Here is a 57,545-nt window from a genome sequence, read left to right as displayed (position 1 = left end):
GGGTCATGCCCATCAGGATGAATGCCGCACCGAACAGCGCCGCGGTGGCACTACCGGGAATGCCGAAGGCGAACAGCGGAATGAAGGTGGAGCCGCAGGTCGCGCTGTTGCCGGACTCGGCGCTGGCGATACCCTCCAGCGAACCCTTGCCGAACTCCTCGGAGCGGCGCGAGAAGCGCTGGGCCAGGCCGTAGCTCATGAAGGCCGCCAGCGACTGTCCCGCCCCCGGCAGCGCGCCGATGAAGGTGCCCACCGCGGCCCCGATATAGGTGGCCTTGAGGGTCGACTTGAATTCGGCCCAGCTGAGTTTGTCCTTGCTGATATCGTAACCTTGCAGCAGGCTGGCCTGCTCGGCCACGTCGTCCATCAGCTTGTCGACCTTGCGCCGCCACAGCTTGGCGCCCTGGAACACCACCTCCGAGATGGCGAAGATGCCGATCAGCACCGGAATCAGGCTCAGCCCCCCGGACAACCCGGGCATGCCGAAGGTGAGGCGAGAGGCCCCGGTGATGGGGTCGCGCCCGATCATCGCCAGCAGCACGCCAATGGCAGCCACCGCCAGGCCCTTGGCCACCATGCCCTGGCTCAGAGCAGCGATCAGAATCAGCGAGAAGGCATAGAGGGCAAAGAACTCGATAGGCCCGAAGGTCAGCGCCACCGCCGCCAGCGGTACGGCGATGAAGATCAGTACCAGGTCGCTGGTGGTATCGCCGATGACGGAGGAGTAGAGAGCCGTGTGCAAGGCCTTGCTCGGATTGCCCTTGAGCTTGGCCTGGTAACCGTCGATGCTGGTCGCCGCGGCACCGGGCGTACCTGGCACACCGAAGGAAATGGCGGCAATTGAGCCACCGAACAGCCCGCCCTTGTAGATACCCACCAGCAGGCCCATGGCCAGTGCGGGTTCGAGAAAGAACACGAAGGGCAACAACAGGGCAATCGCCATGTCACCCGACAAGCCCGGGATCGCCCCCAGGGTGATACCCAGCAGCACTCCCAGGAAAACGTACATCAACACATAGGGGTGGAAGGCCAGTGCACTGGCCTCGATGACGATATCCAACATCCGCACTCTCCCACGAGGCTGGAACGATCACGACGCCACGACGGGGCCGGCAAGCCGGCCCCGTCCATGGAGCGTCAACCTGTAAGGTTCAGCCTTCGCCGATGGCTGCGAGTACTTCCCTGACGCGCTCGGTGGTGTCGCGATAGACGGTCTGAGCGCTCTCGAGCCCCTGGACGTTTTCCAGCCCTGCCGAGGCCTGGCGCCCCATGGCCTGAGCGGTATCGCTTTCGAGCCCCGTCATGATGCACTCGGAGAGTTCCTGCTGAATCGACTCCGGCACCGACGAGAAGGTGTAGACCAGCAGCGGCGCCTCGAACGACACGTCGTAGCCGGCTTCCTTGAAGGTGGGCACGTCCGGCAGCACGTCGGAACGCTCATCGGCAAAGACGCCGATGGCGGTGACTTCGCCATTGTTGACGTTGGAGACGATCGAGGGCGGCAGCGTCATGCCCAGGTCGATATGGCCGCCCAGGATCATGGTGCGAGTCTCGCCGCCGCCGGTGGTCGGCAGGTGGACGTTCTGGATGCCGGTTTCCAGCTCGAGCAGGACCAGCGGCAGGTGCACCAGGCTGAGCGGATCCGCGTGACCGAACACCAGGCTGTTGGGCTCGGCCTCGGCCAGCTCGATCCAATCCTTGATGGACTGGATGGCGTGGTCGGCCTTGGCGTAGACGGTGGGTTTCCAGTCGGTCAGGTGCACGACGGGAACCCAGTCCTCTACCTCCCAGGGAGTGTCCTCGGTCAGCGTCTGGGTAATGGTGGCAGAGTAGTCCGCCATGAGGATGGTATGGCCGTTGGGCTCGGCATCGGCCACGAACTGCAACCCTTCCATGCCGCCTGCCCCGGGCATGCTGACCACATCGATCCGGCTGCCGCAGTGCTCCGCGGCATTGGCGGCGATGATGCGGGCCGTGATGTCGGTGCTGCCGCCGGCGCCATAGGGCATCACGATGCGGATGGGGCCATCGCCCAGGCTGGGCTCCGAGGCCAGAGCGCTTCCTGCGGAAAGCGTGAGAAGAGCCGCGCTTACGGCGACTGCGGTTTTTGTCATCTTGAAGGACATGTCGAAGCTCCATCTTTATTGTTGCTTATGGAAATACCACCGCTCATGAGTCAGAGCGACAGTCCTCCTATTAACCCTATGCAACTGGAGAGGAGCGGACTTGTCCGTTTCTATGATTGTGTTGTCGATTCCGAGGAAAAAACCGCAAAAGCCATTAACGCTCTAAATATATTCCACCTAAACACCAAATAATCGAAGAATAATTTGCGATATATTCGACTCGAACGATATGAATAATAAAAGAGATCGGTGCCACTGCCGGACAGGCAGTGGCACCGGGTATACGTCTTACACCACCAGCGGCGTGACGAAGAAGGCAATCAGGAAGGCGGTACCCAGGCGCATGACAATGCCCAGCACCGCGGCGCCCATGGCCTCGCGCTCGGTGAGATCGGAGCTCTCCGCCCACACCACCGGCACCTGGCCGAACACGGCGGAGAGCGGCAGGCCGGAGGAAGCCAACACGAACGACCCTACCACCAGCGAGGGGTCGAGATCGGCGGCAATGTTCTGCAGCTGCCCCATGGCCAGGGTCGGGCTCACCAGCACCGACAGCACGCCGGTTTCCGGATGGATGTTGAACAGCAGCATGACCTTGCCCAGGCCCGCCTCGATCGGTGCCCAGACGCCGATGTAGTCGAGCACGCCGATCACCGCGAAGACCAGCGCCACGGCAGGAATCAGGATCAGCAGCAGCAGCTCCACGCCTTCCCGTGCGGCGCTGAACAGCGTGGGCATGAAGTCGCGCTCGGGAGTGAAGGTCGGCAGGTGGCCGATCTCGACCCGCTTGACGTCACGGTAGAGCACCTTGGAGAGAATCAGCGGCACGATCACCAGCGGCAGGAACACCGCCAGCAGCACCACGGCAAAGACGTTCACCCCGGCAAAGGTCAGCGCCATCAGCCCCAGCATGAAGGTGGAGAACGACTGCTGTGACTGCACCATGGTGGCCACGGCCAGCTTCTGCTCATCCTTGGTGGCCCCCGCCTTCTTGAGGATCGGGCCGGAGATCTTACCCGCCGCGTTGATGTCGCCAAAGATGTTGTAGACGCTGGGGATGATCACCGCCGGGTTGACACCCAGCAGCTTCATGGCGGGCACGAAGATGCGCACCAGCGCATCGGTGAAGCCCAGCCGCTCCAGCAGCCTGCCGATGATCACACTGACGATGATGGCCGTGCCGACCACGCCGGTAAGGAAGACGTCCACCACTACCGGTCGCACGGAGTTGAGGATCGCGTTGAACAGCCCCGAGAGGCTGGTGGGTGAGAGCAGCAGCATCAACAGGCAGATGCACAGCAGCACGATGCCGACCACTTCGATGCGTTTCCACGCCCGCTTGTTGGCCGGTAGCCCGAGCTCCTTCTTGTCCGGGCTGGAGTCTTCAGGGGTAGTCACGGTGGTTTTCATGACAGTGCCTCTGTTGTTATTGAATGGACCGTTATTGAATGGACTGTTATTGAACGGACTGTTATTGAATGGGCGCTTGGGGAGAGCATAACGGCAAGTGGTGCCGTCATGTCTCGCTCAATGCATGCTTGCCCAGCAGGTGGCTCGCCGACATCTCCCGCGCATAGGCCTGCATCGCCTCGTTGCCCACCCGACGCACCGGCGTGGAGGTGACCCGATCACGGAACAGCACCACTTCCACGCCTTCGAGCAGCTCGTCCAGGGCGTAGGCCAGGGGCAGGCCGTTCTCGAGGATCTCCATGACGTGACAGTTGCCGACCAGGAAGTTGAGGCCCAGCTCCCGGGCCGTCTCGATCAACGCATGGCCGCCGTAGACGCGGCTGATCGAGGCCAGCACGGTATCCACCCCAGGGTTTTCGGCCACCGCCTGGCGCAGGTTCTCCGGCGAGAAACCGGTGTGCGGAAAGATGTGCAGGATGTGCTCGACCGGGCTATCCCGCTCGCCCAGATGGATGAAGCCCCGGGTCTCGACGCTGGTCTCGCGGATCTCCTCGATGCCGCGCACCAGACGCTCCTCTGCCAGCAGGGCGCGGTCCTGATCCAGCGCCATGAAGCCATCCAGTCGGTCGAGAATGTCGCCCAGGGTGTTAATGCCCGGCAGCGCACGCCCCACGAACATGATGTTGCCATGAACGCCACCGTAGGAGATGCTGCCCTTCTCCACCTTGTGCCCGTGCAGGAAGGGAATGCCGGGGTGCAGACCGTGGAACGCCTCATGGCACTCCAGCCCCGCTACGTCGTAGAGGTCGAGATAGTTCTTCAGCGTCACCCCGCCACAGCTGGCGGCGTCGGCGATGGGGTGATGCGCCACCACGGCATCCACCCCGGTGGCCCCGGCCAGCTCGATCACCAGCTCCGTCATGGTCATGCACACGGCGACCTTCTTCACCTCCTTGTTCGGGTCGCCGTAGATCAGCCCCGGAATCTCCAGCACCTCCTTGCCGTAGATGCCCGACGATTTCATGATCACGAAGGGGTGATTGCCGCTCTTTACCTCGTCCATGGACGACACCGTCCTGCCGCCCGTGATCACACTCATCGCATTGACGATATCCGCTACCTTGGCCATCGTTGTTCTCCTCGCATCAGCCATAAAAAAAGACCGCCAGCACAGCGAGAGGCGTAAAGCCTCCCACTGCGCTGACGGTCTCGAGCACTCGCCTTCTCAGGGCGAGTTCACATCACCAGTCAGTCTTGCCTGCGGAGTTGCGGACCAGGCCCGACGCCCAAGCGTCAGAGGTAGTCGCGCACATCCTTCTTCAGTACCACCACCGTGGCGGAAAGCTCGGCTTGGGCGTCGTAGTCCTTGAAGATGGACAGGACCTCGAAGCCGTACTTCGCCACCAGCAGCTGCTTGAACTCGTGCTTGAATCCCTTGATGAGATAGTGGTCGGCCAGCTCGCTCACGTTGCTGTTGAGCACGTTGAGGTAGCCGAGCGCCGGTACCCGCTTGTGCAGGGCGATGACGAGAATCCTGTCGCCCTGGATGTCCACCTTTTGGCGCACCACGCCGATACCGAAGATGCGATGGTTGACCTCATTGTAGTCCTTGATCAGTTCCTGCTTGAGCTGGCCCAGGGAACCGATACCCGAGGTATCGGCATGTGTGGTACCTGTGCTCGAGAAGTCGCTGCTCAAGGCGCTCATGGGGGTCGACCTCATCTCGATTCGGCTGGCTACCAGAGAACATCTGGTATACCAATCTCATGCAAGCTCCAGCCTAGTCAAGCGGTAAAAATCTGTCAACAGGAAATAATCGATTATTCGTTATTGGCCTATCTCTTTGAACACCGCGACGATCGAGGTTGTGACTGCAACGAAACATGGCCCACCGGGAACATTCAAGGGCCCAGCCAACGCGCCCCTTCGGTATACCAATCCTTTCGATCACGATGCGTCTACCGCTTCCGCCGAGGCGCCCTTGACGCGACGAATATGATTGATGACCCCACCGCTGGCGAGCAGCTCACGCTGACGCGGCGTCAGACCGTGGTGCAGGCGTAGTGTGCCCTTGCCCACCACCTCAGCGGTGAGTTCGGCCCCGGCGGCAAGCTGGGCGTGCAGGTCGCGTATCACCAGGCTGTCGCCCTGCTCCAGCCGCCCGCCATCGCGCTCATCCACGAAGGTGAGCGGCAAGGCGCCGAAGCAGATCAGATTCTGCCAGTGAATGCGCGCGAAGCTCTTGGCCAGCACTACCTGCAAACCCAGATAACGCGGCACCAGCGCGGCGTTCTCGCGACTCGAGCCCTGGCCGTAGTTGTGGCCGGCCACGATGGCGTGGCCACCGAACTCTCGTGTCGCTTCGGCACGCCGGGCATAGTCCGCGTCCACTGCCTCGAAGGTGAACGGCGCCGAGGCGTAGACGCTGCTCCAGTAGGGCATGACCCGCTGCCCCGCCGGCATAATGTCGTCAGTGGAGACGTTATCGCCAGTTACCAGCAGTACCGGAATCTCGAGAGTATCGGGCAGCACGGTGAGTTCAGGCAGAGCCGGGGTGTTGTCGGTTTTCTGCAGCGGCTTGAGACGCGCCTCGGCAAGCGGCAGCGGCGGCACGAACACATCGCGGTTGACCACCATCTGCGCGGGCTCGGCGATGCGAGGATAGGGCATATCGAGGCTGCGCGGGTCGGCGATGGTGCCGGCCAACGCCGAGGCGGTAGCGGTCTCCGGACTGCACAGGAAAACGCTGTCTTCACGAGTGCCAGAGCGTCCCGGAAAGTTGCGCGGGACGGTACGCAGGCTGTTGCGCCCTACCGCCGGGGCCTGGCCCATGCCGATACAGCCGTTGCAGCCGGTCTGGTGCAGCCGCGCCCCGCTGGCTACCAGATCGGCGAGATAGCCGTCGCGGATCAGCGTTGCCAGCACCTGGCGCGAGGATGGATTGATGTCCAGCGAGACCCCGTCCGCCACGGTGCGCCCACGAACCATTTCCGACACCACGGCGAAATCGCGATAGCCGGGATTGCCCGAGGAGCCGATGTAGGCCTGGTGCAGCGGCTCACCGACCACCTCGCGCACCGGCACCACCTTGTCGGGGCTGGAGGGTAACGCGATCAACGGCTCGAGAGATGACAGGTCGAGCACCTCTTCGCGGTCGTAGGTGCAGCCGGGCTCGGCCGCCAGCGGCTTCCAGTCCGCCTCGCGGCCGCGGGACGCGAGGAAGCGCCGAGTCTCCTCGTCGCAGGGAAAGACCGTGGCGGTAGCCCCCATCTCGGTACCCATGTTGGCCAGTACGTGGCGGTCCATGGCGGAGAGATTCGCCAGGCCCGGGCCGTAGTACTCGATGATGGTGTTCTTGCCGCCGGCCACCCCATGACGCCGCAGCAACTCGAGAACCGCATCCTTGGCCGAGACCCAGTCGGGCAAACTGCCCTCCAAGCGGATGCCCCAGATCTCGGGCATGGTCAGGTAGAGCGGCTCGCCGGCCATGGCCATGGCGACTTCGATGCCGCCGGCCCCGATGGCCAGCATGCCCAGCGAGCCGGCCGCAGTGGTGTGGCTGTCGCAACCGACGATGGACTGGCCGGGAATGCCGAAGTGTTCCATATGCACCGGATGGCTGATGCCGTTGCCCGGCCCGGAGTACCACACGCCGAAGCGCTCGCAGGCACTCTTGAGGAACAGGTAGGTCTCGGCGTTGAGGTTGTCTGCCTGGACCAGGCCGTGATCGATGTACTGCACGCTGGGCTCGGTCTTCACCCGATCTAGCCCCATGGCTTCGAGCTCGAGCATCACCAAGGTGCCGAGCACGTCCTGCAGCAGAGCCTGATCGATGCGCAGGGCGATCTCGCTGCCCGGCGTCATCTCGCCTTCGACGAGATGGTCGCGAATCAGCTGCTGGGCCAGGTTGAGGGGCGTGGATGGTGCCGTCATTGTTGTTGGTCTCCTGTCACGGTAAAACTTGGGCGTACATTTCAGCGGGCCGGCATTGAATAGCGCCGATCCGACTTGCCGGCCTTCACCACCTGTCCGGGGGTATCATGGCCGACCAGCCCCGGCAGCAGGGCGGAGGCCGCCAGCAGCGCGTCCAGGTCGACGCCGGTGGAGACGCCCATCTGCTCGAACATGTGCACCAGGTCCTCGGTGCACACGTTACCGGTCGCGCCGGGAGCATAGGGACAGCCACCCAGCCCGCCGAGGGAGGCATCGAAGCGGACGATGCCCGCCTGCCAGGCGGCCAGGGCATTGGCCAGCCCCATGCCACGGGTATTGTGGAAGTGCAGCGTGAAGGGAACGTCGGGGAAGCGCGCCTGCGCCGCCTCGCAGAGTCGTGCCACCTGGGCCGGGTTGGCCATGCCGGTGGTGTCGCACAGTGTCACTCCCTGTACTCCCAGCGCCAGCTGGCGCTCCACCAATTCGAGCACACGTGCCTCAGGCACCTCACCCTCGAATGGGCAGCCGAAGCTGGTGGAGAGCGAGGCGTTGACGAATACGTTGCGGCCACGGGAGTCACCACGCAGCACCTTGACGATGGCGGCGAATTGTTCGAGGGACTGCTCTGGGGTCATGCGCAGGTTGGCCAGGCCATGGGAGTCGCTTGCCGACATCACCAGATTGACTTCATCCACCCGGCAATCGAGCGCCCGCTCCAGCCCCCGCAGGTTGGGCACCAATACGGTGATGCCCACGCCGTCTCGGCGCTGGATACCGCTCACCACCTCAGCCGCGTCACGCAGGTTGGGAATCGCCTTGGGCGAGACGAAGGAGGTAGCCTCGATGCGCGCCAGCCCGGTGGCGGAGAGCGCATCGATCAGGCGGATCTTGTCCGCGGTGGGCACGAAGGTGGCCTCGATCTGGAAGCCGTCGCGGGGCGCCACCTCGTTGATTTGCAATTGGGTCATGATAGGTCCCGTGTCGGTCGAGGGGTCAGATGATGCCCGCAGCGCGCAGTTTGGCGCGGGTCTCGCTGTCGATGCCCAGCTCGTCGAGCACCTCGTCGGTGTGCTGACCCAGGGCCGGGCCGCCATTGCCCAGACGCCCGGGGGTGGCACTGAGCCGCGGCAGCACGCCGGGCACCTTGAGCGGCTTGCCGTTGGGACGGGTGATGGTCTGTATCATCTCCCGCGCCAGATAGTGCGGGTCGCTGGCGATATCGGCAGCGGTATAGGGGTAGCCGCAGGGCACCCGGGCGTCATCCAGGGCGGCCAGGATGGCGTCGCGGTCGCGCTGACAGGTCCACGCCTCGATGGCGGCATCGATCTCCTCGGCGCGCCGGGCCCGGCCGTCGTTGTGGGCCAGCCCGGGATCTTCGGCCAGGTCCCGGCGACCGATCACACCCATCAGCCGCTTGAAGATGCTGTCGCCGTTGCCGGCGATCAATACGAAGTCGCCGTGGCGGGTACGGTAGGCATTGGAGGGGGTAATCCCCGGAAGAGCGCTGCCGCTGGGCTCGCGCACCTCGCCGGTGGCGTCGTATTCGGGCAGCAGACTCTCCATCATGGCGAACACGGACTCGTACAGCGCCACGTCGATCTCCTGGCCCAGGCCGCTGCGAGCGCGCTCCTGCAGCGCCAGCAGCGTGCCGATCACCGCATAGAGGGCCGACAGAGAATCGCCGATGCTCACACCGACCCGAACTGAGGGCTCGCCGGGCTGGCCGGTGAGGTAGCGCAGCCCGCCCATGGCCTCGCCGATCACCCCGAAGCCGGGCTTGTCGCGGTAAGGGCCGCTCTGGCCGAAGCCAGAGACGTGCACCATGATCAGCCCCGGATTGTGCTCGGCTAGCGCCTCGTAGCCGAGCCCCCAGCCCTCGAGCGTGCCGGGGCGGAAGTTTTCCACCACCACGTCGGCCTCGGCTGCCAACCGACGCACCATGGTCTGCCCCTCCTCGCTGCGCAAGTCCAGCGTCATGGAGCGCTTGGTGCGGCTCTGAACATGCCACCATAGCGAGGTGCCGTCCTCGATGATTCGCCACTTGCGAAGGGGGTCGCCCGTGCCCGGCGGCTCGATCTTGATCACGTCGGCGCCGAACTCGCCCAGCAGTTTGGTGGCGAAGGGACCGGCGATCAGCTGGCCGAGCTCGAGAACCTTGAGACCGGCAAGTGGGAGCTGGCGAGACGCGGGGCTGGGCATGAAGTGCCTCCTGGCAGAACCCTGTGAATTCCAGTGAGGATGTGCCAGCGCAACCGCTCCTACAATTAGAGAATGGGTAACTCTGGTTTCGCTTGACACGAAACCAGGGGTAGGATGACTCATATTGCACCTGGAGCCTTGCCATGCGCCGCTTCGATTTCGTCACCCTTCGTCTGTTCGTCGCCATCGCCGATGAGGGGCAGCTGACGGCAGCCGCACAGCGCGAGCACATGGCCCTGGCCGCCGTGAGCAAACGCGTCAGTGATCTCGAAGCCATGGTCGGCAGTGAGCTGCTCTATCGCCGTTCCCGCGGCGTCGAGCTCACCCCCGCCGGTCAGGCCTTCCTGCACCACGCGCGCCGCATCCTCGAGGACGTCGCCCGCCTCGAAGCGGAGCTCAGCGAATACGGCGAAGGGGTTCGGGGCCATGTGCGCATCCACTCCAACACCTCGGCAATCATTGCCTTCCTGCCCCAGGACCTGAGCGCCTTCTCGCGTGAATACCCTCAGATCAAGCTCGACCTTCAGGAGCGCAACAGTGCCGAGGCGATCAGCGCCGTGCAGGATGGCATCGCCGATGTGGGCATCTTCGCCGGACACGTAGCAGCCGACGGCCTCGAGGTTCGCCCCTACCGGCACGACCAGTTGGTGCTGGTGACACCCGAGGATCATCCTCTCTCTCAGCGCGAACAGCTGTTCCTGCACGAGGCCACCGAGCACGACTTCGTCGGGCTGCAGCAGGACACCTCGCTGCAGTCGCTGCTGCATGAGCAAGCCAATCAGGCCGGTCGCACCCTGCGCATGCGCATCCAGGTACGCAGCTTCGATGCCATCTGCCGCATGATCCACCACGGCATGGGTATCGGCGTGCTGCCCCAGCGTACGCTGTATCGGGACCTGCGCGACCTGCGCCTGCGTCTGATACCGCTGGCCGACGACTGGGCACGCAGGGAGATCGTGATCGGCATGCGTCACTACGAAACGCTGCCGGTAGTCGCCCGGCACCTCGTCGATCACCTGCTGCAGCCGCGCCAAGCACAAGGCACCTCTTTCTTCGACAAAAGTTGAACAGAACTTAAACCAGTCTGATCAGACCCACGGCCAGCCCAGCTCGCCTGCCATGAATGGCACCAGCCTCCCTCCTCCTGGCTCCTACTTGAGTCAGTAAAACAAGCAGATAGCTCGCAAATACAAGGACTGATCACCGAGCCGGGCGATTGCCCAAGCAGGTCGTCACGATGTTGATCAAACGTTTGGTTTCGCCTGCTACGAAGGCAGGTTAATGATTCGTCAATATACACACCGCCCCCCAACCATTATGAATTCAATGTCGCCAGGACATTTTCTGGCCCGCGACATGACGTCTGCGTCACGACCGCAGAACAACACGACTACACAAGAGCACCCCTAACAGAACAACAAGCCAAACACCGAGAGGACATAACAATGACATCGTTTACCCGCAAGGCACGCCTGCTGATACCTGCCTCACTTCTGGCCATCGGTAGCCTCGGCGTCACGAGCGCCCAGGCCAATACCTCCCTGAACATAGGTGCCGTACCCACCGGTACCGGCTGGTTCTTCGGTATTTCCGAAGGTGCTCGCGTCATCAGCGCCAACACCCCCTATGAAATCACCGTGCGAGAGACCGGCGGCACCCGCGAGAACGCCATTCGCCTGACCCGCGGAGAACTCGACCTGGCCTTCACCGAGGCCTTGGTGGGCTACGAGATGTACAACGGCACCGGCCGCTTCGAAGACACCCCCAATCCCGATGCCCGCCTGATCTACTGGATCGCCCCTTCCACCATGCACTGGGCGGTACGCGAGGACTCCGGCATCGAGGACTTCGAAGGGCTCGACGGCCAGCGCTTCAACCCCAGCAGCATCGGCGGCGGCGGTGAATACATCACCGAGCTGGTGTTCGACATCCTCGGGGTGGCGCCCGACTTCCAGCGCATGCGCATCGACGATGCCGCCGAAGGCGTGGTCGACGGCCGCCTGGTTGGCTTCAGCTACAACGGGGTGCCGCCGATTCCGGCCTTCACCGAGGTCCACTCCTCTCGCACGCTGCGCCTGCTGTCACTGACCGACGAGCAGGTCGAACAGGTAACGGCAGAGTTGCCCTTCCTGGCCGGTACCGTGATTCCCGAAGGCACCTATCGCGGCATGCCCGATGCCACCTCGCTGGGTATCTACATGGGCGTCGCGGCCAATGCCGATCTCAGCGACGACACCGTCTACGAGATCACCAAGGCCTATTGGGAGAACCACGAGCAGGTGGCCAACTCCTTCAAGCCGGCCGAAGGGGTGACCCCGCAGACCGTGATCGACAATGCCACCTTCCCGCTGCATGCCGGCGCCCTGCGCTACTACCAGGAACTGGGCCTCGACATCCCCGAGGAGATCATTCCCCCCGAAGCCCAGTGATCCAGGCGCCTCCGCGGGCCTGGCGCCCGCGGAGGTTATCGTCGCCCTTTTCCTGACGCACCGCCCCTGACTCGATGCCGCGGTGCGGGAGTCATCCGAATGATGGACACCCCAGCAAATTCCAAAGTCGTTGAGAAATACTCGGAGGACTCGGGCAAGCGTCAGCTCGCCGGCTTCTGGTTCATGGTGACGCGCCTCGCTGCCGTATCCATGGCGCTGTTCCACCTCTACACGGCCGTTACCGGTCCAGTGAACACTCAGAACGCCGTGCACCTGCTGTTCGCTCTGCCGTTGATCTTCCTGGCATACAGCTGCCGGGGGCGCGATGCCAAGCGCGTTCCCTGGTACGACATCGTGCCGATCGCCCTGGGCGTGATGGTCAGCGCCTACTACGTGATGCACTTCGACCGCATCATCTATCAGCTGGGCTACCTGATGCCCACTACGTTGGACCTCTTCTTCGGCGTGGCGGCCATCCTGCTGTTGCTGGAAGCCTGCCGGCGCGCCATCGGTCTGGCCTTTCCCATCCTGGTGCTGATCGCCCTGGCCTACGCCGCCTTCGGCAACCATCTGCCCGGGGTGTGGGGGCACGGCGGCTATCGCTGGGACGACCTGGTGGCCACCTTCTACATGAGCCCGACCGGGGTCTACGGCAGTTTGATGCGCACCTCCTCCACGGTGATCGTAATCTTCATCATGTTCGGCGCCCTGCTGGTCACCACCGGCGGCGGCGATAGCTTCATGCGCCTCTCCAACGCCGCCACCGGGCGCATGTCGGGGGGCCCGGCCAAGGCCGCCACCCTGTGCAGCGCCATGTTCGGCAGCATCAGCGGCAGCACCGCGGCCAACGTCGCCACTACCGGGGTATTCACCATTCCGCTGATGAAGAAGAACGGCTACAGCCCGCGCTTCGCCGCCGCCACCGAGGCCTCGGCCTCCACCGGCGGGCAGATTCTGCCGCCGATCATGGGCGCGGCCGCCTTCGTCATGGCCGACGTCATCTCGACCAGCTATCTCAACATCATCAGCGCCGCGTTGATCCCGGCATTGCTGTTCTATCTCGCCATCTGGATGAGCGTGCACTTCGAAGCCAAGCGCCTGGGCCTCAACCCGATCCCCAAGTCCGAGCGGCCCACGCTGCGCCAAGGCCTCTACAACATCGAGACCCTGGTGATCCCGCTGATCGTGCTGATCACGCTGCTGGTGATGCGTTACACCCCGACCACCGCCGCGGTGGCGGCCTACTTCACCGCCATGGCGCTCTACCTGTTCTCCTGGCGCAGCCCGGGTACCTTCGTCGAGCGCCTGAAGTCGCTGCCCGCCGCCCTGGAGGCCGGCGCCATGACCGCCGCCATGATCGCGGTGATCATCGGCAGCGTGGCGATCATCGCCGCGGTGATCAGCCTCACCGGCCTGGGGCTCAAGGTCTCATCGGTGATCCTCATCGTCAGCGGTGGTGACGTGCTGATCACCTTGCTGCTGGCCATGGTGGTGGCGATCATCCTCGGCATGGGCCTGCCCACCGTGGCCGCCTACATGCTGGCCGCTTCGGTGGTGGCAGCAGCCTTCGTCGAGGCTGGACTGCCGAGCCTCTCGGCACATCTGTTCATTCTCTACTTCGCCATTCTTTCCGGGGTCACCCCGCCGGTGGCGCTAGCAGCCTACATCGGCGGCGCCATTGCCGGCTCGCACTGGTTCCGCACCGCTCTCACCGCGACCAAGATCTCGCTGGGCGGCTTCCTGATCCCCTTCATGTTCATCTACCACCCGCCGCTGCTGGGCGACGGCACTGGGCTGCAGATCGCCCTGGCCGTAGGCAGCGGCGTGCTCGGCATCACGGCACTGGCGGCCTCAACCATCGGCTACTTCCTGCGCCCCTGTTCGTGGCTGGAGCGCGGCCTGCTACTGGCGGCGGCACTAATGCTGATCAGCGGCCAGCTGGTTACCGATGCACTGGGCATCGCCCTGATCGGCGGCGTGTGGGCCTGGCAATATCGCCTCAACCGCAGCACATTAGGAGCCTCTTCTACTCCCCTGGCCAGCAAGGAGCCTGCCCCATGAAGATCGTGATTCCCGACGACTACCAGGACTGCGTGCGCCATCTGGATGCCTTCGCCAAGCTCGAGGGGCATGAGGTCACCATCTACGACGACACCGTGACCGACGAGGACGCCCTGGTGGAGCGATTCCAGGATGCCGACGCCCTGGTGCTGATCCGCGAGCGCACGCCGATCACCGAATCGCTGCTGGCCCGGCTGCCCAATCTCAAGGCGATCAGCCAGACCGGCGGCGGCGCGGCCCACGTCGACATGGCCGCCTGCAAGCGCCACGGCGTCACCGTGATGGCCGGCACCGGTTCGCCCTACGCTGCCGCCGAGCTCACCTGGGGCCTGGTGCTGGCCGCCATGCGCCACATTCCCGAGGAGTTCGAGAACCTGAAGGCCGGCCGCTGGCAGCGCACCCTGGGTACCGGCCTCAAGGGCCGCACGCTGGGCATCTTCGGCTACGGCAAGATCGGCAAGCTGATCGCCCGCTATGGCCAGGCCTTCGAAATGAACGTGCTGGTGTGGGGCCGCGAGGGCACCCGCGCCCGCGCCGCCGAAGCCGGCCTCGACGTGGCGGGCAGCCAGGCCGAGCTGTTCGAGCGCAGCGACGTGCTGAGCCTGCACCTGCGCTTGAACGACGACACCCACGGTATCGTCAGCGCCGAGGATCTCGCGCGCATGAAGCCCACGGCGCTGCTGGTCAACACCAGCCGTGCACCGCTTATCGCCGCGGGTGCGCTGGAGGCAGCGCTGCGCGAAGGCCGTCCGGGGCGCGCCGCGGTAGACGTCTTCGAGGAGGAGCCGGTGACAAACCATCCGCTGCTCGCGCTGCCCAACTTCCTCGCCACGCCCCACCTGGGCTACGTGGAGAAGGACAGCTACGAGCTCTACTTCGGCGATGCCTTCGACAACCTGCTGGCCTTCGACGCGGGCCGGCCGGTGAAGAATCTGGCCGAGTGAACGGGCAAAACAAGGAGAAACACCCATGTCTTCACGCCAGGCCAAGACCTCACGTCAGGAGAGTCTCGATCAGGCAGGGCTCGCCACTCGCCGCGAAGTGCTGGGCGACGCCTATGTGGACGCCGCCCTCTCCCAGGTGGATGACTTCAGCTGGCCGATGCAGGAGCTGGTCACGCGCAACTGCTGGAACGACATCTGGAACCGCCCGGGGCTCGCCCGCCCCACCCGTAGCCTGATCAACATCGGCATGCTGGTGGCACTCAACCGGCCTCATGAGCTCAAGGTGCACCTGCGCGGCGCGCTCAACAACGGCTGCAGCGAGGAGGAGATCCGCGAGGTACTGCTGCAGTGCGTGCCCTACTGCGGTTTTCCCGCCGCCATCGACGGCCTGCGCGTGGCGCGTGAAGTGATCGCCGCCTATCGCGAAGAGCAAGGCCGATAGCTACCACGACAAGCGATAACCACCACGACTAGCGATAACCACAACACAAAGACAAGCAAGGAGACACGCCATGAAAATGCCCCGCTCACTCCAGCCTGCCCTCAAGCCGCTTGCCGCGGCGGCGCTCGCCGTCGGCCTGGCCGCACCGGCAACGGCTCAGGAAGCCGTCAGCATCGGCGTGGCACCGGCCGCTTCCGGCTGGTACTTCGGCTTCTCGGAGCTCTCGCGGCTGGTCAGCGCCGACTCGCCCCTTGAGATCTCGGTGCGCGAGACCGGCGGCTCGCGGGAGAATGCCATTCGTCTCGGCCGCGGCGAGATCGACCTGGGCCTGATCGATGCGCCGGGTGCCTATGAGGCCTACACCGGCACTGGGCGCTACGAGAACGACGCCATCGAACAGATGCGCATGGTGCTGTGGGTGGCACCTTCGACCATGCACTGGGCGGTGCGCCAGGACAGCGGCATCGAAACCTTCGAGGATCTGGACGGAGCGCGCTTCAACCCCAGCAGCATCGGCGGCGGCGGTGAGTACATCACTGAGCTGGTGTTCGATGCCCTGGGCATTGCACCTGACTTCCAGCGCATGAGCATGTCGGACGCCGCCGATGCCGTGGTGGACGGGCGCATCGTCGGCTTCAGCTACAACGGCATTCCGCCGATTCCGGCCTTTACCGAGGTGCACTCCTCGCGTCCGCTGCAGGTGCTCTCGCTGACCGACGAGCAGGTGGCCACCGCCACCGAGGCGCTGCCGTTCCTCTCGGCCACCGAGATTCCAGAGGGCACCTACCGCGACATGCCGGCGGCCACTACCCTGGGCACGTACATCGGCATCGCCGCCACCAGCGATCTCTCCGAAGATGCCGCCTACGAGTTCACCCGCGCCTATTGGGAAAACATCGAGCGGTTGGGCCAGACCTTCGCCCCGGCCCAGGGCATGACGCCGGAAATTTCGGCGGAGAACACCGCCACGCCGCTGCATGCGGGCGCGCTGCGCTACTACCGCGAGATCGGCATCGAAGTGCCGGAGGAGCTAGTGCCGCCGGAAGCGGAATAAGCGCAGCCCCATGAGCGAGACTGCTGTCGATGGCCAACCATCGGCGGCATTCGCTCGGCCAGCCCACTCGCTCGGGCATGCTGGTCTAGTCTTCGTGAACTCTTTGCGCAACCATGAGGCAACACTCCATGCCCAAGCACATCACCTACTACCTGAGCCTGGTATCACCGTGGACCTACCTGGGCCACGAACGGCTCGGCGAGATCGCCACCCACCACGGCGCCACCATCGACTACGTGCCGGTCTCGGTCAGCGGCATTTTCCCAAGAACAGGCGGGCTACCGCTGCCCAAACGCGCGCCGGAACGTCAGGCCTATCGCCTGGTCGAGCTGAAGCGATGGCAGAGTGTGCTTGGCGTTCCACTCACCGTGGAACCGAAACATTTTCCCACCGACGACCGACCGGCGGCGCGCCTGGCACTGACTGCCAAGGCCCAGGGACACGACATTGCCAAGCTCACGCTTGCCATTCTGCGAGCCTGCTGGGCGGAGGAACGTGATATCGCCGACCTAGCCACCCTGCGCGAGATCGCCAATGCCTGCGGCCTGGACGGCCAGGAGCTGTTGGATGAGTCGGAGACGCAAGGGCAACAGCGACTCGACGCGGCCTGCGAGCAGGCCATCGCCGCTGGCTGCTTCGGCGTTCCATGGTATGACGTGGAAGGCGAGCCGTTCTGGGGGCAAGACCGCCTCGCACTGGTGGAGAAGAAGCTCAGCGGCGAGCTTTGATCGCGGCGGCTAAGCCAGGCGCTCAGGCATGTCAACGTTCATCGCTTGGCACAGCAGAAACGTGCCAAACGCAGCCAGTCCGGGCAAGCCTGGGCCGTCACAGGGCGCCATGATCAAGGCGACGAGTTCGTCTCGTTGGTTCGATCATCCGCTTCGACCATGACAGGAGGTCGTCATGAGACTGTCCACTTTCGTACTTTGCCTTGCCTTGTTCGCCGTGTCGGGCGCCGCAGTGGCTGAACGCCCTTCACCCGAGGATAATCTCTTCCAGACGGCGCAAACCGGCACCAGCTCGCGCCCTAACGTCGTGAGCAGCTTCGACGAAATCGATACCGACCATAACGGGTATATTTCCACTACCGAAGCCTCTCGAGCCTCCATGGCATCCAGCTTCGGCTCTCTGGACCGCAATCTGGATGGCATGCTGTCCCGTGAGGAGTACGAAGATCACTTCAAGGATCACTAAGTTGCACCTATCGACACGAGTGTTCACGCATCTCGTGTCGATAGGAGATTTTTCACTCCACTCATACTGAAAATTGATGTCAGTCGCACAAAAGCGCTGACCTATACTGTGCTCGGTACCCGATCCACCCAACCCAGCGAGCGACTTCCACGCCAGTCGTACCCGGGACTTCCGATTCATTCGGCAGCGAAGCGATGATTCCGTACACGAGCAGGACCGCCACCCATACCGCCACCCTGTCAGACTTGCGGGACCAGTTGATAAAGCTGCTGGACGACGCCGAAGCCGCTCTGCCAAGGGGCCAGGAAGCAGTGCGCGCCAGCCTGCTCGAGGCCCTTAACCTGCTTAGCCAGACCCCACCGGAAGTCTGGCCGCAGGGCTCCTTGCATGGCGGTCTGGCCGGCTGGCAAGTGAAGCGCGTGGCCACCTTCGTCGACACCCATCTGGACTCGACCATCCACGTCATCGACATGGCGTGCCAGGCTCGCCTGAGCCTCAGCCACTTCTCACACGCCTTCAGGCACACCTTCGGCGAGCCGCCGCTGGCCTATGTGACGAGACGACGCCTGCTGAAGGCCTGCGAGATGATGCGCTCCGGCACCGAGCCGCTTTCGAGCATTGCGCGCGAATGCGGCTTCTACGACCAGTCGCACTTCACCCGCCACTTTCACCGCCGACTGGGCATGACCCCACAGAGCTGGCGCCGTTTGCATGCCGAAGAACCCAACGACTGAGGCAGCCGGCAAACCTGTCGCCGTGGTGGCAATTTCTCACGCCGGCCGTTCCAGACCGAACAGATCGGTCGTGCGAGCATAGTCGCTGCCCGCCATACGCCCGATGGGCTTGAGCGCCTCGACGCTCACGTGACGGCCGTTCCAGACGGCATCGTCGATATGGATCGACACCACCTCCGCCAGCACCAGACAACCCGCCATGGGCTGGTCACCGAAGCGCTCGATCTTGCGCAACCGACAGCCGAAGGCCACCGGCGCCGCTACCACCCGCGGCACCGAGAGTCCCGGCATGGTCACCTTCTCCAGCCCCGCCAGGGCGAACTCGTCCTCCCCCGCCGGCAAGCTGGCGCTGGTGGCATTCATTTCATTGACCAGCGCCTCGCCGCTGATGTGCACCACGCACTCCGGCACCTGCTCCAGGTTTCGAATGGTGTCCTTGGGCTGGCCTTCGCCGTTGAGCAGCGGCGAGAATCCCAGCACCGGCGGCGCCACGCTCACCACGTTGAAGAAGGAGAACGGCCCCAGGTTGGTGCGTCCTTCGGCATCCTGGGTGGACACCCAGGCGATGGGACGCGGGCAGATGGTGCCGCAGAACAGGCGATAGATGGCCCCGCTGCTCAGCGGAGCTTCTTCCAATAGATAGTCGCTCATGGCCAGCCCTTGTTGCAGTCGATAAGGCCTCCCATCCTACACCGCTCGACAGGCTGCTCAATGCGGCTTCGCCAGCCCGGATCATCAGTATTCGCGTCTGATGCAGTCGCCCCGCCTGCGCAACTCAATGTTCAAGCAACACAAGCAGCCGAATTCGACCCCCCAAAACAACGCATCGATAGGAACAGGCAATAGTTCCAGAGGAATGACCCTATCGGCATTGCCGCTGCCTCCCTAGGCTTATCTACATGACGCTCTTGCTCAGGACGCACGATTGAGTCGCCCACTCAAGCCTCGCAAGAGAGTCGTTACAGGCCACCAGCAGGAGCTGTCTCTCATGAATAAAGTCACTCTTCTCACCGGCGCCAGCAGCGGTATTGGCGCGGACACCGCTCGGCTGCAGCACAAACCCCTCGCCACTCTCGTTCTCATCGCCACGATGCTTCTGCCCCTCGCAGCACAGGCCACAACGACCGAAGCGCGCAGTGCACGAGGTGCCGAAATGATCCTTCATCTCAATAACGGAGAAGCACAGCCTAACCTAGAGGCAATGCGCGGGGAGTTTCCTTTCCTCGCCGAAGCGACGGAGGCCTATGCCTTAGGCGATGTCTGGGGGCGGGATGTACTCGACGACCGCACACGACAGCTTGCCGCTGTCGCCGCTATGGCCGCCCTGGGTGAAGTCGGCATGATGCGCGTTCATGCCAGCTACGCACTCAATGTCGGCGTTACGGAAGAGGAGTTGAAGGAGATCGTTTACCTGATCACCGTACCGGCCGGGTTTCCACGTGCCATTGCTGCCTCGCAAGCGCTTTCCGAGTTGTTCTCGGAGCGACGCTCGAGCGCTGTCGAGTGAAAGATGATACACACCAGACATGGCCGCCAACCTAGAGCGCTACTGTGCGCCGTTCTCGCCACTATCTTGATGAACAGTGACGCACTGGCGGAAAACATACCAAGAGAACACCTCATGGCAGATCACCCTTATGTTGGCATGTGGGTCACCGACGATGGTTTCATTCGCCACGAACTGCTGCCGAATAACCGCTATGACGAAGCCCGAGGTGAGCGCGAGAGCGCCTACCAGGGTCGCTACCGCGTGACCGGCAATTACATCGAGTATTGGGACGATACCGGCTTCACCGCTGACGGCGAATTCATTAATGGCGTGCTCTATCACGCCGGGATGGTGCTACGACGGGAATAGTAATATCCGCACCCCTGACTCCCCATATGCCAGTTGCGGGCGATCGCTCAAACGCCGTTAGAATTGTTCTACACCAACAAACTTAAATACCTAAAATCGCTGGAGATCTTATATTGAAAACCATAAAGCATAGCGCTATGAAAATAGGTGCAACTATTGCACTTATACTCTTGAACCCTTTATCACACGCCAAGGACCAGCACGACTCCAAACCACATGAGGCCGCCAATGAGGCGATCATTCGTCAGGCATTCGAGAACTGGCAGCAAGGGCGTGGTAACTTCTTTGACTTACTATCAGAGGACGCAAAGTGGACGATCGTTGGCTCCAGCCCGATCTCGGGGACTTATCGATCTAGACAAGAGTTGATCGAGCACTCTGTCATACCAATCAATGACCGATTGTCATCGTCGATCACACCCCATGTGCGACATATAATCGCGGAAGGCAGCATTGTCGTGGTATTTTGGGATGGAAGCGCCACTACGCTTGATGGAAACCGCTATGACAACAACTATGCGTGGCATATGATCATGGAAGATGGAGAGATCAAAGAGGTCACAGCGTTCCTCGACACTTGGCAACTGACCAAGCTTCTTGAATAGCTAAGCCAAGACTCGGACAAAAAATCTTCAGGAGTGTAATTCCTAGATAACGTGGCTGCATCTTCTTCGCCCATCGATAGAGAAGAAAAAGCCCATCAACAAGGAGTCTGATTTCATGAACTCATAAAACGTCACTCTTTGAGCCACCCTTTTTTGCTAGGCGGTGACGGCAACTTTTACCACAAGAAGCAAATAGCTTATTCGGTGAATTAGGAAATGTCCGCTTAAGGACGGATGAATCCGCTTTGCCTATTACCCTAAGATCATCAAGGAACCTTTCATGTTCAAGAAAACACTACTCGCCACCTCTGTGGTTGGCGCTTTGGCGGTGTCTGCCATTAGCCAGGCGGCAACGGTCTATGATCAGGACGGCACCAAGGTAGATGTCTATGGCCGTATCAACTATATGGTCACGAGCGGAGGCTATCAGGATCTTTCGCCAGGTGCTGAGAAAGTCAGCGGTAGCGAGTTTCAAAATAACAAGTCCCGCTTCGGCTTCCGTGCCAACCATGAATTGAGCAGTGACCTCAGTGTCTTCGCGCGTATGGAGTTCCGCTTCAACGCTGACGCTCAGAACACTTCCCCCATGACCATCCGCAACAGCTTCCTGGGCCTGAGAAGTCAGCAGCTGGGAACCGTGACCATCGGGAACTTCGATAGCGTCTACTTCCAGGCGATTTCCAGTCTGTTCGATGTCTACGAGAACGAAGGATTCATCGGCCTTGACAGCGGCTCGGTGGGCTCGCGTGGCGACACGCTTGCCTACTCCTCGCCGGTGTTCAACGGTCTTCAAGGCCACGTTCAGGTCAAGCACCTGAGCGGCAATGACGCTGTGATTGGTGCCCAGGATAACAGCTCGACGACTTCAGCAGCCGCGGCCCTCAGCTACACTTGGAACGACCTCTACCTGGCAGCGGGCTACAACCAGTCCAAGGATGTCTCCGACCGTGGTGCCAGCTACGATGGCGGTCTCAACAACACTGCCGGTGAAGACATCTGGGGCGTTGCCGCCCAATACGAGTTCCTTCCCAACTTCTCCGCCCGTATCCGCTACGAGGAGCTGGGCTCGGTCAATGACGATGCGTCCGACAGGGCCATTAAAGAGCTCTTCAGCCTGGGCGCTACCTTCAACTATGGCCAAGGGAACATCTATGCCGATGTCTATGACATCAGCTATGTCGGGGAAGGCGTAAGCAGAAATAACCCCTGGGCAGCCGGTGTCGACTATCGTTTCATGCCGATGCGCATCTACGCTGAAATCTTTGATGCAGATATCAGCGGTGAGAATATCGACGATAGCCTTCTCTACACCGTTGGTATTCGATACGACTTCTAAGTCGATCTGAAGAGTCCGGCTTTCTCCGCTACCGGATCAAAGCCGGACAGGTAAGTCTGATAGTCATCTTGATGTTGCTTTTTTAGATACTGTTTCTACTTTGCCGACAGCGAAGCTGTCGGCTTTCTTCATTAGTAATCGGGCGATTGGGACAGTACCTGCCAAAGGAGACGGATCTCTCCGTGTACAACCAGGCGGAGCTTGATGATATTGCCGACTCATTGAAGACCCGGCCTCGCAAGGCCTTGGACTGGCGAACGCCGTTGGAAGTCTACGCCGAGGTGCGCAAGAAATTTGTTGCCGGGGCGAACACCTTTCAATAGGTGTTGCACTTGGAACTGGAGACCGACCATCTTCAGGAGTGAAGACCCAAGAGCCAGCGCATGCGCTGGCTCTTGGTTTTCTTGGATGGCTCGTAACTGACGCCGTTACACCACGTTAACCCACTGCTCGCTGAGGGACCAGAGCTGCCTGGCCCTGTCGGCGTCGAGCGCGTAGGACTTCACACCGTCGGCAAAGGGGTTGGGGGTATCGTCGATCGGAGCGACCGCGCAGTCTTCGAGGTAGCGCCCGCCAATCTCGTCCTTGTCGGCCACCACGGCCGCCCAGACCGAGGTGGCGGCCGCCTGAGGAATCTCTTTCAGCTCGAGTGGGGGAAGACCCGCATCGGCGCGCGCTTTGCCCACCGTCTCGAAAAGCTCCTGCACCGCCTCCGGAGAAAAGTGACGAGCGAGATCCGTCATGCTGTTCCCCGGCATCACCGAGGCCGCGCGGATTCCACGATCCCGATGCCGCCGGTCGAACTCCACGGCGAAGAGAGACATGGCCGTCTTCGATTTGCCATAGGCGACAAACGGGTAGTATTCCTGGCGCTCGAAACCAGGATCATCCAGGTCGACATCGGCGACGCGGTGCGCCTGGGACGAGAGCATCACTACGCGGGCATTGTCGGCGAGCAGCCGTTCGATCCGTGTGATCAAGGCGAAATGGCCAAGATAATTGGCGGCAAACTGAAGTTCGAAGCCGTCCACCGTCTTTTCGAACGGCGTGGCCATCACTCCGGCGTTGGCGATGATGGCATCGAACGGCGTCCCGTCAGTCAGCAGCTTGTCCGCACAGGCGCGAACGCTTTGCAGGGAAGCCAGATCGAGCTCGACTAGCGCCAGGTTGCCCCCGCCCTGCGACGCAGCGTCACGAACCGCTGCCGTAGCCGCCTCTGCTCTGGCGAGGCCCCGTACCGCACCGATGACAGTAGCGCCCTTGGCCACGAGCGCACGGGCCGTTTCGAGCCCGATACCACCCGATATACCCGTAACGAGGAATCGCTTTCCCGTGAGATCGATGCCGGCAAGCACTTCATCGGCGGTCGTCTTTGCACCCAATTTATCAGTCATGTCTTTTTCCTCTACCGTGTAGGGGCTTCTTCGCCCCTCTTCTTGATGCTTAGATTTGGACTCCACCAGCCACGTCCAGTACGGCGCCGCTGATGTAGCCCGCGTTGGGTCCTGCCAGGAAGCAAACCGTCGCCGCCACCTCCTCCAGAGTGGCGATCCGGCGGATGGGATGAAGATCCATCAACGTTTCCGGCACGTTGTGGGCCACTTCCGCCGCCATATCCGTCGGCATGATGCCCGGCTGCACGACATTGACGGTGATGTTGCGCGGGCCAAGATCGCGCCCGACACCTTTCGCATAACCCACGATGGCGGCCTTGGTGCCCGCGTAATCCGCCACGCCGGGGAAGGCCACACGGCTGGCGATCGCCGAGCCGATGAAGATGATGCGTCCCCCGTCCGAGAGCTGGCGTGCGGCGGCCCGCGTGGTTGCCACCGCGCCGAGCACGTTGATGTGCCACTGGCGATCGAGCGCCTCGGCATCGAGTGAAGGATCGTCGACCAGCTTGCCCTGCACCGCGATGGCGGCGTTGTTGACAAGAATGTCGAGCGTGCCGAAATGCGAGACCACGTCATTGATCAAGGCGGCGGCAGAAGAGGTATCGGCCTGGTCGCTCCTGATCGCGATGGCCCGAACCCCTTTTGCCTTCAGCTTCTCGACCACAGCCTCGGCCTTCTCGACAGAGGCCACGTAGCTGATGGCCACGTCCGCCCCCTGTTCGGCAAACGCTTCCGCAATGGCCGCCCCAAGCCCGCGCGACCCGCCGGTGACGAGTGCCACCTTGCCCCTCAATTCCTTCTGCATAACCACCTCTCTCAACGTGGAGGAACGATTCCGTGAGAAAGGAATCGAATTCAATAACGAACGTTACTATAACGAACGTTATTGAATTGGACTGAGGGCGTCAAGAAATTTAGTATCGATTGGTATGAAAAAGAGGAGGCGATCCGATGGGACGTCAGCGCGAATTCGATGTGGAGCAGGCGCTGGACGCGGCCCTCTGTATGTTCTGGCGCAAGGGCTATGAGGGCACGTCGTACACCGACCTGACGCAGGCCACGGGTGTCGAGCGCCCGGGGCTCTACTCGGCCTTCGGCAACAAGGAGGCGCTGTTCCGTCAAGCGATGGAACGCTACTTCACACACTACCTGGACTACTTTCCGGCTGCGCTGGAGCAGCCGACCTCACGAGAGGTGGTGGAAGAGATCTTTCGTGGGGCGGCAGATCTGCATACCCGCCATCCCGACCGCCCGGGGTGCCTCGGTATTCACGGCGCCCTGGCAGGCTCGGACGATGCCGAGCCCATTCGTCAGGCGCTGATCGAAGCCCGTGCGAAGGGTGAGGTCATGCTGCGCGAGCGCTTCGAACGGGCCAAGCAGGAGGGGGATCTGCCGCCGTCGGCTAACAGCGCCGTGCTGGCCGCCTACGTCATGACCGTGCTGCACGGCATGGCGGTGCAGGCCAAGGCCGGCTTCAGCCGCGATGTTCTGGAAGCGGTTGTCGATCAGGCCTTGTCGACTTGGCCATCAAAAGTTGCCTAGTCCAGTGATAATAGGGGCTGGCTATATAGTCGGGCAGCCAGAGTACTCCCGAGCTCGCCAGGCCGGCGCAAGATAAACGTTTCCATCATCGGCAGAGACCCTATAGTGGCCTTATACCTTGATGCCGGCTCCATTACCGTGAATGGCGTGGGAGAGCGCCCTAGCGCTGCGCACCCATGATGAAGAGATCTACTCGACCGCTTGCTACACCGGCCGCCTTGGGCCGAATTGGCTCCCTCAGATGACGTCGCGGTGGGGCTCTGGCCGACCAGCGACGACTGCGCTGAATTTATGGGCAGAGCTGCTAGTTGATGAGACAGCGTTCTGAAAACGCGGCCAAAACTGGCAGCTCATGCCTCTCGTCACTTAAATTATCAACAATGCGGCAGCAATGGCGATGCCTGTCGTACCCATCATGATAACGCAGAAACCCATGATATCACGCGCCTTGAGCCCGGCAATTGCCAGCACGGGCAGCGCCCAGAACGGCTGAATAAGATTGGTCCAAGCATCACCCCAGACAAAACCGATGATAACGTTCGAAATATCCGCGTTCAGTGCCTGGGCTGCTTCGACGAGGATCGGCCCTTGAACCGCCCATTGCCCACCACCTGAAGGTATAAAGATATTTAGCACGCCCGCTGAGAGAAAACTGACGAACGGCAATGTACTAGCCGTCGAGATGCTGGTAAATCCCTGCGCAAGGCTAGCCCCCAGGCCCGAGGCCCCCATCATGCCCATGATGCCGGCATAGAAAGGAAACTGGATCAACACGCCCGAAACACCACGCGCAGCTTCATCAATTGACGAGAGAAAACTGCGAGGACTGGCATGCAGCGCCAGGCCCAGAAAGATAAGTACAAAAATGATGATATTAAGATTGAGTCCGCCGCCATTCATGGCATACACGGAAACCGAAGCAAAACCAAGAGCCGCGCTGGCCCAAGCGAGCGTCTTGGAGCGCTCTATGCGCTCGGCCGGACGAAGTGTCTCCGACGGGCTGTCCTTGACGTCTTCGTCCCTGAGCGTGTCGATCTTGACTGTCACCGGCTTGCTGATGCCGCGCATCAAAAAACGGCATGTTAAGGGCAACACGACGAGGATCGCGGCACAGATACTTAGGTTGAGCACTCCGAAGATCGTTTCGCTGGTAGGGATCAAACCCACCTGGTCCTCCAGAAAATGCCCCGGTGTAGCGACAAGTAGCGTTGCCGATCCCGACAGTCCGGCATGAAAACTCATGAACCCGGCATAGGCACTGGCCACCAAGAGCCGATAGTCGACACCCTCGACACGCCGTGCCAGTTCGCGAGCCAATATGGCGCCGGCCACCAGGCCCATGCCCCAGTTGATCCAGCAAATGACAAGCGTAGTGAAGCTCACTGTCAAAATGGCACGCCCCGGCGTTTTCGCCACGTCAGCGATGCGATCGACCAAGCCCATGAACAAGGGAGTACGTGCTACGGTGAATCCGGCAACGAGGATGAGGGTCATCTGCATCGCAAAGCTCAGCAGATTCCAGAACCCATCCTGCCAATAGCCAAGCATCGCGACCGCTCCTTGCCCTTGGAAAACCATTCCGGCTACGAACACGATTAATGTGATGAAAAGTACCAAGATCAGCGGATCGGGCATGTATCGATCAAACGCATTAACGAAACCTCCGGTAAATGTCTTGAGCATGCTGCGCTCTTCACCGGGCTTCAACTCCTGAACGCTATCTCCCCCCCCTTGAGCCACTATGGGGTTTGGTCTTTGATTGGACATGACACTTACCTCTGTTGGATTTGTTCTATATGGCTATTGTTACTCGCGTCAGCGGCACTGCCTGACAGGTCAGGCACTGATTTCCTTCTGGTTCGCTGCCTCCAAGATGAGCGACCTCTCCGTCGACAAGCTTGCAGATGCAGCTCTCGCATTGGCCAACGCGACAACCGCTAGGCAGCGCGAAGCCGTGCTCAAGGGCAGCATCGAGTAGCGAGCCCAATTCTGGGCGCCACTCAAAGCTGCACCCGGTCCCTCCGATGTGAACCACTTGTGGCTGTAAATCGATAGGCACAGGTTTAGGTGAGGTAAAGACCTCAGACCAGATATCGTACGGCGGAATACCGAGCGCACTCATTGCCTGCATCGCACTTTCTGTAAAACTGGGTGACCCACAGATGTAGACAAGAGGCCTGCTTGGTAAAAGTGGTGTTACGGCCGTGAAATCCACACGGCCATGTACCGCATAATCCTTACCTGCCGCATCGCTCGGCAGAGGAGCAGAATATGCCGTAATGCGATGTACCCTGGGCAGCTCCTGGCAAAGTTCGTTCAACCTCTCTAAAAGGGGATGCTCGACACCACTTCGACACCCGTGCAGCAGCAAGATATCGGCTTTGCATCCCTCTACGGCAAGGCGTTCCAAGACGCTAATGAACGGCGTGATGCCAATGCCTGCCGCAAGAAAGATGAGGGGACGGTCGCTACAAGTGGGTGGAGTGAAAATACCTGTTGGATTTTTAAGCTGCAGCTGATTTCCCACAGATAGTTCGTGAATGGCGGCAGAGAGCGATTTCCCTTCACGCGCATCGAACTCTGTACCTTGGCAACGGACGGCAATCGACAGTTTGCTGGATGGCAGCCCGGAACCAATCAAGGAATAGCAACGAACGGGACCACCTTCGGCAATACGGGTAACAACATGCTGTCCTGGTAGGAACTCTGGCACCGCCTTGCCATCCAGTGGCGTCAGATCAAGAGCGACAATATCGCTCCCTTCGACCTGCACTCGTGTGACAGTGAAATCGCGCCAATCATTCCAGCGTCCGATATTCCTTGTTGGATGAGGGCTGATGTCACAAAGCACGGCGCGTAATGGGACAGACCCACTGACGGGGTCACGTGATGTGTCGCTCAACACAGCATTGATATTGCTAGTATTGTGTCCGAATACAGGTGACGAGCTACGGTTTAGGGCAAGTGAAGCCTGCCACCAACCGAAGTCGGCTATGATCACACGGTCATCCAGCGACTCGTTCAGCATCACCCGTAGTGCAGCCTTGCCGTAAGAAGTGGTGACATAAGCCCAGTCCCCTTCGAAGAGTCCGCGTGAGCGTGCCAGTGCCGCGCTGATTTCCACTGTTGGGTCAGGTGATTTTTTTCGTAGAGACGAGATATGCCGGTGCGAGGTATGCACGAACCAACCAGACTTTGCGGTAGTCAACGTAAGAGGTAAGTTTGTCCCTGCACGCCGCCCACGTAACGGACTCTCTTCCGGCTCGATATGGCAGGCAATAGCAGGATAGCTAATATCCAACAGTTGCTCCGAATAAAGCTCGACAAGGCCCGAGCCGGTAGGAAAGCCTTTGAGCCGCGCATTTCCATCGGGAAGGGAGTACTTCTTCATTGAGTTTTTTTGTTGGAACCGGCTTCCGCCAGGCAATTTCTTTAATTCGTCGACCGTCACACCCAACGGAGAAAGCTGCCAGTTCCAACCCGCCTCGATACTGCCGCCAAAGAAATCACCTTCATGCCCCAAGCGGCAGGCAAGATCGAAAACGATTTCGTAGTCGGCACGTGCGTCGAACTCACACTCGACCATTTTCGAACGGAACTGGATGGTCTCTACTGCGGCCTGGTCGATTTCAAAGCCTATCTTTAGTGCATCGCGCTCGGGTGGAAGATTTACCGGGAGAATGATATCCGCACATTCCGCTGTCGGATTCATGAAAACATCCGCATGAACATGAAAGTCCAGCGCGTTCAACGCCGTCACGTTGCGCTCTGCATCGGCCTGCGATACCACCAAATTGGTTCCGAAGCTTACCAATGCCTTGACTCGGTAAGGCTGATGCTCAATGGCAGCCTGACTAAAATCACGAGCGGTAACCCAGCCCCGGGACGGCGGACCAAGCGGAAGTTCGGCAAGGCCAAGTGTCTTTTCCTTCTGCCCTTTTGGTAGAAGCGATAGTTGATTGACGGCACGCGTAGGTGGTGGAGTGGGCCATATATTACCACCTGGTAGATCGTACGCGCCTGTCAGGGCATATAAGCTAGCAATGGCACGTTCGATAGCCGTAGCATTGGTATGCTGCCCGACACCTGTCCACGAATGGTAGGCCAGTTTTGGACCATCTTCTAGCAAGGTATAGAATTGTATGAGATCGGCCTCGTCCACCCAACTGACTTCAGCGACATGTGCTGTGGTGTATGGCTCGGCAGATTCCCTCAAGAGTGAGAAAACCGTTCTGGCAGAAAACTCTGTGCCACTCCGATCAATCAATCGAATCTCATGATCGAGCATGAGGTTATCGGTCACTGTATCGGCGGCTCTGGGGTCGAAGCTTTGCGGCTTTCCGCTCCCATCGACAACGACAAAACCCTGAAGATCAGTTCCTTCCCAGAGGTCTCCTGGACGCACAAGGCGGCCTGTTTCAAGGTTTACCAGAAGGCATGCATTCGTCCAGCGGCGGACAAACGCATCGTTATAAGTCTCCGTCGAGATCAGATGGCGTATGGCGCCCATAGCGAGTGCCGAATCGGCGCCCGGCCGAACTCGCAGCCATAGATCAGCTTGCTGTCCAGATCCATTTGGCTTGGGATCGATGACAACAACATTTGCGCCTCGGCTGCGAGCGTCAGCAATTCGGCTCGCCTGCGCAAGCCAGGTTCTCGCGGGGTTATGGCCCCAAAGAAGAACAACGTCGGCATTTTCATAGTCAGCGAAGCCGATACCACGCCCAAAAGTCAGCTCATGTGCATAATCCTTGTGCCACCCACATACCTCGACAGCGTAGATTAGATTGGGTGATCCAAAGCATCGGACAAAGCGTTCGACCCATTCGAAACTATCCACCATCGGCGTCCCGCTTGGTGTCGTAATGGCGAATGCCACTGCTTCAGCACCATCCTCCTCTCTGATGGAAGCCAGCGTGGTAGCGATTTCGTCGAGCGCCTCTTCCCAACTCACTTCCTTCCATTGGGGATTAGGGGCTCCCTTGGGTGAGATTCGCCGGAGAGGAGACCTTAGCCGCTCGGGACTTTTAACCATCTCGGGCAAGGCGCGTCCCTTCGCACAGAGAGCACCGCCGGTTGGGTGGTCGCGAAGGGGCTCGACGGATAGGACACGCTTGCCATCCACGACCGTCTCCGACCCGCATCGTGAACGACAGAGGGTGCAGTATCCTTTCAGCCGTTGCTCTGTCATGATGCACCTCTCGCCGTAGACGCTTTACTGTAGCGCGCTACCATAATGCACCTACAGGCTGGACTTGTCAACCGCAAGGCAATATCATGATGAGAGTGGTCAGAAACCAGGCGATCAATGCGATGCAAGAGAACCTTCGTGAGCGTATCCTGAAGCAGCTGAGGTCGGAGATCATTTCGGGAGAAAGCCCTCCTGGCACCCTTTACTCCGTTCCTGCACTGTCGGCCGAGCTTAGCGTTTCGACGACGCCGGTGCGTGAGGCGTTGCTTGAATTGGCAAATACCGGCTTGGTAGAGCCAGTCCGAAACAGAGGGTTTCGGGTATCACGACCTACCAAGAAACAGCTACATGATCTCTTCGATATGCGCGACCTATTGGAGCTTCAAGCTGCCAAGCTGATGATGGATAAGGCGTCGTGTGATACGGAAATGCTCAGGGAATATGCTCGAGAGATCGAGCGAGCCGTGAACGATGATGATGTACGTGCTTACCTCATCGCCGACCGTTCCTTTCACGATGCAATGTTTTCAGCCTCCGGCAACGAATTGTTAGCACAGACGGCACTAGCTTTTCGGGACAGGATGCGCCTCTTCGGGATTCGATCGGGTGCCGGGATAGATCGGCAACGTGAGTCCGTCGAGGAACATTACCGCATTATTGACCTCATTGAGGCTGGCGAGAAAGATGAGCTGCTCAGGCTCTTGCATTATCACATTCGTAGCTGGGAACCGATTTTCGCCGCAGCCCTAGAACAAGACGCCCTTCGTCATCGAAAGAAAAGAACCTTGGAGAGCTAGTCATGTCTTGGAAAGTGAATGAACGGGGATTGGTCCTCATAGGCTGCGGGCGTATGGGCGGGGCCTTACTAGACGGCTGGCTTGCCAGTGGGATTAATCCTTCAGCCGTTCATGTAGTGGATCCGTTTCCACGCGCGGAGCTCAGAGAGCTTGGCGTGAATGTGGGAGGAATATTACCGCACGCACCTGCAGTCGTCGTTATCGCAGTTAAGCCACAGTCTTTGGATACTATCGCAGAAAACTTACCCTCAATAGGTGAGGACACCCTCGTTCTGTCGGTAGTTGCAGGTATCACCCTTTCATCGTGGGAAGCACTTTTCCCCCACTCCCCTATTGTCCGGGCAATGCCGAATACACCGGCAATGATTCGCCAGGGCATAACGGCTATCATCGGAAACGACAAAGCTGAACGGAAAGATGTCGCTCTTGCCTTGGAGGTCATGGAGGCTGTGGGTGATGTGGTGGAGCTTAACGAAGAAACTCAAATCGACGCTGTCACCGCACTTTCTGGCTCAGGACCCGCCTATGTATTTTACATGATCGAATCCATGGCAGCAGCAGGTCAGGCGGAAGGGTTGCCTTTAGAAATAGCACTGGACCTTGCAAAGAAGACCATTGCAGGTTCTGGAATGCTCGCCATAGAAGCCAACGAATCTCTAAGTGACTTGCGCCAAAGCGTAACATCCCCAAATGGTACGACAGCAGCAGGTCTTGACCAACTGATGTCACCCGAGCAAGGGCTGCCGTCCTTAATATTGAGAACCATTTCCGCGGCTGCCAAGCGTAGCCGTGAGTTGGCGCGCGGACAATAATAAGAATCTTCTGGAGATTTAGGTTGAGGGATTGTGCTTTTTAATAGAAAACTAGCTTCTTCACCTTGTCCTTCCCCCCGGAACTCGGTCCACAGCCAATGTAGGTTTTCCGCCACGTTTAGCCTCATAGCAGGAGATCTCGCAATGATGCGTAACCGACATACCGAAGATCATCAGTAACCCCAGGCCAACGAGCGCGGCATCTCGATCGCCGAACTGGCTCAGCAGAACGGCGTGACCTAGCAGACCATCTACCGCTGGAAGGCCAAGTACCGCGATATGGAGGTCCACATATCGAACCCAAACGCGACATTGCTCCACGAGTGGGAGCAACCTGTGCATCATAGTAGCTGGTAATAAAGCCATTCCCTTAAGTCTAACCCTAACGACTTTGCTTGCCTGCATACGCACCGGGAGAACGGCCCTCGTGCCGGACAAATGCCATCCCGAAGGCGCTGGCGGATCCATAACCGACCCGCAGGGCGATCTCCATATTGGTAAGTTTACCCTGCCTTAGCAGGGTCTTGGCGATGGCCATGCGCCAGTCCGTCACGTATTCCATCGGCGCACGTCCGATTTCCTTTCGAAACTTCTCGAAGAAGCCGGAGCGGGACATGCCCGCGTCCTTCGCCAACCCAGCGACGGAAATTTCGCCACCCGCATCCGAGTGGATGCGCTGCAAGGCGGCGGCCAGTCGCGGGTCTGACAGCCCGCGCAGTAGCCCCGCTGGCATGTCCACGGCAGCCCCGGAGCGGAGCGCCTCGATAAGTAGCACCTCCAGAAGCCGCTCGAGGATCAGCTTACGCCCCGGCCGGTCGGCGCGGGTCTCCTCGTGGATCACCGGCACCAGAGCCATCAGGCGGGCGTGGCCGGAGACATGGATCATCTCGGGCAGCAGTGACACTAGCAGGGCACTTGCGGGTGCTTCGAAGCGGCAGTGCCCTACCAGCGCGCGCATCCCCACGGGGGCGTCAGCGGGGCCGAGACGAACCCGCCCGGGGCCGATTTCAAGCGGCCGGCCCGGCCCCTTCGGTTCCGGAGGCACCTCACTGGTCATGCGAAAACCATGCAGATCGGGGATCAGGATGAAGTCTCCGGCCGACAGCGTGACCGGCGCCTGACCGGTTACCTCAACCCGACAGCCCCCCTCGACGATCGCGCAGTAGAAGGGGCTGGCCATGTCATGCCGCTCGACCTGCCACTGGCCTCCCGCCTCAACCATCTTCGAGATGGACACCGCCGGTTTGAGCAGCGTGACGACGCTGGACAGGGGGTCTTCGATACTATCGAGCATACTTTTGGACTCTTGATGAATAATTATGGACATTCGTTTATAGAATGTACATACGCTGCTGTCTATCCTCTCTTGCACATCAGACGAGGAGACCAGATATGCCCCGTATACTCATCACCGGCACCTCTTCGGGCTTCGGACAGTCCATCGTCGCGCAATTCCTTGACCAGGAATGGGAGGTCATCGCCACGATGCGAAATCCTTCTATCGAGGGCCTGCCCGTTTCGGACAACCTGCGGCTGCTGACCCTCGATGTAACCGACGCGGAGAGCATCGCCGCTGCCATTGCTGAAGCGGGCCCGCTCGACGCTTTGGTGAACAATGCTGGCGTCGGCATGCTCAACGTGCTGGAAGGCGCCGAGATTGCCCATGCTCGCGAACTCTTCGAGACTAACGTGTTGGGTACCATGGCCATGACTCGCGCCGTGATGCCTGGAATGCGCAACCGCCGAGGCGGCGTGATCGTTAACATCAGTTCCAGCGTGACCCTGCGCCCGTTGCCTGCCCTGTCGATCTATAGCGCTAGCAAGGCAGCGGTAAATGCCTTCACCGAGAGCTTCGCGCTGGAGGCCGCGGAATTCGGCGTGCGCGTACGGCTCGTCTTGCCCGGCAGCGCGCCCGAGACCTCCTTCGGACGCAATGCCGTGGCCCGTATGGGCATGGACGTGCCAGAAGCCTATGGTCACTTCGTGCAGGCCTATTTCCAGCGCCTCCAGTCCGCTACCGAGCAGACACAGGCCCGCGATGTCGCGCAGGCAGTCTGGCGTGCCGTCACGGATGAGTCCGTCCCGATGAAGATACCCGCCGGCGCCGATGCCGAAACATGGTTCCGCGAAGAAGGCCTCACCGCCGCCTGACCTATGAGGCACGGCAGAGGCATCGCACCCGGACCTTCCAATGAGGCGAACAGATGAACCGACTGATCAACCTGTCCCGTGCCTTGCCGACGCCGGAACCCACTCTGACCGTAGCCTACACGCCGATCCGCCTGGAGATGCCTGGCCGCCAAGCACTGGAGCTGCGTCTCACCGCACCCACCATCGGGGACGCCTTGCCGATCGTGATCCTGTCGCACGGTTTCGGTCCGTCGAACTATATCCCCTCGAAGGATGGCTACGCCCCGCTCGCCCAGTTCTGGGCCGAGCGGGGGATCGCCGTCATTCAGCCAACCCACGCCAGTTCACGGGTCGGTGGGCTTGACCCCGACTACCCTGAAGGCCCCTTCTTCTGGCGCGAGCGCGTGGTCGAGATGCGTGCAATCCTCGACCAGTTATCCGAGATCGAGCGGCAGGCTCCTGCCATCACAGGACGGCTGGACCACGACCGGATCGCCGTGGCGGGCCACTCCTTCGGTGGCCAAACCTGCAGCCTGCTGCTTGGCGGGCGTTTACAGGGGGAAGATTTCTCCGATCCACGCGTCCGCGCTGGCATCCTGCTGGCATCCCCGGGGCGCGGTGGCGTCGATCTGACGCCCGAGCATGCCAAGCGCTTCCCCTTCTTTGATGTGGATTTCAGCACCATCGAATTGCCGACGCTTGTGGTCTGCGGCGCGCAGGATAATCCGCATTTCACGCGGCGTGGCCCCGAGTGGCACGCGGATGTCTTCCATGACGCGCCGGGGGCCGATACGCTGCTGACGATCAGTGGCGTGGGCCATGGGCTCGGCGGAATCGCGGGGCTCGACGCGAGAGAGACCGAGGTAGAAGATCCCGAGGCGCTGGAGGCGACCCGGCGTTTGATACTGGCCTGGCTGAGGAGCAAGTTCTCCAACGAGCAAGACGCCTGGACACAGAGCCAGGCCGCGCTCCGAGATAGCGTGGCCGCCATCGCGAAGATCACTATGAAAGAAAGCTGAGACGAGGTCTCATGTCAGCTCGCCGTCATATTTTGGCAGTGGCTTTAACCCGCTCATCGAAAATTCGCCGGTGCGGCTTCGAACGGCCGGTGGCTCGCTGCTTACCGTGCTAGCCCACAACTTTAGTCAGTTCCGTACATGGGTGAAACTCGGCCTGACGCCAGTCACACAGCTTCAGCTTTTTTCTTTTGAGCCTGACCTTGACGCACCTCGACCACAAGAGGCGATTGACGTGATCCTCAATGCTGCAGAAGCAGTCAAAGACTGCAAAACAAAAAATGGCCGAGAGATATAGGCCTGTATGCCCAGCTCCCGACCATGAAAGCTCGTGGTTATGCCGAGCCTTAAGGATACTCGATAATAAATTCTTCTTTGGGTACGCGTACTTTTTTCATCGGCGCTAGCCAATCCCGCTCTTTATCCGAATAGCCGATATACATAAGGGAAACGCTGCGTAAACCTTGCTCTCGCAAATTCAAAACTTCATCGATCACCGCATTGTCAAACCCTTCTGCGGGAGTAGCATCAATTCGAAGTTCGGCTGCCTGTACTAGTGCCATACCGAGTGCGATATAAGTCTGGCGCGCAGCGTGCGAAAAATTTTCTTCCGGCGGTTGATTTGTATAGACCGTCTTGAGCTGATCTGTGTAGCTTCCAAAGCGTCCCCGGGGCAGGCCACGCTCGTCGGTCATCCTATCGTATACACGGTCTATTCTTTCGACGGTATAGCGATCCCAGGCAGCAAATACTAATACATGGGAGCACTCCCGCATGCAGTCTGGATTAAGCGAGCCGGGTATCATCCTATCTCGAAGCTCGCTGTCTTCGATCAATACGATCCGAAAAGGTTGAAGCCCCGAGGATGTAGGCGCCAACCGTGCCGCCTCCACTATTCTGCCGATATCTTCATTGCTGACTTTTCTCGTAGGATCGTACGCTTTAGCAGCATAACGCCATTGCAAATCATCCAATAATGACATAACAAATTCCATTGGTTTAATTAAGGGTGCTTTCTCAAGCCTGACTGACCAGATCCACTCATACAATGCTGCATTGTATAATTAACCCACCTTGAGCACTTTAGCTCCCGCACTAATGAGCTCGTTCAGGAACCAGTCTGCATCGATAAGATGTTCTGGAAAGTAGAGACCTGGCGAAACGGGTGGCTGGCCTTCCAGTCCGAGAACCGTCGAAAGCGTGAGTACAACACTGACGCCCGTCAGTGTTGCTTGGCCCCTCGTAAACTCAAGGCACGCGCGACGCGTTTGAGGTTTGCCGCCAACCTCGCCCTCAATTTCCACGACGAGTTCAGTCGCTATGCTGCCTCCTCGCAGCCGGCTCGAAGAGACGCTGCTGGCAATATCGAAGCGAACGTCGTCCGCACCGGTCATGGCGTGGAGACTGACCACATCATAGGGAGCGAAAGCCATTGCCTCGAGATCCCGGCCGTCGACAGCTTTGATCGTTCGCGTTGTTGCGGCGCCGGTTAGCCAGACGCGATGTCCGTTTTTAAATGCAAGGATGCCTATCCCACCTTCACTACCCCGTTGCATGTCGGCTATGGCGGCAGGACCGGTTGCATCCAGGTCGTCCACGATTGCTCCCACCTTCACGGATCGAACTGTATCCAGTGACTTTACGCTGGCCTGCGTTAGGAACACCGCGGTTCCGCCATGCCAATGGCTCGATAGCACGATTGGCGATGCCTGGGGGTGTCGCATGAAATGGGCCATCTCGGCACCCACTTCGGCTAGCCAGTTTCCGATACTCAGGTAAGGCACGCCCTTTTCCTGCGCCAGTGCTAGGCCTTTGAGTCCCTCGTCGGGCACCAGCATCACGACAGCGGCCAGGGGAACGTCTCTCGAAAGACCGAGGCCCGGCTTGTCGACATCGACTTCAATCGCCTCGGCGGAGCCTAGCTCGCGTGCGACAGCCTGGGCCTTTTCCAGATTGCGGCCTCCGATCAGGATTGGGATGCCCGCCTGCCGTTCGCGGAATAGCTTTACCGTGCGCGACCCGACGACGCCCGAGCCGCCGACGAACAGTACTTTTTCTGTCATCTCTTCCATCATCTTCACCGTTCTATAAAAGTGGTTTGGTTGGATGCTCTGCATATCAGGCCTTCGCAATTACAGAGGGCACGCCAGTTATCGGTGGCCGCTCTTAAAGGCTCAATGGGGTGCGTAGTGTCGCTCAAGCCAGGCAATGACCAGCCGGTTCAACTCTTCTGGCTTTTCCTCTGGTGTCCAATGCCAGGTGTCGGCAAGGACATGCGTTTCGAGATCCGGCACATGGGCCTCCATCCCATCCATCATGCTCGGCCTGAGCACCACATCGTTGGCTGCCGCTACCATCAGCGACGGCACACGAACGGTTTGATCGATATCAAGCCCCGCCTCCCAGTTGCGTGCGATGTTGCGGTACCAGTTGATGGCGGGAGTGAAACCGGTGCGCTCGAAATGCCTGACGTAGTAGTCCAATTCGGTTGAGGTCAGGACGTCGTTCCCAGGGAGTTCCGCCGGTGCGGGCTGGCCGTAATACTCCATATTCAGGATTGCCTCAGGCAGGCTATCCCAGCCTTCCGGCGTGCCGAGGTCCTTACGCATCGCGCCTCTCAAGGTGCCCCGTATGTCCTGGTTCATGATGTCATCGGCCGTTTGCCCATCCTGGAACATCAGCACGTACATCTGAGGGCTGTAGACCTCCTGCATTTGGGCGATGGGATCGATGTGCGGATCTGCCATGAAGTCATGCCCCTCCGGCAATGCGGCATTGACGAGATCCGGGTGGAGCCAAAGCATCCAGTGAGGGATGTGCGGTGTATTGAGCGAGATCACCCCGGCAATGCGCTCTTCATGGAAAAGCGCCATCTGCCATGCGAGAAGGCCGCCCCAGTCATGGCCCATGACGATTGCATTCTCCACATCGAGCGCATCCATCAAGCCGGCAACATCTCCCGTCAGCTGGGCGATGTCGTAGTCTTCGACTGCAGTGGGGGTGTCACTAAGACCGTAGCCTCGCAGGTCGGGTACGATCACGCGGTAGCCCGCGTCCACCAGTGCGGGGATCTGGTGGCGCCAGGTGAATGCCAATCCGGGAAAGCCGTGAAGCAGAACAATGGCCGGTCCGGCCCCAGCTTCATACACTGCCAGGTTGATTCCATTGGTTTCGACCATGCGGGCCGGCGGCATGACCGTGGGTTCAGCGGCCCACGAAAGAGAAGGCATGCCCGCAGAAAGCATGGCGGCGGCCAAGCCTGTGAGAACAGCTCTACGCGAAAGGTTGATCATGATCTTTTCCTGAGACGACTTCAGTGGTTGGAGAGTTTGATGAGCATCTTCCCGGTATTCTTTCCGGAGAAGAGGTCGAGGAAGGCGGTGGGCGTATTCTCGAGGCCATGGACGACCGTCTCCTGCCATTTCATCTTGCCTTCCCGGATCCATTGCCCGACCTCGCGCTGGAATTCCTCCCAGATGTCGAGATAGTTGGTGCTGATCATGCCCTCGAGTCGGATGCTTTTCTCGTTGACCGAATACAGGTTGCGGATACCGGTGGGTGCACCGTTGTACTGCTCGATCATTCCGCAGAGGGGAAAACGAGCGAAATCGTTGGCCACGGCCAGTGCCGCCTCTAGATGGGCCCCGCCAACATTGTCGAAATAGATATCGACACCGTCGGGGGCCGCTGCGCGTAGGGCCTCAGTCAGATCTGGCACTTCCTTGTAGTTGATCGTGGCATCGACACCGGCCTCTTCGCGCAACCAGCGGAGTTTTTCTTCCGAGCCGGCCGAACCGATCACCCGACATCCCTTAATCTTGGCTATTTGTGCAACCACGGATCCCACCGCTCCCGCTGCTGCCGAGACGAATACCGTCTCTCCTGGCTTGGGATTGCCGATGCGTAGAAGGCCGGCATAGGCGGCCAGACCGGGGAAGCCGAGCGGCCCTAGATAGGCCTGCACCGGTATGTCCGTATCGATACGCGTGGCCGAATCTGCTGCGATCAGTGCAAGATCGCGCCATCCGGCGAAATGGCTAACTGTGTCGCCGGGCGAGAAATGACTGTCACCGCTTTCGACGACGACCCCGATCGCGGCCCCATCCAGGGGCTGGTTCAATTCAAAGGCCGGAATGTAGGTCTTCCGGTCGTTCATGCGTCCACGCATGTAGGGGTCGACCGACAGCCACTCGTTGCGCACGAGCAGTTGGCCGCTAGCGGGCGCATCGAGAGCGCTCTCGACAAGTTGGAAATCATCGGCTTGGGGCAGCCCGTCTGGGCGGTCGACAAGGTGAAACCGGCGGGAGAGAATGGTCATGGAACCTCCGTGGTTGGGCGGGTCGCCCAGGCAAGGAATGCTACCAAAAGTAAGGTACCACTAGTAACTTACTTTTAGTAGTATATGAGGGAGGCTCAAGCTGTCAAGCAGAGGGGTGGCAATTGGCGAAAAAACTTCCGAGAGCAGCCAGAAGGGCTCAGCTCCTTGAAACCGCTCGCACGATAGTGCGCGAGGAAGGGACGGATGCACTGACGCTTGGCGCGCTTGCTGAGCGTGCCGGAGTGAGCAAGCCGATTACCTACAGCCATTTTGAGAGTCGATCTGGGCTGATGATCGCGCTGTATAAGGAGATCATGGATCAGCAGGTAGCAGCGCTGGTAACCGCGCTGGAGCGTACTTCCGCTCGCTTGGAAGATGTCGCGCAGGTTCTAGCCGATGCCTACATGGAGTGCACCACCGCTGTGGGCCCGGAATGGCATGCCATTGCCGCTGCACTCAAGGGCGATGGGCAGATGGATGCCTACCAGCAGGAGATGCTTCGAGACCATATCGCTTTCTATGCAGATGTGCTGACACCGTTGTCTCGCCTTTCGCCCGAGGCTGTCCACCGTCGCTGCGTTGGCCTGATCGGGGCCGCTGAAGCATTGTCTGACGAGATGGTCCGTGGTGGCTGCACGAAAGAGCAGGCGGCGAACGATCTCGCCGCGCTGATCATAAGCTGGTTTTGAGCATCAGCTATCTTTTCTAAGGCGTTTGGCCCGCTGATGGTGAGTCAGCGGCGCCAGCCTTATCGTCCTAAACTCTCAATGCGACACTACCAGGGCTGCCACCTGTACAGGTGGCAACAGCGCCAGCGAGGCCTTCATTTCGCGCACTTCCTCGCCGGGCGGCCGGCCAAAGAAGCGTTTGAACTCGCGGCTGAACTGCGAAGCACTCTCGTAGCCCACCCTGGCGGCTGCCGCCGCTGCAGGCAGACCGTCACGAATCATCATCATGCGTGCCTGATGCAGCCGCGTCGACTTGATGTACTGCAGGGGCGAAGTTTGCGTCACTGCCTTGAAGTGCACGTGAAAGGCCGCCGTGCTCATGCCGACATCGCTGGCCAGGCCCCCTACCTCCAGGGGCTCGGCGTACTCCGCGTGAATACGGTGCAGCGCCTTGGCGATCCTGCCGAACTGGCCCTGCTGGGCCAGCGCCGCTCGCACGCTCCCACCCTGCTCGCCGGCCAGTATCCGATAGTAGATCTCCCGCACGATATCGGGCGCCAGCACTTGCGCCTCAAGAGGTGAAGCCAGCGCCTCGAGCAGCCTGAGCGTGGCATCTGACATTGGCGCATCGAGCGGCGTGGAGAGCATGCCTCGTGGTGTCGACTTCGCACGTGCATCCGCCTGGTCAAGCATGAAGACCAGCTCCGCCACCACGGTCATATCCAGCCGAATCGAAATGGCCAGCAGCGGCTCCTCGGGGCTGGCCTCGGTTTCCGCGGCAAAAGGCAGCGGTACCGACAGTACGAGGTAATGCAGGGCATCGTAGAGATACACTTCCTCGCCCAGGTAGCCTCGTTTGCGCCCCTGGCACACGATCACGATGCTCGGCTCGTACATCACCGGGGCGAGCTTCAGCGGACGGTCCGAGCGCATGAAGCGCACCTCGTTCAGCAGCGACTGGGTAAACCCCTCATGCGGCGCTAGCCGATAGAGCTGCTCAATCATTTGTTCCTGAACGGTGGGTTTTGTCCTTGTCGCCATTTCGAACCCTCCATCGCCTCGCCGGCAAAATTCATGTTTAGGCAACAAGATTCGCCCCATTCGATCACCAAAACAACTCATCAATAGAAATAGGCAATGATTTCAGAGGAATGACGCTGTCGGCATTGCCCGTATGATCAAGATGGAGAGATCCAAGAGGTCCCTGCGTTCCTAGGTATTTGAAACTAACCGAACTTCTTGAATAGCTAAGCCAAAACTGGGCTGTCTGGATGAACGAAGAATCTTCATTGGCAGCCGCCTGAGGATCTCTTGCAGCTCGAGTGGGTAAGACCCGTATCGGAGCGCGCTTTAGCCACCGTGCGACTGGCAGAGCAGACTACGCACCAAGCCAACGCGTGAGACAAGCCCCGCGCGCATTCCTACCAAACCATAGGAACAGGCAATAACGAAATAGTATCCGGCCTTAGCGCTACCCCCCCCTCCTATTTACCATGGTCTCAGTGGCGACGTGCTTTCCATGCGGTAAGTATATCGCAGCCGAAACCATAGCCGCCTACTGCCAGATCGCGGTCTCAAGCCTGACGTCATCGTACAGCCGGCAGATATGGGCACCAGTCTCCTCGTCGTCCGGCTCACCGCCAGCGCCTGGTCGCACTCCCAATCACTTGGAAAGGAAACATACCATGAAAACAGTGCTTATCTCCGGTGCCGGCTCTGGCATGGGCCTCATGACCGCCCAGACCCTCATCCGGGAAGGATATGCCGTTTACGCGGGCGTTCGCGATCCGCTCACTCGAAGCGCGACTCGACGCGAAGCCCTTGAATCCTACGCACGAGATCATGCCGGCTCTGTGCATGTCGTTGACATGGACATTCATAGCGAAGAGTCCTGCGAGGCCGCCGTCGGTCGTGTTATCGACGATCACGGGCACCTCGATGTCGTGATCCACAATGCGGCCCACCTGTTTATCGGGATGTCCGAAGCTTTCACTCCTGAGCAGCTGGCGGATAGCTTCAACACCAATGCTATCGGCGCACACCGGCTGAACCGAGCTGCGCTGCCTTATATGCGACAGCGAGGCGAGGGAGTACTGGTCTATGTCGGGAGCGCGATCACGCGGATCGTAGCGCCGTTCATGATGCCGTATGTGGCTGGAAAATACGCGCTGGATGCGATCGCCGAATCCACCGCTTACGAGGTCCACACGCACGGAATTGAAACGGTCATCGTCATGCCCGGCATTTTCCTTGACGGGACCTCTCACTTTGCGACAGCGGTATATCCGGCCGATGAGCAGGTGGCTTCGAACTATGAGAGTGCCCGTTCAGAGTTCGAACGTTACGAACCGGGTCTCAGGCAGATGTTTCGAAACGACGGCGCCGCACCGGTCCAGAGCGTGGGCGATGAAATCGCCCGTGTGCTGAGACTGCCCCGAGGAGGAAAGCCGATGCGCACAAGCGTGGACTATTCCGACTACGGAGCTAACGCAGTCAATGCCGTCGCTGACGCGCAGACCCGGCGTGTCTTCGAAATCATGGGGTTCGACCGCCTGCTCAGCGTGTCCACGCTTGATGAGTAGGTAATCGGTGAAAAGTAGATCGAAGTGACGCGACGAACCTCCACTGAATTGCATAGGCGAACCACAAGCAGCGCAGCGGAGGCCCGGCCAGGCTACTAATCGGCAAGAGCCTCAAGTTGAGACTACTCAGTGCCATTGTATACGTGAATTCCGAACCGTCACTTCTTTATTCTTCAGCAGAAAGCCAGCGTACGATCTCGCCGCACTGATCGTAAGCTGGTTTTTACGTTTCTGAGACATTTTGCCCGCTGAGGGCGCATAGATCGGCGTTGAGAGCATGCCTCGCGGCGTCGAATTCGAATGTGAGTCAGTCTGATCCAGCATGAAGACCAGCCCGCCACCAAGGTAGAAAACTTAGCCAAGTGGTATCCCTCACTATCGCTTCGATAAACATTTAGGCAAACTTTTGGGCAAAACACCCCGTAAAAACTCTTCCTCTATAGGATCAGGCAATACCGCAATAGGAATGACTCTGTCGGCTTTTACTGTACCCCCGTAGGCTTACTACAACGACGCTCTTACTCGCATGTCGATCATCCGAATCCCGTTAGAGAGTCGTCACAAGCCACCCATACGGAGTCACCTCTATATGAGCAAAGTCATTCTTCTCACCGGCGCCAGCAGCGGCATTGGCGAAGCCACTGCCCGGTTGTTGGCCAAACAAGGCCATCATCTGGTCATTGGCGCACGCCGCACCGAGCGACTGGAAGCGTTAGCCCAGGCCATTCGTTCCGAAGGCGGCAGCGTCGAGTATCGAGCGTTGGATGTTACTCAACGCGAAGACGTACAGGCCTTCGCCGATGCCGCGCTGAAGCTCCATGGTCGCATCGATGTGATCATCAACAACGCCGGCGTCATGCCGCTCTCGCCCCTGGCCTCGCTCAAGGTCGAGGAGTGGGACCGCATGATCGACGTCAACATCCGCGGCGTGCTGCACGGTATCGCTGCCGTGCTGCCCACCATGCAGACCCAGAGCAGCGGACAGGTGATCAACATCTCCTCCATCGGCGGCCTCTTCGTGGTGCCCACCGGCGCTGTCTACTGCGCCACCAAGTTCGCCGTACGGGCCATTTCCGACGGGCTGCGCCAGGAGCACGACAACCTGCGCGTCACCTGCGTCTATCCCGGCGTGGTCGAGTCTGAATTGGCCGACACCATCACCGATGCCGGCGCCGCCGAAGCGATGAAGAGTTTCCGCCAGATTGCCCTCAAGCCCGAGGCCATCGCCGCGGCCATCGCTCACGTCATCGCCCAGCCCGATGGGGTGGACACCAGCGATATCGTGGTTCGTCCCACCGCAAGCCCGGTATGAGCCAAGCCGCTTCGAACATCGATGGGCAACAAGCCCTAGCCAAAACTTTTATTTAAAGGAAAGACACCATGAAACATAACGCAATTTCGACAGCAGTCATGACCGTCATGCTGGCCCTGGGAATGGTCGGGAACGCTTCTGCCATGCCGAGCTATGGTCCCTTCAACCTGGTGGAAGGCAACACATCATCCAAGTTGCTGTCTGGCGTCGATCATTATCGACTTCAGGTGAACGGTACCTCCAATGTCACCATCCAAAGCCACGGCATGAATACCGGTGGCGGTAACCATAGCGGGATGACGGCTGTGCTGCGAGACGGCAACGGTAACGTCGTTACCCAGACCGGGAGTAATAGTGGCGACTTCATCATCAGCCAGCAGCTGAGCCCGGGTAACTATACGCTGGAAGTGCATGCGAACATGCTCAGAGGTGGCACTGACTCCACCAACTTTTATCACCTGACAACAGTAATGGAATGACCTTCGGTGCAGTTGACCATCGCCAGCCTTAGGGCTGGCGATGCTGTTTCAATTCGGCTCAAGGCAGCCCCTGAATCCCTCGCACCTTTATGCCGAACGCTCTCCCGGCGGCGAAAAGCCAGACCGAGCGGCACCTTCCTCACTCACACCCAAGCCCTGGTTGAGCTGACCGAACGGCACATGCACCGACGGCAGAATATCGCTGGTGGCCGAGAGGTGGGATGCCTGGTCGTCGAAGAAAATATGCGGCTTGATGATGCCAAGAACATGCTCCTTGGCAATGCCGCCGAGGAAATAGGCCTCGTTGACCGTCACGCCCCAGCTACGCATGGTGTGGATGACCCGCTCATGGGCCGGCGCGTTGCGGGCGGTGACAATGGAGACCCTGACCTTGGGACGATACGCTCCCTGCGTCTCCTCCTCGCGCTGCTTTTCCAGCATCTGGATATGCGCCAGCTTGCGCAGAAAAACGGCCAACAAGCCCGCTGCGGGCGGTACCTGGGCATTGGCCCGTTCATACGCGTGAAAGGCTTCGATTCCTTGCTTCTGATAGATGGTTTCGGACTCGTCGGTGACCAGCACGCCATCGAAGTCGAAGGCAATGCGCAGCTCCTCCTCGTCGGTCAGATCGAGATCGCCCGATGACAGCACCTGCCCCGCCGGGTGCCCGGCCAGGATCGCCTGGTCAACGTCCTGGCGATTGGCGGACAGAAAAAGGCTGATGTTCAACGCCGGAATGAAGCGATGGGGGTAACGCCCCTGAAGAAATATGGCCCGCGTAATGCCCAGCTCATGATGCTCGATCGACTTCATGACCCGCAGTCCGGTTTCCGGATCGTTGCGCGAGAGCAGTACCACTTCGATGGGCGGGTTGTCCGGGCTCAGCTCGTTCAATGACAGCAGACGCTTGATGAACGGGAAGGCAACGCCGGTACTTAACGGCTTGTTCTCGTTGTCGCGCTGATAGATGCGATAGGACGCCTCGCCCTGCTCGCGAAAGACCCGATCGGATTCCTCCAGATCGAACAAGGCGCTGGATGCCAGTCCAATTACCAAGCGTTCACTGAGATCGTAGGCCATGGTCGTCGCTTGCTGCCGATCAAGGGTGGATTCCATTGACCATGCCCCAGGGAAGAGAATCGATCAAGCTTCGTCACGGCCCCCGGGGGTAAGCCTGGATCGTTCGTCTTAGCGCATGGGCCGAGAAGGCTCCGGTCGTGTGACCAGCCAAACCGCCACCACAACCAGCATCGCCACTATAGCCCAGCGCAGCCAACCCTCACCCAGGTGCAGCAGAATCATCACCATGCTGGCGAAGATCATTCCCACGGCGACAAACTTGGCGCGCCGGGGGATCGCCTTCTCCTTCTCCCAGTTCTCGAGCAGTGGCCCGACATAGCGCCGCGAGCGAATCCAGGCCTCGAAGCGCGGTGAGCCGCGAGATGCACAATAGACCGCCGCCAGCATGAACTCCGTGGTCGGCAATAGCGGGAGAAACAGGCCGAGAAAACCCACCGCAAAGCTCAATGCCGCCAATGCCACCCATAACAATCGCACCATTACCATCGCCTCGTTAACGTACGGTTCATTCAATGCCATGAGAGTTAACGTTCCAAACGGGGGAATTCATCATATTCGTCAGTTATTGAGAATCATTACTACTAGTGATAGTATTCCCACCTCACCATGGGAGTCATCCACTATGGCTGGACGCACGAGCTACCGCCTTTTCGATATCACCCTGGCACGCCGTACCCAGGTCAGCCCATCGCTAGTCAGGTTCACCTTCACCGGGCCCCAGGTTGGCCGGATGGCCACCCACGCACCGGACCAACGCATCAAACTGTTCTTTCCCAAGGACGCCAACGGCCTAGACGCGCTGTTCGAGATCGCCAAGCTGGAAGAGCACGACTGGTTCGGCGCCTATCGTGCCCTGCCAGACGCCGAGCGCCCCCCCATGCGCACCTACACCATTCGTGCACTGCGCCCGGCACGCGGCGAAGTCGATGTGGAGTTCGTGCTGCACGGCGACAACGGCCCCGCCTCACGCTGGGCGATGCGCGCCCGTCCCGGCGACCGCCTGGCGATGACCGCTCCGCTGGCCAGTGCCGGGGGCGAAAAGCTCGGCTATGAGTGGAAGCCACCGCGGGGCGTACGGCGCATCCTAATTATCGCCGACGAGACCGCCCTGCCGGCGGCCGCCGGCATCTTCGAAACACTCGACGACCTGCCCCTCGCCCCACGGGTAGAGGCCATGCTCGAAGTACCGCGTAGGGACGATATCCAGCCCCTCTCTGCCCCCGCCAAGCTGCGCTGGTTACCCCGCGATAGCGAGCCGGGTTGCCACCACGGCGATCTGCTGAGGCGAGCGGTGCGCGACATCGACCTGCATCAGGAGATCCGCGCCCTAGGCGGACAACCGCATAGTGGCGCCAGCGAGGGGCTGGATGAAGACAACGCCGTCCTCTGGGAGCCCGCGAGTCTCGACGACAATGCCCCCTTCTATGCCTGGATTGCGGCAGAAACCAAGGTCACCCGGGATATTCGCCGCTATCTGGTCAATGAGTGCGGCCTGCCCAAGCAGTGCGTCACCAGCATGGGCTATTGGCGCCTGGGCAAGGCGGACGAATGAACCTCGCGCGGAAGCTTAAGTGACGACATCACCCGCCAATCACTGGCGAGACACCCCCGATCGCTATGGCCTCGTCAGCCGTCTCCTCCACTGGCTGACGGCAGCGCAAGTGATACTGTTATTCGGCGTTTTGTTGGCCTGGAAGGGATTCGGTGAGAACGCCGTCACTCTGGTATTGGCGAGGATCGGCCCCCACGGCTCGTTGGGCGCCATGCTGCTGGTGACAACGCTGCTGCGCGCCATGTGGGCCTATCGCCAGCGCCATCACCGACCGCCCCGCCCACCAGGCTTGGGGGGATTGCTGGCGCGCTGCATGCACCTGGCCTTCTATGCGCTGTTGATTCTGATACCGGCGCTGGCCATCCTGCGCCAGTATGGCCGGGGCGGCCACCTGATCTTCTATGGCATTGAACTGCTGCCGGAAGCGGAGCGCGAGATTGCCTGGATGATGGCGCCTGCCGACCTGCTGCACAGCACCCTGGCCTGGCTGCTACTGGCACTGATTGCCGGCCATGTGGCGATGGCGCTGGCCCATCGCCTGTGGCTCAAGGATGGCATCCTGGCGCGCATGCTGGGCTCACCCCAAACCACACGGGACAGCTAGCCAAGCTCGCGCCTAACCTGCACCGAAAGCCCCCGCCACCCGTTCGATATCGCCAGCGTCGAGCACGCCCGCCTGCCAGCGCAACGACAGCCAGGCGAGCAGATAGTCGTAGCGGGCGCGGACCAGGTCGCGCTGGGCTTCGACGTGCTGCTGTTCGGCGTTGAGGGCATCGAGGTTGGTGCGCTCGCCGCCGAGGATGCTGCGCCGGGTGGCATCGAGCCGCGCTTCGGCGGCGACCACGGCGTCGCGGTAGGCCTCGATGCGCCGCTGGCTGCTCAGGGTCATGCGGTACTGGCGCTCGACGTCGTTGAGCAGTTCGGCCATGGCGCCGTCAAGCTCGAAACGAGCCTGCTCCAGGGTGTCGCTGGCCTGACGGCTGGCGGCGCGCACGCGCCCTCCAGCGAATAGCGGCACCTGAACTTCCACGCCGATGCTGTCGGTGTCGTAGCGCTGTCCCACCTGATTCTCGGCGTTGGAGTCGGTGATCTGGCTGCGCGCCACCAGCCGCACGCTGGGCAAATGTCCGGCGCGCTGCTGGTTTCGCTGCTGCCGGGTGGCTTCGAGCAGGCTGCGCTGGGCGGCAAGCTCAGGGTTATGGGCCACGGCCAGCTCGCGCCACTCTTCAAGCGGCAGGAAGTCGGGCTCTTGCATATGCGCGGCATCGCTCAGCGGCACCAGCGCCGCGGCTGGCAGGTGGCCGATCAATATCGCCAGGGCGTTGCGGGCATCCTGCCAACGGTCCTCGGCCTCGATCAGCTGTGCCGCCAGAAGCCTCCGCTGCGCCTCGATCTCCATCTGGTCGGTGCGAGTGCCCTCGCCGCCTGCCACGAAGCGTCGGCTGCGTTCAGCCTCCTCTTCCAAGGCTCTGCCATGGGCGCGCATCAGCCCCACCTCCTCCTCGGCATAGAGGGCTTCGGTATAAGCCTGCAGCACCCGTACCGCCAGCGCCTGGCGCGCCCGCTCCAGGGTCAGGCCGGCGGCCTCGGCGCGTGCCTTACCCTCGCGGTACTGGGCGAATGCCGCTGCATCGAACAGCGGCTGGGTAAGGGTGAAACCAGAAGAGAAGCTGGTGTATTCCAGGTCCTGCCGGGTCGTACCCAAGGGAGTATCCTGACGAATCTCAGCGTCGTTGCGCATGCGGGTATAGCGGTAGCTCAGATTGGGCATCAGCGCGGCACGCCCCAGCGCCCGCTCATGGCTGCCCGCGGCGCTCTCGCTGCGGGCCGCTTGCCAGGTCGGGTCGTGCTGCAGCGCCAGCTCGTAGGCCTGGAGAAAATCCAGCGCCATGGCGGGCAGGGCCAGCAGTCCGCTCCCGGCCATCAGCAGCCAGGCGGCAAACCCGCGGCTAACCAGCTTATCCATCAGGCATCCCCCCAGGCGGTGCGAGCACGATCCAGCAGCGGCTTGAACAGGTAGTTGAGCAGCGTACGCTCGCCGGTGCGCACGAAGGCTTCCACCGGCATCCCGGCACGCAGCACGTCACTGCCCAGTCCCTCCAGGGCTTGCGCCGCCACTTCTACCTGAACGCGGTAGTAAGGCTCGCCACTGCGCTCATCGACCAAGCGGTCGGCGGAAACCTGGGCCACCTCGCCAGGCACCCTAGGTGTGGTGCTGCGCTCGAAGGCGGTGAAGGCAAGCTCCACCGACAGCCCAGCGTGCACCCGGTCGATATGCTCGACCGGTAATTGGCCCTCCACCAGCAGCGGCTCGTGCTCGGGGACGATCTCCATCAGGCGGCCGCCGGGCGCCACCACGCCGCCTTCGGTGTGCTGGGCCAACCCCACCACGATGCCTGCCGTCGGGGCGCGCAGTTGGGTATGGGCCAGCTCGAACTCCGCCGAGGTCAGGCGGCCGGCCAGCTCACGCATGCGCGAGCGTGCCTGGGTCAAGGCTTCGCGCACGTCGCGCTGATACTCCTCGCGGCGCTGGGTCATGCGCAGGCTGAGTTCGTCGATCTGACGCTCTGTCTGCTCCAGGGTGCCGCGGTCGGCGACCAGCTCTCCCTGCAGTTGGGCGTACTGGCTCTCGATCTCCAGTAGCCGGTTGCGCGGAATGTAGCCCTCTTCCGCCAGGCCGCGCAGGTTATCGCGCTGCTCGCCCAGCAGCGCCAGCCGCAGGCGCTTCTGCGTCAGCGATGCTTCTAGCCCGCTAGCCTGGGCGCGCTGGCCTGCCAGACTAGCGTCCAGCCCCGCCAGCTCCGAGGCGAGCGAGGCCTGACGGCTCTCGAACAGTTGGCGGTGCAGCGCCAGCACGGTCAGCAATTCGGGATCTGCCTGCGCGGTCAGCTCGGCGGGGAATTCGATGCTAACGAGACCGTCACGCTCCGCCTCGAGGCGGGCGATCTCCGCCAGGGTGGCGCTGTATTGGCCGCTCAGTACGTCCACCTCACTGGCATGGCGGGTGGCATCCAGGCTGACCAACACTTGGCCCTGGGTGACGCGGTCGCCCTCACGCACCCACAGCCGCTCGACAATGCCTCCGCTGGGATGCTCCACCGCCTGGCGGTTGCCCGACACCACCACGGTGGCAGGGACCGCCACGCCGTTATCCAGCGGCGCCAAAGCCGCCCACACCACGAAGCCCACGAAGCCCGTCAGCAACAGCCAGCCGCCCAGACGGCGCGGACGCCTCCGCCGCTGCGCCATCGCTTGCCAGTCCGGCGTGTCCCGCGAGGTGGAAGAGAATGCAGGGCCGGGCTCGACGCCACGTGCCGCATCGGTAGGTGGCATCATGCGCTGCGCTCCATCTGGTAGGGGCTGTGCGCCATCAAAGTGGCACCGCTAGAAGCGGCCTGACGTGCTGCCCCCGCCTGCAGTACCTCCTGAGTCGAGCCGAACGTCGCCTGCCGGCCTTCCTTCAGCGCCAGCAGGTGGGTGGTGGCCTTCAGCACCTGAGGCCGATGAGTGATCAGCACCACCGTCACGTTGCGCTCACGCAGCCACTGCAGGGCTGCCATCAACGCCTTCTCACCGGCTTCGTCGAGGTTGGCATTGGGCTCGTCGAGCACCACCAGCGATGGCGGACCGTAGAGCGCCCGGGCCAGGCCGATGCGTTGCCGCTGGCCGCCGGAGAGCCCCACGCCGCCATCGCCCAGCGGCGTGTCGTAGCCCTGGGGCAGCGACAGGATCAGCTCATGCACCCCAGCCGCCTTGGCGGCACCAATCACTTTTTCGGAATCCGGCTCGGCGAAGCGCGCAATATTCTCCGCCACGCTGCCGGCAAACAGCTCCACCTCTTGGGGCAGGTAGCCGATGTGCGGCCCTAACTGGGCCTTGTCCCAGTGCTGGATGGCGGCGCCATCCAGCCGCACCGTGCCAACCTGGGGCCGCCATACACCCACCAGCAGCCGCGCCAGGGTCGACTTGCCGGAACCGGAGGGGCCCACCACCCCCAGCGCGTCGCCCGGCGCCAGGCGAACATCGATCTGCACCAGGGTCGGTTTGCGGCCTCCCGGTGGCATCGCGCTAACGGCTTCTACCGCCACCTCGCCCCGCGGCGCGGGCAGCGCCATGCCCGCTTCGCGGGCAGGATGCGCCTCCAGCAGCGCCGCCAGACGCTGATGTGCCAGGCGCGTGGTGCTCCACTGCCGCCAGGCGTTGATCACCTGGTCGATGGGCCCCAGCACACGTCCCATCAGGATCGATCCCGCGATCATGGTGCCCGGGCTGATGGCGCCGCCTACCGCCAACCAGGCGCCCAAGCCCAGCACCAGTGACTGCAGCGCCACGCGCAGGCTTTTAGACGCCGCGGTGATCAGCGCCGTGCGCTCGCTGGCTAGCCCCTGCAGGGCAACAAAACCGCCATGCAGCCGCGCCCAACGCCGCGACAGCGCACCCAGCATGCCCATGGCTTCGATGGCCTCGGCATGGCGCAGTTGGGCCTCGGCGGTGCTGGCGGCCTGTACCGAAAGGCCGCCCGCTTCCCTCAACGGTGGCTGGGAGAGACGCTCGTTGAGCCACGCCAGGGCGACCAGTAGCAACGCGCCCGCCAGTGCCAGGCAGCCAATCCAGGGGTGGAACAGGAACATCACCAATAGATAGAGGGGAAACCAGGGAGCATCGAAGAAAGCGAATATCGCGCTTCCCGTAACGAACTGGCGCAGCGAGTCGAGATCCCGCGTGGCCTGCCCCGCCTGGGCATTGCCGCCGTGCAGGCCACGCTCGAAGGCCGCAGCGTAGACCCGCCCACCCAAATGCTCGTCCATCCCCTCGCCGATCTGGATCACTACCAGGCTGCGCACGTACTCCAGCGCCCCCATCAGCGCCAGCAAGCCCAGTGCCATCAGCGTCAGCAGCAGCAGCGTGGTGGTGTTGCCCGAGGCCAGCACCCGGTCGTAGACCTGCAGCATGTAGAGCGGCGGCACCAGCATCAGTAGATTGATCACTGCGCTATAGATGCCAACGCTGCGAAAGCCGCCGCGATAGGCACCCAGCGCCTGGCGTATCTCGTTACGCGGCTCGCCGCGCGAAGGTTTCATGGTGGGCTGCCCCTAAATAAGCGTCGTGGAAACTCGGCGCGCCCCCGTCGGGGCCCGCTCATGTATCTGTTCCGCTCATCGCAGGGTCACGGTGGTCATGCTTGACATCGCGCCACTGCTGGCGACAATGCCAAGGCACCGCGCCCCGGGCATAAGGCCCGTGGCGCGGTGATCAAAGGTTGCGGCAAGGGGGCTCCCCTTGCCTTTTTTATTATGTGGCGATGCTCAGGCAGCCAGGGCGACGTCGAGGTCGCTGGATGCCGCACCGACACCCACCAGGTCGGCGAGTTCGACTTGGCTGGGATCGAGGCCATTGTTCTCCAGCGCAGCGATCAGGCCACCGTTGGTGCCAGTACCGATGCTGTCGTCAGCTCCCTCTACTGAGCCATTCATCAGGCCCCAGATCACGTCATGGACATCGTTCTCGCGCCCTTCGGAGACATCACCCGTGATCGGAGTATCGAAGGTGAAGGTGATCCATTGGTCGATCACTTCTCCGCTGTTTTCATTGAGTCCAACGCCCAGAGTAATAGTGTCGATCTCGCCCCACAGAGTATGTGAGGTTGGACCATCCCCCGGGCTGCCGTTGAGCGGCGGGAAGTAGTAGCTCAGTTGACCCGTGGCCTGGAAAGCGAAGCCAAGGTCGGCGTCGTAGTAGGAGTAACTGGTGCCATTAAACATATCACCGCCATTGAAGCCCCCGGTATTGGCCGGGTGGGAGCCCTCCAAGCCACTTTGCTGGAACTCAATCAAAGCATCATAGAGGGTGCTTTCCAGGTTGATGCCATCAAGTTCGAAGCTTTCATCGAAGTGAGTGACTGAAGCTGTCATATCGTTCTCCTTTTACTTACCAGATTCAGGTGTCAGAGTTTTCTCATGGCACCGTTATGGTGATCCCTACCGCAACCACCGACATACGGGATTTCCCGCATGTTCCTTTCTATGATCCGCAACGCGGATCACCGAATCAGAAGCGCAATTCCATACCGATCTGTGCCGTTCGCCCAGGGGAATAGACCCGTGCCAAGGCATCGGAATAGCCATCCAGGTACATTTCATCAGTGAGGTTCTCCACTGAGGCCAGGAATGCCAGGTGATCGTTGACCCGATAGCTGCCGTACCAGTCCCAGGTGGTGTAGCGGAACCAGGTCTGAGCACCCCCAGTGTCCTGGTTGTACCAGCCATTGCCGCTGTAGTTGTAACGCAGCCCGGTATCCAGACGCTGGTCAAACAGGCGCACACCGAGGTTGGCGGTACCCTTGTCTACTGGTTTGGCGATCACGCTATTGAAGGCCATATTGCCGCAGACCACCTGGTCGTTAGCCCACTCCTCCCAGGAGTCGTAACCCGCCTCGCGCGCCATCTCATGCTGCTCCGTCATCGAGCCATCCTCGTTGGGCTGGTCATACCTATGTTGACCGGCGCCAGCGAAGTAGAGGTCAGGGCAGAACTGATTGGGGCTACCCAGATAGTGGGTATAGGTCACCCCACCATAGATCCAGCCAGCATCGTAGCGGCTCTCCAGTTCGAGGCCGCGGAACTGAGTCCGGGTACGGTTATTGACGAAAGCCAGGCGGCTGGGGTCAGCCCCGTCGCTACCGGTGCGGCCTTGCCCAGGTAGCGCAACGCCCATTGCTGTAAAGAGGTAGTCATCCGCCCGGGTATCGAAGTAACCCAGTTTGGCGAATAGGGAGTCGCCAGGTGTCAGCAGGTCGTTGAATACCGTATTGGCACCGACCTCCCAGCTTGTAGTGGTTTCTGCATCCGCAAAGGGGTTGGGGAACATGAAGCTGCTGCCGGAGCCGGGATGCGCACCAACTACCAAGCTTTCATTAATGGAGGGTGGGCGCCAAGATTTACCCCAGTTGGCGTAGAGTTCTAGCCAGTCTGTCGGGCGAATCGCTGCCGCCAACGAGGGCAGCAACTTGCCTGCCGAACGGTCGACATGATGGTCGTAGAAACCATTTTCCTGCTCCCATCTGGCGGCGTACTGACTACCGTTGTATGCATTAAGAGGAATGGCCAAAATCGCCTCTTCGCCACCGGTTCTTCCCGCATCACAAAAGACGGCGGCGCTTGCATTGCCAGCTGCCGCACGGTTACATTGAAGACGCATATAGCGATCGAAGCGCGACTCATAGATGGCCCGCGTTCCATATACCTGGGTATCGCCCGTTAGCCAGTAGTGGTCGTAGCGCAGCCCCGCAGATAGGGTGTAAAGGTCGTCTTCGAGGGTTAGATTGCTAAAGATACTGCCAACAGAGCGCTCGCCATAAGGGTTCAGTGCTTCGCCCTCGCCATACTGGGTATGATCAGGCAGTTGGCGCCCTTCACGATCAACACGGACCTCGGAATCAGCCTTGTCGCGAAAATACTCAATACCGTAATTGGCGCTGAGCTGAGTAGTGTCGTTCAGAGCGAAGCGCGAGGTGTTGTCGACCTGAATACCGTAGGTACGGGTCGAGATATTCTGGTCCCTGCCAATGCCATAGCTGCAATGGGTCTGCCATGAGCTTGGAATCGGGTCCTGATCGCAAAATCCGAAATCCCAGGCAAAATCCACCAACCCCGTGTCGCCAGGCGGATACGCCGGATTGTTGTAGTTGTTGAGCTCGGTATCCACGCCATAAAGTTTGACGTTGAGATCAAACCAGTTGTTGTTGCTAGGGTTCCAGTTGTAGTCGAAGGCAAGGCTCTGCGATTCGACGCTCGACGTACCCAGCTCGCGCCAGGGCGTGCCGCTCTCCTGCATAGAGGGATCTGCGTCAGTGGTATTGCTATAGTCGATCTCGGTACCGGCATAGGTGAACTGCAAGGACTGTTCAGGCGTGAGATGCAACCGGCCCTTGAACAGGCTGGACTCCTGAGTCTGGCGCGCGAACTTGACGTCATCATAGTAGGAGTCGTAGCCAGTATCGCTCCAGACACGATTGCGATCACCACCGCCCCGCGAGCCGATACTGTAGTCGCCCAGTGAGCGACGGCTACGCGCGCCAAGCAGTTCCAGATTGTCACCAAAGCGCCCTGCGACTGCGACGCTACCGATAAAGTTGACGCCGTTACCTTCTCCTCCGGCACCGGTGATCCCCCTCAGACGTACGCCAACGTCATTGTCAGGAAGAATGACATCGTCATAGTCGAGCGTCTGAAAATTGACGCTACCCGCGATGGCGGTAGCACCATGCACTCCGCTGCGTGGGCCCCGCTCTACCACCGCGCCAGACAGCAGCTCCGAGTCGACATACATTTCGCCATTACGTTGCTGGTGAGCGTTCTGGACGAAGTTCTGGCGCATGCCGTCGATCATCATATTGACGCGGCCAAAATCCTGCATGCCGCGGATATTCACCGATAGCCCAGGGTTGTGCCGATTGGTGGCGCTCGCCACACCGGGCGTCTCGATCAGCATATCGGAAGCGTGGCGAGGCGGACGCTGGTCAATACGCTCGCGGCTGATCACGCTCACCGAGCGCGGTTCGTGGTAGACCCAGTCGTCGCCCAGACGGCCAGCGGTAACCGTCAGGGTGCTGAACATGACCTGGTCGCCCACGGTGGTCATGGTGGCGGGCCGCGGCTCGACGAGTTCGGCAGTACGCGCATTACGATATTCAACGGCCAAACCGCTTCCCATCAGCAGAGCACGCAAGGCCTCGTCGGCGGTCATCTCGCCCTGCAGCGCCGGCGCCACGCCACCGATGGCCCGGTCGTCCGGACGCAGTACCGAGATGTTGGTAATGGCAGTGAATTCACCCAGCGAATAGAGCAACGACTGCTCGGGCAGATCGAAGCGGTAACGCTGCTGGGCGAGCGTCTGGTCATCGCCCTGCCCCGTCGTATCACGGCTTTCTCCCGTCTGCCCATGAGCCTCGCGCAGCCCGACGAGTATCACGAAAATCGTCAGCATCACGACGATGCCAGCCCCCTCCGCGACCTTGCGATAGAGACCTTTCCCCGCGCCGGGTAGCCTCTCACGCTGTTCATGCTGCATTTGACGTCCCTCTGCATCAGACTTATTGAATGATTTTGCTTCTCATTCAATAAACGTTCGAGGCTGAGGAGTTCCTCAATGATTCGGCCAAAATCGATTGCAATCGCGATGTTGCAGAGAGCGTGCCAGCGTTACGCTAGAGTGGCAGGCTATGAGCACGGGGGCTCAAGCCTCGAAAGAGGGCCAGTGCAGTGAAAACCATACAAGCTGCTTGTACCGTCATTCGGCGCGAAGATGGCGCCACCCTGATGGTAAAACGCCTGAACCCGCCTGAAGCGGGCTTATGGTCCGTTCCCGGTGGCAAGATCGAGCCCGGCGAGAGTCTGCGCGCCGCCGCTGCCCGCAGAGCTGCTCAATCATCTATGCGCGGCGGGACTGGCTACCCGGCGCTAGGCACATCGTTACCTCGATTCGCCCTTGGCGATTGACACCTCAACGAACCAGCGGGCGCGCTAGCGCTTCGACGCAGGCGAAGGCCTCCTTGGCACCGGCGATCGCCTGAGTGATGCCGGTCTCAGGCAGCGGTATCGCATCCAGCTGTTGCGTGAAGTTTCTCCAATGCAGGCCGCGGCCATCGTCGCTGGGCGCCAGATGGCGCGCACCGTAGCTGGCAGATAGCCCCAGCTCGGCGGCTCGCTTGAACAGAAAGGCCGCCCCCAGATTGGAGCCCTCGTTCACATACAGCCAACCCAGCAGATAAGGCGCCGCCTCACTTGTCGGCGCTGCCAACGGCTTGGCCTGTGCCTGACGTTCGGCGTCGACGTCGACATTCAAATCCAGGCAGTCGCGTACCACGGCGGCGTATCGACAGCGCAGGGTCAAGTCGGAGATCCAGTCGGCCAGCTGTGGATGGCGATAGACGGGCAGGCAGCGCTGTTGAAAGCCGTATTGCACCCGCAAGAAGCGCGCATAGCCTTCCAGGTCGTCAAAAGGGCGCAGCGTCATGATCGCGTGATCAACCCGCTCATGCTGCTCTCGGGTGGCATACTTGAGGCGCTTGCTGAGTGGCTGAACGGTGGTCTGCTCTGGCGGGGTTACGGTTTCCATGAGGGCCTCGTCATAGGGAAGGGACAGTTTGCTGGGTAGCGTGCGCTGGCGACGCCAGCCAGGTAACGCCTGGCAGACGCCTGACGGTTATCCCCAGGCTGGTTTCCAGGGAGTTATCGTCAAATCTGGTGGATGGCGATCAGGCCGCATTCCTGTCTGATTGATCAACCACTTGCTCCCCGTCCTGGAACTTGACGTTGCTGACGACCAGTTCCAGCTTCTGGAAGTGCT

The 57,545-nt window shown here is 60.7% G+C and carries 52 protein-coding genes and 1 pseudogene (1 of these 53 running past the window's edge); 26 read left to right on the top strand and 27 right to left on the bottom strand.

Annotated elements, in window-relative coordinates:
• From HOP58_RS07040 to HOP58_RS07005, 8 genes are all read right to left on the bottom strand, one after another.
• On the bottom strand, positions 1–1,063 hold the 5' portion of the coding sequence (locus tag HOP58_RS07040) for a tripartite tricarboxylate transporter permease (protein ID WP_234259946.1). The gene continues 452 nt to the left of window position 1, outside the view; the window shows 1,063 of its 1,515 coding nt (coding positions 1–1,063); it begins with the start codon at positions 1,061–1,063; its stop codon lies off the left edge, out of view.
• An 88-nt stretch (positions 1,064–1,151) separates the two neighbouring features.
• A complete protein-coding gene (locus HOP58_RS07035; protein WP_234259945.1) occupies positions 1,152–2,126 on the bottom strand; it encodes a tripartite tricarboxylate transporter substrate binding protein in 975 nt (324 codons plus the stop codon).
• Positions 2,127–2,414: 288 nt separating this feature from the next.
• Positions 2,415–3,536 (bottom strand): hypothetical protein, encoded by a 1,122-nt coding sequence (locus HOP58_RS07030; protein ID WP_234254392.1) that lies wholly within the window; start codon positions 3,534–3,536, stop codon positions 2,415–2,417.
• Positions 3,537–3,642: 106 nt separating this feature from the next.
• On the bottom strand, positions 3,643–4,665 hold the full coding sequence (locus tag HOP58_RS07025) for a Nif3-like dinuclear metal center hexameric protein (protein WP_234259944.1): 1,023 nt from the start codon (positions 4,663–4,665) through the stop codon (positions 3,643–3,645).
• Positions 4,666–4,829: 164 nt separating this feature from the next.
• Positions 4,830–5,243: a Na-translocating system protein MpsC family protein gene (locus HOP58_RS07020; protein ID WP_234259943.1), complete on the bottom strand. Its 414-nt coding sequence runs from the start codon at positions 5,241–5,243 to the stop codon at positions 4,830–4,832.
• A gap of 240 nt (positions 5,244–5,483) precedes the next feature.
• On the bottom strand, positions 5,484–7,469 hold the full coding sequence (locus tag HOP58_RS07015; protein WP_234259942.1) for an aconitate hydratase: 1,986 nt from the start codon (positions 7,467–7,469) through the stop codon (positions 5,484–5,486).
• Positions 7,470–7,510: 41 nt separating this feature from the next.
• Positions 7,511–8,437, bottom strand: a complete 927-nt coding sequence (locus HOP58_RS07010) for a hydroxymethylglutaryl-CoA lyase (RefSeq protein WP_234254388.1) — start codon at positions 8,435–8,437, stop codon at positions 7,511–7,513.
• Between the two features lie 25 nt (positions 8,438–8,462).
• A complete protein-coding gene (locus HOP58_RS07005; RefSeq protein WP_234259941.1) occupies positions 8,463–9,668 on the bottom strand; it encodes a CoA transferase in 1,206 nt (401 codons plus the stop codon).
• Positions 9,669–9,811: 143 nt separating this feature from the next.
• Between HOP58_RS07005 and HOP58_RS07000 the strand changes: the two genes are divergently transcribed.
• From HOP58_RS07000 to HOP58_RS06960, 9 genes are all read left to right on the top strand, one after another.
• Entirely contained in the window at positions 9,812–10,735 is a 924-nt protein-coding gene (locus tag HOP58_RS07000; protein ID WP_234259940.1) for a LysR substrate-binding domain-containing protein, read from the top strand.
• 378 nt (positions 10,736–11,113) lie between these two features.
• Positions 11,114–12,097, top strand: a complete 984-nt coding sequence (locus HOP58_RS06995) for a TAXI family TRAP transporter solute-binding subunit (protein ID WP_234254385.1) — start codon at positions 11,114–11,116, stop codon at positions 12,095–12,097.
• Positions 12,098–12,196: 99 nt separating this feature from the next.
• Positions 12,197–14,158, top strand: a complete 1,962-nt coding sequence (locus tag HOP58_RS06990) for a TRAP transporter fused permease subunit (protein ID WP_234259939.1) — start codon at positions 12,197–12,199, stop codon at positions 14,156–14,158.
• Positions 14,155–15,102: a D-2-hydroxyacid dehydrogenase family protein gene (locus tag HOP58_RS06985; RefSeq protein ID WP_234259938.1), complete on the top strand. Its 948-nt coding sequence runs from the start codon at positions 14,155–14,157 to the stop codon at positions 15,100–15,102. Before HOP58_RS06990 ends, HOP58_RS06985 begins: the two co-directional genes overlap by 4 nt.
• Before the next feature lie 25 nt (positions 15,103–15,127).
• Positions 15,128–15,544, top strand: a complete 417-nt coding sequence (locus tag HOP58_RS06980; RefSeq protein ID WP_234259937.1) for a carboxymuconolactone decarboxylase family protein — start codon at positions 15,128–15,130, stop codon at positions 15,542–15,544.
• A gap of 70 nt (positions 15,545–15,614) precedes the next feature.
• Positions 15,615–16,598 carry a TAXI family TRAP transporter solute-binding subunit gene (locus HOP58_RS06975; protein WP_234259936.1) on the top strand — a complete coding sequence of 328 codons (984 nt, stop codon included), beginning with the start codon at positions 15,615–15,617 and terminating at the stop codon, positions 16,596–16,598.
• 128 nt (positions 16,599–16,726) lie between these two features.
• A complete protein-coding gene (locus HOP58_RS06970) occupies positions 16,727–17,326 on the top strand; it encodes a 2-hydroxychromene-2-carboxylate isomerase (protein WP_234259935.1) in 600 nt (199 codons plus the stop codon).
• A 175-nt stretch (positions 17,327–17,501) separates the two neighbouring features.
• On the top strand, positions 17,502–17,792 hold the full coding sequence (locus tag HOP58_RS06965; protein ID WP_234259934.1) for an EF-hand domain-containing protein: 291 nt from the start codon (positions 17,502–17,504) through the stop codon (positions 17,790–17,792).
• Between the two features lie 194 nt (positions 17,793–17,986).
• A complete protein-coding gene (locus tag HOP58_RS06960; RefSeq protein WP_234259933.1) occupies positions 17,987–18,526 on the top strand; it encodes an AraC family transcriptional regulator in 540 nt (179 codons plus the stop codon).
• A 36-nt stretch (positions 18,527–18,562) separates the two neighbouring features.
• Here the strand turns inward: HOP58_RS06960 and HOP58_RS06955 are convergent, their stop codons facing one another.
• Positions 18,563–19,177: a flavin reductase family protein gene (locus HOP58_RS06955; RefSeq protein WP_234259932.1), complete on the bottom strand. Its 615-nt coding sequence runs from the start codon at positions 19,175–19,177 to the stop codon at positions 18,563–18,565.
• A 337-nt stretch (positions 19,178–19,514) separates the two neighbouring features.
• Between HOP58_RS06955 and HOP58_RS06950 the strand changes: the two genes are divergently transcribed.
• The 5 genes and pseudogenes from HOP58_RS06950 to HOP58_RS06930 form a co-directional block, all read left to right on the top strand.
• Positions 19,515–20,033, top strand: a complete 519-nt coding sequence (locus tag HOP58_RS06950; RefSeq protein WP_234259931.1) for a carboxymuconolactone decarboxylase family protein — start codon at positions 19,515–19,517, stop codon at positions 20,031–20,033.
• A gap of 114 nt (positions 20,034–20,147) precedes the next feature.
• Positions 20,148–20,384 carry an Atu4866 domain-containing protein gene (locus HOP58_RS06945; RefSeq protein WP_234259930.1) on the top strand — a complete coding sequence of 79 codons (237 nt, stop codon included), beginning with the start codon at positions 20,148–20,150 and terminating at the stop codon, positions 20,382–20,384.
• 113 nt (positions 20,385–20,497) lie between these two features.
• Complete coding sequence (locus HOP58_RS06940) at positions 20,498–20,989, top strand: nuclear transport factor 2 family protein (protein WP_234259929.1); 492 nt, start codon at positions 20,498–20,500, stop codon at positions 20,987–20,989.
• Between the two features lie 280 nt (positions 20,990–21,269).
• Positions 21,270–22,325: a porin gene (locus HOP58_RS06935; protein ID WP_234259928.1), complete on the top strand. Its 1,056-nt coding sequence runs from the start codon at positions 21,270–21,272 to the stop codon at positions 22,323–22,325.
• 140 nt (positions 22,326–22,465) lie between these two features.
• Positions 22,466–22,648, top strand: a pseudogene (locus tag HOP58_RS06930) (IS30 family transposase); the annotation flags it as partial.
• Between the two features lie 105 nt (positions 22,649–22,753).
• On the opposite strand, the gene HOP58_RS06925 reads toward HOP58_RS06930, so the two are convergent.
• Positions 22,754–23,719, bottom strand: coding sequence for an SDR family NAD(P)-dependent oxidoreductase (locus HOP58_RS06925; protein ID WP_234259927.1), 966 nt, complete (start codon positions 23,717–23,719; stop codon positions 22,754–22,756).
• Positions 23,720–23,768: 49 nt separating this feature from the next.
• Positions 23,769–24,524 carry an SDR family oxidoreductase gene (locus tag HOP58_RS06920; protein ID WP_234259926.1) on the bottom strand — a complete coding sequence of 252 codons (756 nt, stop codon included), beginning with the start codon at positions 24,522–24,524 and terminating at the stop codon, positions 23,769–23,771.
• Positions 24,525–24,670: 146 nt separating this feature from the next.
• Here HOP58_RS06920 and HOP58_RS06915 point away from each other — a divergent pair, with 146 nt between their 5' ends.
• Complete coding sequence (locus HOP58_RS06915; protein ID WP_234259925.1) at positions 24,671–25,261, top strand: TetR/AcrR family transcriptional regulator; 591 nt, start codon at positions 24,671–24,673, stop codon at positions 25,259–25,261.
• 366 nt (positions 25,262–25,627) lie between these two features.
• Here HOP58_RS06915 and HOP58_RS06910 read toward each other — a convergent pair whose 3' ends face one another.
• Positions 25,628–26,944, bottom strand: coding sequence for a TIGR00366 family protein (locus HOP58_RS06910; protein WP_234259924.1), 1,317 nt, complete (start codon positions 26,942–26,944; stop codon positions 25,628–25,630).
• Positions 26,945–27,053: 109 nt separating this feature from the next.
• The gene (locus HOP58_RS06905) at positions 27,054–30,296 is read right to left on the bottom strand and encodes a molybdopterin-dependent oxidoreductase (protein WP_234260039.1); all 3,243 of its coding nucleotides are present in this window, start codon (positions 30,294–30,296) and stop codon (positions 27,054–27,056) included.
• A gap of 242 nt (positions 30,297–30,538) precedes the next feature.
• Here HOP58_RS06905 and HOP58_RS06900 point away from each other — a divergent pair, with 242 nt between their 5' ends.
• Together HOP58_RS06900 and proC are read left to right on the top strand one after the other, a co-directional pair.
• The gene (locus tag HOP58_RS06900) at positions 30,539–31,249 is read left to right on the top strand and encodes a GntR family transcriptional regulator (protein WP_234259923.1); all 711 of its coding nucleotides are present in this window, start codon (positions 30,539–30,541) and stop codon (positions 31,247–31,249) included.
• A 2-nt stretch (positions 31,250–31,251) separates the two neighbouring features.
• Positions 31,252–32,061, top strand: a complete 810-nt coding sequence (gene proC, locus HOP58_RS06895) for a pyrroline-5-carboxylate reductase (protein WP_234259922.1) — start codon at positions 31,252–31,254, stop codon at positions 32,059–32,061.
• A gap of 382 nt (positions 32,062–32,443) precedes the next feature.
• On the opposite strand, the gene HOP58_RS06890 is transcribed toward proC, so the two are convergent.
• Positions 32,444–33,355 (bottom strand): AraC family transcriptional regulator, encoded by a 912-nt coding sequence (locus tag HOP58_RS06890; protein WP_234259921.1) that lies wholly within the window; start codon positions 33,353–33,355, stop codon positions 32,444–32,446.
• A 98-nt stretch (positions 33,356–33,453) separates the two neighbouring features.
• On the opposite strand from HOP58_RS06890, the gene HOP58_RS06885 reads away from it, so the two are divergent.
• Positions 33,454–34,212: an SDR family oxidoreductase gene (locus HOP58_RS06885; RefSeq protein WP_234259920.1), complete on the top strand. Its 759-nt coding sequence runs from the start codon at positions 33,454–33,456 to the stop codon at positions 34,210–34,212.
• A gap of 53 nt (positions 34,213–34,265) precedes the next feature.
• The gene (locus HOP58_RS06880; RefSeq protein ID WP_234259919.1) at positions 34,266–35,210 is read left to right on the top strand and encodes an alpha/beta fold hydrolase; all 945 of its coding nucleotides are present in this window, start codon (positions 34,266–34,268) and stop codon (positions 35,208–35,210) included.
• Between the two features lie 344 nt (positions 35,211–35,554).
• Here the strand turns inward: HOP58_RS06880 and HOP58_RS06875 are convergent, their stop codons facing one another.
• The 4 genes from HOP58_RS06875 to HOP58_RS06860 form a co-directional block, all read right to left on the bottom strand.
• Positions 35,555–36,190, bottom strand: coding sequence for an NAD(P)H-dependent oxidoreductase (locus HOP58_RS06875; RefSeq protein WP_234259918.1), 636 nt, complete (start codon positions 36,188–36,190; stop codon positions 35,555–35,557).
• Positions 36,191–36,271: 81 nt separating this feature from the next.
• On the bottom strand, positions 36,272–37,324 hold the full coding sequence (locus HOP58_RS06870) for a hypothetical protein (RefSeq protein WP_234259917.1): 1,053 nt from the start codon (positions 37,322–37,324) through the stop codon (positions 36,272–36,274).
• A gap of 57 nt (positions 37,325–37,381) precedes the next feature.
• On the bottom strand, positions 37,382–38,500 hold the full coding sequence (locus HOP58_RS06865) for an alpha/beta hydrolase (protein WP_234259916.1): 1,119 nt from the start codon (positions 38,498–38,500) through the stop codon (positions 37,382–37,384).
• A gap of 20 nt (positions 38,501–38,520) precedes the next feature.
• A complete protein-coding gene (locus tag HOP58_RS06860; protein ID WP_234259915.1) occupies positions 38,521–39,525 on the bottom strand; it encodes an NADP-dependent oxidoreductase in 1,005 nt (334 codons plus the stop codon).
• Between the two features lie 122 nt (positions 39,526–39,647).
• Here HOP58_RS06860 and HOP58_RS06855 point away from each other — a divergent pair, with 122 nt between their 5' ends.
• Positions 39,648–40,214 (top strand): TetR/AcrR family transcriptional regulator, encoded by a 567-nt coding sequence (locus tag HOP58_RS06855; RefSeq protein WP_234259914.1) that lies wholly within the window; start codon positions 39,648–39,650, stop codon positions 40,212–40,214.
• Positions 40,215–40,289: 75 nt separating this feature from the next.
• On the opposite strand, the gene HOP58_RS06850 is transcribed toward HOP58_RS06855, so the two are convergent.
• Complete coding sequence (locus HOP58_RS06850; protein WP_234259913.1) at positions 40,290–41,234, bottom strand: AraC family transcriptional regulator; 945 nt, start codon at positions 41,232–41,234, stop codon at positions 40,290–40,292.
• Positions 41,235–41,878: 644 nt separating this feature from the next.
• Here HOP58_RS06850 and HOP58_RS06845 point away from each other — a divergent pair.
• The 3 genes from HOP58_RS06845 to HOP58_RS06835 all read left to right on the top strand — a co-directional run bounded on the left by HOP58_RS06845 (position 41,879) and on the right by HOP58_RS06835 (position 44,566).
• A complete protein-coding gene (locus HOP58_RS06845) occupies positions 41,879–42,775 on the top strand; it encodes an SDR family oxidoreductase (protein ID WP_234259912.1) in 897 nt (298 codons plus the stop codon).
• 589 nt (positions 42,776–43,364) lie between these two features.
• Positions 43,365–44,087, top strand: a complete 723-nt coding sequence (locus HOP58_RS06840; RefSeq protein ID WP_234259911.1) for an SDR family oxidoreductase — start codon at positions 43,365–43,367, stop codon at positions 44,085–44,087.
• Positions 44,088–44,155: 68 nt separating this feature from the next.
• Positions 44,156–44,566 carry a hypothetical protein gene (locus HOP58_RS06835; RefSeq protein WP_234259910.1) on the top strand — a complete coding sequence of 137 codons (411 nt, stop codon included), beginning with the start codon at positions 44,156–44,158 and terminating at the stop codon, positions 44,564–44,566.
• 87 nt (positions 44,567–44,653) lie between these two features.
• Here HOP58_RS06835 and HOP58_RS06830 read toward each other — a convergent pair whose 3' ends face one another.
• Positions 44,654–45,682, bottom strand: a complete 1,029-nt coding sequence (locus HOP58_RS06830) for a 5'-nucleotidase (protein WP_234259909.1) — start codon at positions 45,680–45,682, stop codon at positions 44,654–44,656.
• Between the two features lie 72 nt (positions 45,683–45,754).
• Positions 45,755–46,126 carry a YbaN family protein gene (locus HOP58_RS06825; RefSeq protein ID WP_234254374.1) on the bottom strand — a complete coding sequence of 124 codons (372 nt, stop codon included), beginning with the start codon at positions 46,124–46,126 and terminating at the stop codon, positions 45,755–45,757.
• A gap of 142 nt (positions 46,127–46,268) precedes the next feature.
• Between HOP58_RS06825 and HOP58_RS06820 the strand changes: the two genes are divergently transcribed.
• Together HOP58_RS06820 and HOP58_RS06815 are read left to right on the top strand one after the other, a co-directional pair.
• Positions 46,269–47,198 (top strand): siderophore-interacting protein, encoded by a 930-nt coding sequence (locus HOP58_RS06820; protein WP_010626795.1) that lies wholly within the window; start codon positions 46,269–46,271, stop codon positions 47,196–47,198.
• A 19-nt stretch (positions 47,199–47,217) separates the two neighbouring features.
• Positions 47,218–47,802, top strand: coding sequence for a cytochrome b/b6 domain-containing protein (locus HOP58_RS06815; protein ID WP_035590189.1), 585 nt, complete (start codon positions 47,218–47,220; stop codon positions 47,800–47,802).
• A gap of 12 nt (positions 47,803–47,814) precedes the next feature.
• On the opposite strand, the gene HOP58_RS06810 is transcribed toward HOP58_RS06815, so the two are convergent.
• From HOP58_RS06810 to HOP58_RS06790, 5 genes are all read right to left on the bottom strand, one after another.
• On the bottom strand, positions 47,815–49,164 hold the full coding sequence (locus HOP58_RS06810; protein WP_010626793.1) for a TolC family outer membrane protein: 1,350 nt from the start codon (positions 49,162–49,164) through the stop codon (positions 47,815–47,817).
• Positions 49,164–50,534: an HlyD family type I secretion periplasmic adaptor subunit gene (locus HOP58_RS06805; RefSeq protein WP_010626792.1), complete on the bottom strand. Its 1,371-nt coding sequence runs from the start codon at positions 50,532–50,534 to the stop codon at positions 49,164–49,166. Before HOP58_RS06805 ends, HOP58_RS06810 begins: the two co-directional genes overlap by 1 nt.
• The gene (locus tag HOP58_RS06800; RefSeq protein ID WP_010626791.1) at positions 50,531–52,279 is read right to left on the bottom strand and encodes a type I secretion system permease/ATPase; all 1,749 of its coding nucleotides are present in this window, start codon (positions 52,277–52,279) and stop codon (positions 50,531–50,533) included. The genes HOP58_RS06805 and HOP58_RS06800 overlap by 4 nt, the downstream gene beginning before the upstream one ends.
• A gap of 225 nt (positions 52,280–52,504) precedes the next feature.
• On the bottom strand, positions 52,505–53,110 hold the full coding sequence (locus tag HOP58_RS06795; RefSeq protein WP_010626790.1) for a heme acquisition protein HasA: 606 nt from the start codon (positions 53,108–53,110) through the stop codon (positions 52,505–52,507).
• 136 nt (positions 53,111–53,246) lie between these two features.
• On the bottom strand, positions 53,247–56,267 hold the full coding sequence (locus tag HOP58_RS06790) for a TonB-dependent receptor (RefSeq protein WP_010626789.1): 3,021 nt from the start codon (positions 56,265–56,267) through the stop codon (positions 53,247–53,249).
• A gap of 191 nt (positions 56,268–56,458) precedes the next feature.
• On the opposite strand from HOP58_RS06790, the gene HOP58_RS23255 reads away from it, so the two are divergent.
• Complete coding sequence (locus tag HOP58_RS23255) at positions 56,459–56,695, top strand: NUDIX domain-containing protein (RefSeq protein WP_346657453.1); 237 nt, start codon at positions 56,459–56,461, stop codon at positions 56,693–56,695.
• Between the two features lie 4 nt (positions 56,696–56,699).
• Here HOP58_RS23255 and HOP58_RS06785 read toward each other — a convergent pair whose 3' ends face one another.
• Positions 56,700–57,314 (bottom strand): biliverdin-producing heme oxygenase, encoded by a 615-nt coding sequence (locus HOP58_RS06785; RefSeq protein WP_234259908.1) that lies wholly within the window; start codon positions 57,312–57,314, stop codon positions 56,700–56,702.
• Between the last annotated feature and the right edge of the window lie 231 nt (positions 57,315–57,545).

This window comes from Halomonas sp. MCCC 1A11062 (genome assembly GCF_021404355.1).
Classification (GTDB): domain Bacteria; phylum Pseudomonadota; class Gammaproteobacteria; order Pseudomonadales; family Halomonadaceae; genus Halomonas; species Halomonas aerodenitrificans.
The sequence above is the reverse complement of the archived record's forward strand: the minus strand, read 5'-3'. Positions and strand labels throughout refer to the sequence as shown.

Coding starts and splice junctions, on each gene's coding strand:
- HOP58_RS07035 (WP_234259945.1), bottom strand. CDS start 2,126: ATGTCCTTCAAGATGACAAAAACCGCAGTCGCCGTAAGCGCGGCTCTT.
- HOP58_RS07030 (WP_234254392.1), bottom strand. CDS start 3,536: ATGAAAACCACCGTGACTACCCCTGAAGACTCCAGCCCGGACAAGAAG.
- HOP58_RS07025 (WP_234259944.1), bottom strand. CDS start 4,665: ATGGCCAAGGTAGCGGATATCGTCAATGCGATGAGTGTGATCACGGGC.
- HOP58_RS07020 (WP_234259943.1), bottom strand. CDS start 5,243: ATGAGCGCCTTGAGCAGCGACTTCTCGAGCACAGGTACCACACATGCC.
- HOP58_RS07015 (WP_234259942.1), bottom strand. CDS start 7,469: ATGACGGCACCATCCACGCCCCTCAACCTGGCCCAGCAGCTGATTCGC.
- HOP58_RS07010 (WP_234254388.1), bottom strand. CDS start 8,437: ATGACCCAATTGCAAATCAACGAGGTGGCGCCCCGCGACGGCTTCCAG.
- HOP58_RS07005 (WP_234259941.1), bottom strand. CDS start 9,668: ATGCCCAGCCCCGCGTCTCGCCAGCTCCCACTTGCCGGTCTCAAGGTT.
- HOP58_RS07000 (WP_234259940.1), top strand. CDS start 9,812: ATGCGCCGCTTCGATTTCGTCACCCTTCGTCTGTTCGTCGCCATCGCC.
- HOP58_RS06995 (WP_234254385.1), top strand. CDS start 11,114: ATGACATCGTTTACCCGCAAGGCACGCCTGCTGATACCTGCCTCACTT.
- HOP58_RS06990 (WP_234259939.1), top strand. CDS start 12,197: ATGATGGACACCCCAGCAAATTCCAAAGTCGTTGAGAAATACTCGGAG.
- HOP58_RS06985 (WP_234259938.1), top strand. CDS start 14,155: ATGAAGATCGTGATTCCCGACGACTACCAGGACTGCGTGCGCCATCTG.
- HOP58_RS06980 (WP_234259937.1), top strand. CDS start 15,128: ATGTCTTCACGCCAGGCCAAGACCTCACGTCAGGAGAGTCTCGATCAG.
- HOP58_RS06975 (WP_234259936.1), top strand. CDS start 15,615: ATGAAAATGCCCCGCTCACTCCAGCCTGCCCTCAAGCCGCTTGCCGCG.
- HOP58_RS06970 (WP_234259935.1), top strand. CDS start 16,727: ATGCCCAAGCACATCACCTACTACCTGAGCCTGGTATCACCGTGGACC.
- HOP58_RS06965 (WP_234259934.1), top strand. CDS start 17,502: ATGAGACTGTCCACTTTCGTACTTTGCCTTGCCTTGTTCGCCGTGTCG.
- HOP58_RS06960 (WP_234259933.1), top strand. CDS start 17,987: ATGATTCCGTACACGAGCAGGACCGCCACCCATACCGCCACCCTGTCA.
- HOP58_RS06955 (WP_234259932.1), bottom strand. CDS start 19,177: ATGAGCGACTATCTATTGGAAGAAGCTCCGCTGAGCAGCGGGGCCATC.
- HOP58_RS06950 (WP_234259931.1), top strand. CDS start 19,515: ATGAATAAAGTCACTCTTCTCACCGGCGCCAGCAGCGGTATTGGCGCG.
- HOP58_RS06945 (WP_234259930.1), top strand. CDS start 20,148: ATGGCAGATCACCCTTATGTTGGCATGTGGGTCACCGACGATGGTTTC.
- HOP58_RS06935 (WP_234259928.1), top strand. CDS start 21,270: ATGTTCAAGAAAACACTACTCGCCACCTCTGTGGTTGGCGCTTTGGCG.
- HOP58_RS06925 (WP_234259927.1), bottom strand. CDS start 23,719: ATGACTGATAAATTGGGTGCAAAGACGACCGCCGATGAAGTGCTTGCC.
- HOP58_RS06920 (WP_234259926.1), bottom strand. CDS start 24,524: ATGCAGAAGGAATTGAGGGGCAAGGTGGCACTCGTCACCGGCGGGTCG.
- HOP58_RS06915 (WP_234259925.1), top strand. CDS start 24,671: ATGGGACGTCAGCGCGAATTCGATGTGGAGCAGGCGCTGGACGCGGCC.
- HOP58_RS06910 (WP_234259924.1), bottom strand. CDS start 26,944: ATGCTCAAGACATTTACCGGAGGTTTCGTTAATGCGTTTGATCGATAC.
- HOP58_RS06905 (WP_234260039.1), bottom strand. CDS start 30,296: ATGGTTAAAAGTCCCGAGCGGCTAAGGTCTCCTCTCCGGCGAATCTCA.
- HOP58_RS06900 (WP_234259923.1), top strand. CDS start 30,539: ATGATGAGAGTGGTCAGAAACCAGGCGATCAATGCGATGCAAGAGAAC.
- proC (WP_234259922.1), top strand. CDS start 31,252: ATGTCTTGGAAAGTGAATGAACGGGGATTGGTCCTCATAGGCTGCGGG.
- HOP58_RS06890 (WP_234259921.1), bottom strand. CDS start 33,355: ATGCTCGATAGTATCGAAGACCCCCTGTCCAGCGTCGTCACGCTGCTC.
- HOP58_RS06885 (WP_234259920.1), top strand. CDS start 33,454: ATGCCCCGTATACTCATCACCGGCACCTCTTCGGGCTTCGGACAGTCC.
- HOP58_RS06880 (WP_234259919.1), top strand. CDS start 34,266: ATGAACCGACTGATCAACCTGTCCCGTGCCTTGCCGACGCCGGAACCC.
- HOP58_RS06875 (WP_234259918.1), bottom strand. CDS start 36,190: ATGTCATTATTGGATGATTTGCAATGGCGTTATGCTGCTAAAGCGTAC.
- HOP58_RS06870 (WP_234259917.1), bottom strand. CDS start 37,324: ATGCAGAGCATCCAACCAAACCACTTTTATAGAACGGTGAAGATGATG.
- HOP58_RS06865 (WP_234259916.1), bottom strand. CDS start 38,500: ATGATCAACCTTTCGCGTAGAGCTGTTCTCACAGGCTTGGCCGCCGCC.
- HOP58_RS06860 (WP_234259915.1), bottom strand. CDS start 39,525: ATGACCATTCTCTCCCGCCGGTTTCACCTTGTCGACCGCCCAGACGGG.
- HOP58_RS06850 (WP_234259913.1), bottom strand. CDS start 41,234: ATGGCGACAAGGACAAAACCCACCGTTCAGGAACAAATGATTGAGCAG.
- HOP58_RS06845 (WP_234259912.1), top strand. CDS start 41,879: ATGAAAACAGTGCTTATCTCCGGTGCCGGCTCTGGCATGGGCCTCATG.
- HOP58_RS06840 (WP_234259911.1), top strand. CDS start 43,365: ATGAGCAAAGTCATTCTTCTCACCGGCGCCAGCAGCGGCATTGGCGAA.
- HOP58_RS06835 (WP_234259910.1), top strand. CDS start 44,156: ATGAAACATAACGCAATTTCGACAGCAGTCATGACCGTCATGCTGGCC.
- HOP58_RS06830 (WP_234259909.1), bottom strand. CDS start 45,682: ATGGAATCCACCCTTGATCGGCAGCAAGCGACGACCATGGCCTACGAT.
- HOP58_RS06825 (WP_234254374.1), bottom strand. CDS start 46,126: ATGGTGCGATTGTTATGGGTGGCATTGGCGGCATTGAGCTTTGCGGTG.
- HOP58_RS06820 (WP_010626795.1), top strand. CDS start 46,269: ATGGCTGGACGCACGAGCTACCGCCTTTTCGATATCACCCTGGCACGC.
- HOP58_RS06810 (WP_010626793.1), bottom strand. CDS start 49,164: ATGGATAAGCTGGTTAGCCGCGGGTTTGCCGCCTGGCTGCTGATGGCC.
- HOP58_RS06805 (WP_010626792.1), bottom strand. CDS start 50,534: ATGATGCCACCTACCGATGCGGCACGTGGCGTCGAGCCCGGCCCTGCA.
- HOP58_RS06800 (WP_010626791.1), bottom strand. CDS start 52,279: ATGAAACCTTCGCGCGGCGAGCCGCGTAACGAGATACGCCAGGCGCTG.
- HOP58_RS06795 (WP_010626790.1), bottom strand. CDS start 53,110: ATGACAGCTTCAGTCACTCACTTCGATGAAAGCTTCGAACTTGATGGC.
- HOP58_RS06790 (WP_010626789.1), bottom strand. CDS start 56,267: ATGCAGCATGAACAGCGTGAGAGGCTACCCGGCGCGGGGAAAGGTCTC.
- HOP58_RS06785 (WP_234259908.1), bottom strand. CDS start 57,314: ATGGAAACCGTAACCCCGCCAGAGCAGACCACCGTTCAGCCACTCAGC.